General features: G+C 69.5%; 52 protein-coding genes (1 of these 52 running past the window's edge). 45 read left to right on the top strand and 7 right to left on the bottom strand.

The window, feature by feature from the left end; all coding sequences use genetic code 11:
• Positions 1 to 141, top strand: partial view of a BLUF domain-containing protein gene (locus BM345_RS16350; RefSeq protein WP_093381125.1) — the 3' end only. Its footprint begins 270 nt before the window's first position; only the last 141 of its 411 coding nucleotides appear in the window; its start codon lies off the left edge, out of view; the stop codon is at positions 139 to 141.
• A 19-nt stretch (positions 142 to 160) separates the two neighbouring features.
• On the opposite strand, the gene BM345_RS16345 is transcribed toward BM345_RS16350, so the two are convergent.
• The gene (locus tag BM345_RS16345) at positions 161 to 469 is read right to left on the bottom strand and encodes a DUF2917 domain-containing protein (protein WP_093381123.1); all 309 of its coding nucleotides are present in this window, start codon (positions 467 to 469) and stop codon (positions 161 to 163) included.
• 133 nt (positions 470 to 602) lie between these two features.
• Between BM345_RS16345 and BM345_RS16340 the strand changes: the two genes are divergently transcribed.
• The 11 genes from BM345_RS16340 (at position 603) to BM345_RS16290 (ending at position 12,987) form a co-directional block, all read left to right on the top strand.
• Positions 603 to 1,583, top strand: coding sequence for a LysR substrate-binding domain-containing protein (locus BM345_RS16340; protein ID WP_093381122.1), 981 nt, complete (start codon positions 603 to 605; stop codon positions 1,581 to 1,583).
• Positions 1,584 to 1,639: 56 nt separating this feature from the next.
• Entirely contained in the window at positions 1,640 to 3,043 is a 1,404-nt protein-coding gene (locus BM345_RS16335; RefSeq protein WP_254789765.1) for a glycosyltransferase family 4 protein, read from the top strand.
• A complete protein-coding gene (locus BM345_RS16330) occupies positions 3,040 to 3,822 on the top strand; it encodes a hypothetical protein (RefSeq protein WP_093381119.1) in 783 nt (260 codons plus the stop codon). Before BM345_RS16335 ends, BM345_RS16330 begins: the two co-directional genes overlap by 4 nt.
• Complete coding sequence (locus BM345_RS16325; protein ID WP_093381117.1) at positions 3,819 to 4,745, top strand: Gfo/Idh/MocA family protein; 927 nt, start codon at positions 3,819 to 3,821, stop codon at positions 4,743 to 4,745. The genes BM345_RS16330 and BM345_RS16325 overlap by 4 nt, the downstream gene beginning before the upstream one ends.
• Positions 4,742 to 5,947, top strand: a complete 1,206-nt coding sequence (locus BM345_RS16320) for a DegT/DnrJ/EryC1/StrS family aminotransferase (RefSeq protein ID WP_254789764.1) — start codon at positions 4,742 to 4,744, stop codon at positions 5,945 to 5,947. Before BM345_RS16325 ends, BM345_RS16320 begins: the two co-directional genes overlap by 4 nt.
• 175 nt (positions 5,948 to 6,122) lie before the next feature.
• Entirely contained in the window at positions 6,123 to 7,157 is a 1,035-nt protein-coding gene (locus BM345_RS16315; protein ID WP_093381116.1) for a LacI family DNA-binding transcriptional regulator, read from the top strand.
• A 26-nt stretch (positions 7,158 to 7,183) separates the two neighbouring features.
• Positions 7,184 to 8,800: an FAD-dependent oxidoreductase gene (locus tag BM345_RS16310; protein ID WP_175545029.1), complete on the top strand. Its 1,617-nt coding sequence runs from the start codon at positions 7,184 to 7,186 to the stop codon at positions 8,798 to 8,800.
• Positions 8,801 to 8,825: 25 nt separating this feature from the next.
• Positions 8,826 to 10,106, top strand: a complete 1,281-nt coding sequence (locus tag BM345_RS16305; RefSeq protein WP_093381114.1) for an ABC transporter substrate-binding protein — start codon at positions 8,826 to 8,828, stop codon at positions 10,104 to 10,106.
• Between the two features lie 10 nt (positions 10,107 to 10,116).
• Positions 10,117 to 11,058: a carbohydrate ABC transporter permease gene (locus BM345_RS16300; RefSeq protein WP_175545028.1), complete on the top strand. Its 942-nt coding sequence runs from the start codon at positions 10,117 to 10,119 to the stop codon at positions 11,056 to 11,058.
• Positions 11,059 to 11,060: 2 nt separating this feature from the next.
• Positions 11,061 to 11,900, top strand: a complete 840-nt coding sequence (locus BM345_RS16295; protein ID WP_093381113.1) for a carbohydrate ABC transporter permease — start codon at positions 11,061 to 11,063, stop codon at positions 11,898 to 11,900.
• Positions 11,901 to 11,922: 22 nt separating this feature from the next.
• The gene (locus BM345_RS16290) at positions 11,923 to 12,987 is read left to right on the top strand and encodes an ABC transporter ATP-binding protein (RefSeq protein ID WP_093381112.1); all 1,065 of its coding nucleotides are present in this window, start codon (positions 11,923 to 11,925) and stop codon (positions 12,985 to 12,987) included.
• A 7-nt stretch (positions 12,988 to 12,994) separates the two neighbouring features.
• On the opposite strand, the gene BM345_RS16285 is transcribed toward BM345_RS16290, so the two are convergent.
• Positions 12,995 to 13,612, bottom strand: coding sequence for a 5-formyltetrahydrofolate cyclo-ligase (locus BM345_RS16285; RefSeq protein ID WP_093381110.1), 618 nt, complete (start codon positions 13,610 to 13,612; stop codon positions 12,995 to 12,997).
• A 9-nt stretch (positions 13,613 to 13,621) separates the two neighbouring features.
• Here BM345_RS16285 and BM345_RS16280 point away from each other — a divergent pair, with 9 nt between their 5' ends.
• The 4 genes from BM345_RS16280 (at position 13,622) to BM345_RS16265 (ending at position 17,637) form a co-directional block, all read left to right on the top strand.
• Positions 13,622 to 15,616: a lytic transglycosylase domain-containing protein gene (locus BM345_RS16280; RefSeq protein WP_093381109.1), complete on the top strand. Its 1,995-nt coding sequence runs from the start codon at positions 13,622 to 13,624 to the stop codon at positions 15,614 to 15,616.
• On the top strand, positions 15,613 to 16,158 hold the full coding sequence (locus BM345_RS16275) for an MgtC/SapB family protein (RefSeq protein WP_254789763.1): 546 nt from the start codon (positions 15,613 to 15,615) through the stop codon (positions 16,156 to 16,158). The genes BM345_RS16280 and BM345_RS16275 overlap by 4 nt, the downstream gene beginning before the upstream one ends.
• A 122-nt stretch (positions 16,159 to 16,280) precedes the next feature.
• Positions 16,281 to 16,976, top strand: a complete 696-nt coding sequence (locus BM345_RS16270) for a glutathione S-transferase family protein (RefSeq protein WP_093381107.1) — start codon at positions 16,281 to 16,283, stop codon at positions 16,974 to 16,976.
• A 16-nt stretch (positions 16,977 to 16,992) separates the two neighbouring features.
• Positions 16,993 to 17,637: a glutathione S-transferase family protein gene (locus BM345_RS16265; RefSeq protein ID WP_093381106.1), complete on the top strand. Its 645-nt coding sequence runs from the start codon at positions 16,993 to 16,995 to the stop codon at positions 17,635 to 17,637.
• Between the two features lie 22 nt (positions 17,638 to 17,659).
• On the opposite strand, the gene BM345_RS16260 is transcribed toward BM345_RS16265, so the two are convergent.
• On the bottom strand, positions 17,660 to 18,403 hold the full coding sequence (locus BM345_RS16260; protein ID WP_093381177.1) for an OmpW/AlkL family protein: 744 nt from the start codon (positions 18,401 to 18,403) through the stop codon (positions 17,660 to 17,662).
• A gap of 121 nt (positions 18,404 to 18,524) precedes the next feature.
• Here BM345_RS16260 and BM345_RS16255 point away from each other — a divergent pair, with 121 nt between their 5' ends.
• From BM345_RS16255 to BM345_RS16200, 11 genes are all read left to right on the top strand, one after another.
• Positions 18,525 to 19,799 carry a multifunctional CCA addition/repair protein gene (locus tag BM345_RS16255; RefSeq protein WP_093381104.1) on the top strand — a complete coding sequence of 425 codons (1,275 nt, stop codon included), beginning with the start codon at positions 18,525 to 18,527 and terminating at the stop codon, positions 19,797 to 19,799.
• A gap of 48 nt (positions 19,800 to 19,847) precedes the next feature.
• Positions 19,848 to 20,618, top strand: a complete 771-nt coding sequence (gene otsB / locus BM345_RS16250; RefSeq protein ID WP_093381103.1) for a trehalose-phosphatase — start codon at positions 19,848 to 19,850, stop codon at positions 20,616 to 20,618.
• Entirely contained in the window at positions 20,615 to 22,486 is a 1,872-nt protein-coding gene (locus BM345_RS16245) for a glycoside hydrolase family 15 protein (RefSeq protein ID WP_093381101.1), read from the top strand. The genes otsB and BM345_RS16245 overlap by 4 nt, the downstream gene beginning before the upstream one ends.
• A 10-nt stretch (positions 22,487 to 22,496) precedes the next feature.
• Positions 22,497 to 23,894 (top strand): alpha,alpha-trehalose-phosphate synthase (UDP-forming), encoded by a 1,398-nt coding sequence (gene otsA, locus BM345_RS16240; RefSeq protein ID WP_093381100.1) that lies wholly within the window; start codon positions 22,497 to 22,499, stop codon positions 23,892 to 23,894.
• A gap of 244 nt (positions 23,895 to 24,138) precedes the next feature.
• A complete protein-coding gene (locus tag BM345_RS30560) occupies positions 24,139 to 26,274 on the top strand; it encodes an FAD-dependent oxidoreductase (protein WP_254789762.1) in 2,136 nt (711 codons plus the stop codon).
• A gap of 28 nt (positions 26,275 to 26,302) precedes the next feature.
• A complete protein-coding gene (locus BM345_RS16225) occupies positions 26,303 to 27,436 on the top strand; it encodes an enolase C-terminal domain-like protein (RefSeq protein ID WP_093381097.1) in 1,134 nt (377 codons plus the stop codon).
• 7 nt (positions 27,437 to 27,443) lie between these two features.
• Positions 27,444 to 28,190 (top strand): amino acid ABC transporter permease, encoded by a 747-nt coding sequence (locus BM345_RS16220; protein ID WP_254789761.1) that lies wholly within the window; start codon positions 27,444 to 27,446, stop codon positions 28,188 to 28,190.
• A 1-nt stretch (position 28,191) separates the two neighbouring features.
• A complete protein-coding gene (locus BM345_RS16215; RefSeq protein ID WP_093381093.1) occupies positions 28,192 to 28,989 on the top strand; it encodes an amino acid ABC transporter ATP-binding protein in 798 nt (265 codons plus the stop codon).
• A 43-nt stretch (positions 28,990 to 29,032) separates the two neighbouring features.
• On the top strand, positions 29,033 to 29,494 hold the full coding sequence (locus tag BM345_RS16210) for an Lrp/AsnC family transcriptional regulator (protein ID WP_093381092.1): 462 nt from the start codon (positions 29,033 to 29,035) through the stop codon (positions 29,492 to 29,494).
• Positions 29,495 to 29,584: 90 nt separating this feature from the next.
• Positions 29,585 to 30,187, top strand: a complete 603-nt coding sequence (locus BM345_RS16205; protein ID WP_093381090.1) for a TetR/AcrR family transcriptional regulator — start codon at positions 29,585 to 29,587, stop codon at positions 30,185 to 30,187.
• A gap of 236 nt (positions 30,188 to 30,423) precedes the next feature.
• Positions 30,424 to 31,332, top strand: a complete 909-nt coding sequence (locus BM345_RS16200) for an alpha/beta hydrolase (protein ID WP_093381089.1) — start codon at positions 30,424 to 30,426, stop codon at positions 31,330 to 31,332.
• A 21-nt stretch (positions 31,333 to 31,353) separates the two neighbouring features.
• Here BM345_RS16200 and BM345_RS16195 read toward each other — a convergent pair whose 3' ends face one another.
• Genes BM345_RS16195 through hisN form a run of 3 tightly spaced genes read right to left on the bottom strand, consistent with a single transcriptional unit; the run spans position 31,354 to position 33,266 of the window.
• On the bottom strand, positions 31,354 to 32,280 hold the full coding sequence (locus BM345_RS16195; RefSeq protein WP_093381087.1) for an ROK family protein: 927 nt from the start codon (positions 32,278 to 32,280) through the stop codon (positions 31,354 to 31,356).
• A 19-nt stretch (positions 32,281 to 32,299) separates the two neighbouring features.
• Positions 32,300 to 32,497: a DUF2905 domain-containing protein gene (locus tag BM345_RS16190; RefSeq protein ID WP_093381086.1), complete on the bottom strand. Its 198-nt coding sequence runs from the start codon at positions 32,495 to 32,497 to the stop codon at positions 32,300 to 32,302.
• A 13-nt stretch (positions 32,498 to 32,510) separates the two neighbouring features.
• On the bottom strand, positions 32,511 to 33,266 hold the full coding sequence (gene hisN, locus BM345_RS16185; protein WP_254789760.1) for a histidinol-phosphatase: 756 nt from the start codon (positions 33,264 to 33,266) through the stop codon (positions 32,511 to 32,513).
• 139 nt (positions 33,267 to 33,405) lie between these two features.
• Between hisN and BM345_RS16180 the strand changes: the two genes are divergently transcribed.
• The 8 genes from BM345_RS16180 to BM345_RS16145 are packed head-to-tail and all read left to right on the top strand — an operon-like array spanning position 33,406 to position 37,654.
• Positions 33,406 to 33,795, top strand: a complete 390-nt coding sequence (locus BM345_RS16180) for a VOC family protein (protein ID WP_093381083.1) — start codon at positions 33,406 to 33,408, stop codon at positions 33,793 to 33,795.
• A gap of 13 nt (positions 33,796 to 33,808) precedes the next feature.
• Positions 33,809 to 34,258 (top strand): GNAT family N-acetyltransferase, encoded by a 450-nt coding sequence (locus BM345_RS16175; protein WP_093381081.1) that lies wholly within the window; start codon positions 33,809 to 33,811, stop codon positions 34,256 to 34,258.
• Positions 34,255 to 34,956: a GNAT family N-acetyltransferase gene (locus BM345_RS16170; protein WP_093381080.1), complete on the top strand. Its 702-nt coding sequence runs from the start codon at positions 34,255 to 34,257 to the stop codon at positions 34,954 to 34,956. The genes BM345_RS16175 and BM345_RS16170 overlap by 4 nt, the downstream gene beginning before the upstream one ends.
• Positions 34,957 to 34,969: 13 nt before the next feature.
• The gene (locus tag BM345_RS16165; RefSeq protein ID WP_093381078.1) at positions 34,970 to 36,127 is read left to right on the top strand and encodes a BamA/TamA family outer membrane protein; all 1,158 of its coding nucleotides are present in this window, start codon (positions 34,970 to 34,972) and stop codon (positions 36,125 to 36,127) included.
• Between the two features lie 10 nt (positions 36,128 to 36,137).
• Complete coding sequence (locus BM345_RS16160; RefSeq protein ID WP_093381077.1) at positions 36,138 to 36,530, top strand: VOC family protein; 393 nt, start codon at positions 36,138 to 36,140, stop codon at positions 36,528 to 36,530.
• A gap of 13 nt (positions 36,531 to 36,543) precedes the next feature.
• Complete coding sequence (locus tag BM345_RS16155; protein WP_093381076.1) at positions 36,544 to 37,002, top strand: GNAT family N-acetyltransferase; 459 nt, start codon at positions 36,544 to 36,546, stop codon at positions 37,000 to 37,002.
• Entirely contained in the window at positions 36,999 to 37,412 is a 414-nt protein-coding gene (locus tag BM345_RS16150) for a VOC family protein (protein WP_093381074.1), read from the top strand. The genes BM345_RS16155 and BM345_RS16150 overlap by 4 nt, the downstream gene beginning before the upstream one ends.
• Positions 37,409 to 37,654, top strand: a complete 246-nt coding sequence (locus BM345_RS16145; protein ID WP_093381073.1) for a DUF1653 domain-containing protein — start codon at positions 37,409 to 37,411, stop codon at positions 37,652 to 37,654. Before BM345_RS16150 ends, BM345_RS16145 begins: the two co-directional genes overlap by 4 nt.
• 12 nt (positions 37,655 to 37,666) lie before the next feature.
• On the opposite strand, the gene BM345_RS16140 is transcribed toward BM345_RS16145, so the two are convergent.
• Positions 37,667 to 38,737: a class I SAM-dependent methyltransferase gene (locus BM345_RS16140; protein WP_254789769.1), complete on the bottom strand. Its 1,071-nt coding sequence runs from the start codon at positions 38,735 to 38,737 to the stop codon at positions 37,667 to 37,669.
• Positions 38,738 to 38,792: 55 nt separating this feature from the next.
• On the opposite strand from BM345_RS16140, the gene BM345_RS16135 reads away from it, so the two are divergent.
• The 10 genes from BM345_RS16135 (at position 38,793) to BM345_RS16090 (ending at position 57,191) form a co-directional block, all read left to right on the top strand.
• The gene (locus tag BM345_RS16135) at positions 38,793 to 39,617 is read left to right on the top strand and encodes an SDR family oxidoreductase (protein ID WP_254789759.1); all 825 of its coding nucleotides are present in this window, start codon (positions 38,793 to 38,795) and stop codon (positions 39,615 to 39,617) included.
• Positions 39,614 to 40,006: a dihydroneopterin aldolase gene (locus BM345_RS16130; protein WP_093381068.1), complete on the top strand. Its 393-nt coding sequence runs from the start codon at positions 39,614 to 39,616 to the stop codon at positions 40,004 to 40,006. Before BM345_RS16135 ends, BM345_RS16130 begins: the two co-directional genes overlap by 4 nt.
• A gap of 89 nt (positions 40,007 to 40,095) precedes the next feature.
• Positions 40,096 to 41,019 carry a tRNA 2-thiocytidine(32) synthetase TtcA gene (ttcA, locus tag BM345_RS16125; RefSeq protein ID WP_093381066.1) on the top strand — a complete coding sequence of 308 codons (924 nt, stop codon included), beginning with the start codon at positions 40,096 to 40,098 and terminating at the stop codon, positions 41,017 to 41,019.
• A 34-nt stretch (positions 41,020 to 41,053) separates the two neighbouring features.
• On the top strand, positions 41,054 to 41,779 hold the full coding sequence (locus tag BM345_RS16120; protein WP_093381065.1) for a DUF4136 domain-containing protein: 726 nt from the start codon (positions 41,054 to 41,056) through the stop codon (positions 41,777 to 41,779).
• Between the two features lie 17 nt (positions 41,780 to 41,796).
• The gene (locus tag BM345_RS16115) at positions 41,797 to 42,444 is read left to right on the top strand and encodes a histidine phosphatase family protein (RefSeq protein WP_093381063.1); all 648 of its coding nucleotides are present in this window, start codon (positions 41,797 to 41,799) and stop codon (positions 42,442 to 42,444) included.
• A gap of 393 nt (positions 42,445 to 42,837) precedes the next feature.
• Positions 42,838 to 49,614, top strand: coding sequence for a polyketide synthase (locus BM345_RS16110; RefSeq protein ID WP_254789758.1), 6,777 nt, complete (start codon positions 42,838 to 42,840; stop codon positions 49,612 to 49,614).
• 7 nt (positions 49,615 to 49,621) lie between these two features.
• Positions 49,622 to 54,601: a non-ribosomal peptide synthetase gene (locus tag BM345_RS16105; RefSeq protein ID WP_093381060.1), complete on the top strand. Its 4,980-nt coding sequence runs from the start codon at positions 49,622 to 49,624 to the stop codon at positions 54,599 to 54,601.
• A 46-nt stretch (positions 54,602 to 54,647) separates the two neighbouring features.
• A complete protein-coding gene (locus BM345_RS16100) occupies positions 54,648 to 55,370 on the top strand; it encodes a 4'-phosphopantetheinyl transferase family protein (protein WP_254789768.1) in 723 nt (240 codons plus the stop codon).
• Positions 55,367 to 56,191: an alpha/beta fold hydrolase gene (locus tag BM345_RS16095; protein ID WP_093381057.1), complete on the top strand. Its 825-nt coding sequence runs from the start codon at positions 55,367 to 55,369 to the stop codon at positions 56,189 to 56,191. Before BM345_RS16100 ends, BM345_RS16095 begins: the two co-directional genes overlap by 4 nt.
• Positions 56,178 to 57,191, top strand: a complete 1,014-nt coding sequence (locus BM345_RS16090) for an alpha/beta fold hydrolase (protein WP_139237533.1) — start codon at positions 56,178 to 56,180, stop codon at positions 57,189 to 57,191. Before BM345_RS16095 ends, BM345_RS16090 begins: the two co-directional genes overlap by 14 nt.
• Positions 57,192 to 57,244 lie beyond the last annotated feature (53 nt).

Raw genomic sequence — 57,244 nt, 5'->3', positions numbered from 1 at the left:
GCGCGCCGAAGCAATGTCTTCGAAATGGGCTATTCGGAACCAGACGAAGACGACGTGCTCTACGAACGCATGGTGAATGAAGGAGAAGCCGGGCTGCTGCGCTTCCTGGCGCAGCGACCGAGCTACGACATCCGGCGCTGAAGCCGGTGCGCCTGTTCGATCAGGCGGCGTCCCAGGTGTAGGTGGCGCCGAAGCCGTCCCACGGCTCCATCACCACGCGCTCGCCCTTGGCCAGCTGCAGGCTATCGCCGGGGCTGAGCACCAGGTCTTCGCTGCCCCATTGGGTGGTGGCATCGCGGGTGACCCACACCCGGCCCTGGCGGATCTTGAGCACGCTGGCCGACTGGGCACGCAAGGACATGGCCTGACCGGCTTGCAGTTGCCAGGCGCCGCGGCGCACGGCCGGCGGCACCGGCGCTTGCCGGCTCAGGCTGGGGATCGACGACGACGAGAGGACGGTAGCGGTCATGTTCAACTCCTGTGCGGCACTGCTGCAAAAGGGGCAGTTGGCGCGTTTCGGGAATGAATGATCTCGCCGTCGCCCTTCCCGGTCCAATGAAAACCAGCTAGCCTACTGATTCCGTTTTCGCATCAATCCAAAAGTGCAGCACTCCCAGACCCACCTCCGTTCCCGCCCCGTCTCGGCCGGCCACCTGCGGGCTTTCGAGGCGGTGGCCAGGCATCTGAACTTCCGCGCCGCCTCGGAGGAAATGGCCCTCACACAGTCGGCGGTCAGCCGGCAGATCCAGTCGCTGGAGGAAGAAATCGGCGTGCCGCTGTTCCTGCGCCACACCCGCGCGGTGGAGCTGACCAGCGCCGGCGCGCAGCTGCTTCTCGCCGTGCAGCAATCGCTTCCGCGCATCGATGGCGCGGTGCGGCAGATCCGCCAGAGCGCCGGGCGCAAGAGCGTGGCCATCACCACCTTTGCGTCTTTCGCATCGATGTGGCTGATTCCCCGGCTGGAGGCCTTCCAGCGCGACAACCCCGACATCGACATCCGCATCGACGCCAGCGACATGGCGGTGGACCTGGACGTGGCCGACGTGGACCTGGCGCTGCGCTACGGCCCACCCTCCAGCATGCCGGCCGGCGCCATCCGCCTGTTCGGCGAAACGCTCACGCCGGTGGCCAGCCCCTGGCTGATCAAGAGCAGCCCCTCGATCAGCAAGCCCTCCGACATCGCCCACTTCACGCTCATCGAAGCGGGCGATGCGCACCGCACGCACCTGGAATGGCTGACCTGGCGCCGCTGGTTCGAGGTGCACGCCCTCTCGCGCACGCAGCCCAAGCGATGGCTCTACTTCAACTACGCCTACCAGATGGTGCAGGCCGCTCTCACCGGCCAGGGCGTGGTGCTGGCGCGCAGCTCGCTCATCTCCGACAGCCTGGCCAGCGGCGACCTGATCGAGGTGCTGCCGCAGCAGCGCATGGATTCGCCCATGGCCTACTGGCTGCTGGGCGGACCGCGCAGCACGATGCGTCCGGAGGTGCAGGCCTTTTCCGACTGGCTGCAGGCGCAGGCCGCGACCACCCGCCAGACCATCGGCGAGGGCAAGGATCCGGATCTGGAAGATCTGGATTGAGACCACCCCGGCTGCGCTTTGCATAATCCCTTGGCGATGCAGCCTGCGGGCGGCCGTTGCTCGCGCCCCACCCAGTAAGTGAAGAGTTCATGACCCCACGTTCCGATGAAGCGTCGACGCCTGCTGGCGCCGCGCCGCTGCGCATTCTCATTGCCATGTGCTACCTGGTGCACCGCACGGGCGCCGAGATGTTCACACGCGACCTGGCGATGTGGCTGCGCCGCCGCGGACATGCGGTGACGGTCTTTGCAACCGCCTTCGGCGACATGGCCGACGAGTTGCGCTGGGCCTCGATTTCCTGCATCACCGACGTGGCCGATATGGGCGCACGGCCCGATGTGATCATCGGCAACACCCAATACGAGACGGTGCGCGCGCTGCTGCACTTCCACGACGTGCCCACCGTCACCATCTGCCATGACCGCAGCGCCGACCACGGGCGCCCGGCGCGCTTTTCTCAGGTGGTGAGCCATGTCGCGGTGGACGAGAACTGCGCCGAGCGGCTGGCGCACGAATTCGGCATTGCGCGCGCGCAAATCGAACTGATCCAGAACGGCATCGACCTGGACCGTTTCCTGCCGCGCGCCCCATTGCCAGCGACGCCCCGTTCGGCGGTCATCTTCAGCAACTACGCCTCGCACGACGCGCAACTTGCGGAAGTGCGCGCTGCGTGCATGGAGCGCGGGCTCAGCCTGGACGTGATCGGCCAGGGCACCGGAAACCACCTGCCCGATCCGGCCGCCGCGCTCGGGCGCTACGACATCGTGTTCGGCAAGGGCCGTTGCGCCACGGAAGCACTGGTTACGGGCAACGCTGTGGTGGTGCTCGACCCGAGTTCGGGCATGGGCGAGATGGTCACAGCTGCCTCGGTCGCACTGGGCCGTCAATGGAACTTTGGCCGCGCCCTGATGACCCGGCCCATCACGCGGCAGAACGTGCTGGCCGAGCTGGACCGCTTCGACGCGCCGGACGCGACCCTGGCCGCGGCCTGGATGCGGGTTCATGGGGGACTGGATGTCTCGCTTGGCGCACTCGAACGGCTGTTGCTGCGCGTGGTGGGCGAGCGCGGCGTGGTGCAGGTATCCGCCGAACAGCGCGCCAGCGAGGCAGCGGGCTATATGGACGACTGGCTCCGGCGCGGCCCCGTTACCGTCCAGATGGTCGACCAGGGCCTGCTTCACCGGCACATCGACGGGCTGCAGCAGGGCTTGAACGCGCAGCAGCATTTGCACCAGGCACAGGCAGACACCCTGCGCAGCGAAGCACGGCGGCATGCCGAGCACGCCGAGGAGATCTTGGGCCGACTGGAAGCGGCCGAGGCCGCACTGGCTGCGGCGCGCGCGCACGCGGCCCAGGCCAATGCGCAGGTCGACGCCGTGCACGCCAGCCGCTCGTGGCGCATCACGGCGCCCCTCAGGCGCTTGATCACCCTGGTTCGCAGCGGAGCCAAGGCCGCATGAAGTACCTGCTGATGGCGGCCCATCCAGGTCACGAACTGCTGTTGTGGAAGTGGCTGCGCATCGAGCGGCCGCAGGTTGTCATCCTCACCAACGGTGCCGGCGCCAATGGCGTGCCCCGGCTTGAACCGACGCTCGACAACCTGCAGCAGTCGGGCGCGCAATGGATGACGAAGTTGCTGCAGCCCGTGAGCGATGCCGCTATCTACCAGGCGCTGCTGGACGGCGACACGGCGCTGTTCAGGACCTGGGTCGACGCGCTGGCCGCGCATGTGGTCGCTCAGGGCATCGAATGCATCGTGGCCGACGAATCGGAGGACTACAACCCCTCCCACGACCTGTGCCGCCTCTTGGCCAACCGCGTTGCGAACCGCGCCCGCGCCGGCGGCCATGCAGTCGAGTCCTTCGGCTACCCGACTGTGGGGCACCCTTGCCCGCCAGCCCGGCTGGCGGCCGAGACGCATCGGATGGTGGAACTCGGGCCCACGGAGCTGCAACACAAGCTTGGCGATATGCAAGGCTACGCGCGCCGCGCTGGCGGACAACTGCAGCGCGAGCTCGACAGCTTCATCTCGGAGTTCGGCGAAGAGGCCTATGGCCGCGAATGCCTGTTCGCGGCACAACCCACCCGCTACGAACAGCCGGGCGCTGCCGCGGTCAAGCCTCTGTTCGAGCGCATTGGCGAGGAGCGTGTCGCCGCCGGCGTCTACAAGCACGTGATTCGCGGTGCCCACCTGCAAGCGGTGGCGGATGAGCTCGCGCATGGGACGCCTGCCCGATGAGGCTGACCGCCGACACCTTCGAGCAGCCGCTTGCAAGCGCCGCCGACATGCCGTCCGGCCTGGCCCACGCCATCGTCGGCCTCGGGCGCTTCGGCAGCACCCACGCCCGCAAGATGACGGCGCTGCCAGGCTTTTCGCTGCGGGCCGCCGTCGATCCTCATGCCGAAATGCCGGCTGAACTCGATGGGCTGCCGCTGCTGCGTCACCTGGACCAGCTGCCAAAAGACATCGAGTCAGCCACGGTCGCCACCAGCGATGCAACCCATGCCGAAGTGGCCATCGCCTTGATGGCGCGCGGCTGCCACGTTCTGGTCGAAAAGCCGATGTGCCTGGCGCCGGACGACGGGGCGCGCATGCTGCAGGCCGCCTCGCAGCACGGGCGGCATCTGTACGTGGGCCATGTGGAGCGCTTCAACCCCGCCTTCGACGAGGGCACGCTGGCCAAGCTGCGCAGCGCCGTGCAGCGTGGTCGAGGCAGCAGCGAAGCTTGCTTGCGCTTCCGGCGTGCCTCGTGCCGCCAGGGACCGCCCCTGGACTGCGTGCTCGACCTGATGGTGCACGACCTGGACCTGATGGCCTGGCTCTGTCTTCTTCCAATCGACGAGCCGCTGGAGTTGCTGGAGCGCCGGGTCGACGAGCAGGGCGTGCATGCGCGCATCAGGCTGGGCGGTTGGGTGGCACAGCTGGATGCCGGCTACGGCGCCCCGACGCCCATGGCCAGCATGGGCGTGCGAGTCCACGGCGCCTGGCAGCAGTTGGACTTGCGCCTGCCCACCACCGGCCATCCACCGTCGAGCGACGACGCACTGAGCCGGCAATACGCAGCCTTGCGCCTGGCCATCCGCGGCGGAGCCAGCCGCATCGCCAGCGGCCCCGAGGGCTTGGCCGCGGTGCTGCGCGCACGGCAGATCCTGTTGGCATGAACGCATCCCGCACCGCAACGGCAGACTTCGCCCAGGCGAGTGATGGCGCGAGCACAACGCAGGCGGCCGCAATTCCCTTCTTTCGCGGCGACGCCAGCGATCCCGCCCTGGCCGAGCGCATGACGCAGGCCTGCGGCGAGATCCTGCGCAGCGGTGTCTATGTCCTGGGTTCGCAGGTCAAGGCGCTGGAAGAAAGCCTTGCCGCCTTGCTTGGAGGACGCGAGGTCGTCGCCGTGAACTCGGGCTCGGACGCACTCGTGCTGGCGCTGGCCGCCCTCGGCGTGGGAACGCTCGGCGGCGGCCGCGACGACGACGAGGTCATTCTTCCCAGCTACACATTCGTGGCCTGCGCCGAGGCCGTCCTGGCCGTGGGCGCGCGACCGGTGTTCGTCGACTGCACCATCGACAACTTCGCGCCCAGCCTGCAGGCCCATCGCCAGGCCGTGGGCCCACGCACGCGGGCTGTACTGGCCGTGGGCCTGTTCGGCGACGCCTCGCATATCCCGGCGCTGGCCGCCTTCTGCCGGGCGCATGGCTTGCTGATGGTCGAGGACATCGCCCAGTGCCTGGGCGCCACCGCCACTGGAGAGGACGGTACCACGCGTCCGGCCGGCACTTGGGGCGACGCTTGCGCCATGAGCTTCTATCCGACCAAGACCCTGGGCGCCGCCGGCGATGCGGGCGCCTTGGCTTTCGCGGATGCGCGGCACGCGCGCCAGGCGCGGCGGCTGCGCAACCACGGTCACGAAGATGGCGAGCACCACTGCCTGGGACGCAACAGCCGCATGGACGAGTTGCAGGCCGGGCTGCTGCGCATTGCGCTGACGCAGTTCCCCCGCGCCCTCGCACGGCGCCGTCAAATCGCGCAGCGCTACCTCGGCGCGTGGGCCGGCTCAGGCATTCACCTTCCCCCGAGCGACGCCGGACACGCATGGAACTACTTCGTGCTCAGGTTCGGCTCCAGCGCGCAGCGCGACGCCGTGGTTGCCGACCTGGCCGCGCAGGCCATCGCGACCCAGGTGTACTACAGGCAGCCGCTGCACCTGCAGCGGGCACTGGCCGCCACACACGGTGGACGCAAGCTGCCGCACAGCGAGTCGCATGCTCGCTGCGCACTGGCGATCCCGATGTATCCGGCGCTGCGGGATGACGAAGTGGAGCGGATCGTCGAGGCCGTGGGTGCACCACGCGACCTGGGCTGAGCAGTCCTCGGGCTGATTCCGCCCCGCTGGTTAGCTTGCCTGTCCGCCACCGGCGGGCATCCGGCGTCGCTTCATCCTCGGGAAAGTCCTAGACAAATCGGCAGAGCTCCGTCGCTTATACGCATTAGCATCTCGCTTATACGCATAAGCAACGCAGATCTAGAATCGTCCAATCATGGCGACCACTTCGCGCCTCACCCAGCAGCACATCGCCCGCCTCGCCGGCGTGAGCCAGGCCACGGTGTCGCTGGTGCTCAACGGCACGGCGACGGCGCAGGCGCGCATTCCGGCCGAGACGCGGGAGCGGGTGCAGAAGATCATCCGGGAGACCGGCTACGTGCCCGACCCCATCGCCCGGCGCATGGCCAAGGGGACCAACCGCATCCTGGGCGTGTTCACCTACGAGCCGGCCTTTCCCAACGCGCACGCCGACTTCTTCCTGCCCTTCCTGTTCGGCATCGAGGAAGAGGCGCAGTCCCTTCGCTACGACCTGCTGCTGCTAACCGGCGCCAACGCGCCCGGCGGCGGCCGCAAGATCTTTTCGGAAGAGAACCGCCTGCGCATCGCCGATGGCTGCATCGTGCTGGGCAAGAGTTTCGACCGCGAGGAACTGGCCCGCCTGGTGGCCGGCGACTTTCCCTTCGTGGCGATTGGCCGTCGTGACGACGCCGGCAGCCCCGTGCCCTACGTCGGCGCCGACTACGCCGCCGCCACCGCCGCCCTGGTGGCGCAGGCCCGCACGCTGGGCCACCGCAAGCTGGCTTACCTGGGCGCCACCGGGCCGGCCGAATCGACGGCGGACCGCTGGAAAGGCTTCCAGTCCGCACTCGGCGACGACCTGCAACTGGTGATGGCCGAACGGGACATGGCCCTGCCCGAGACGCGACTGCTCGATCTGCTGCTGGAACGCAGCGCCACCGCCGTCTTCTGCGTCGAGCTGGTCGATGCGCTGCGGCTGGAAGCGGCAGCGCGTGCCCGCGGACTCTCGCTGCCGGCCGACTTCTCGCTGGTGGCCCTGGGCTCGCACGTGCGGGTGGAAGCCCACCCGACCCGCTTCGCCTCCTTCGTCATCCCCCGCGAGCAGATGGGCCGGCAAGCCACCGCCAACCTGGTGCGCCGCATCGAGCATGGCAACGACGAGCCGGTGCAGCAGGTGCTGCTGCCCTGCCACCCCATCCGCGGCGAGACGCTGGGCCCCGCGCCCGCCTGACATTTCCCGAGAAGAGACAACGCGACATGAAGACGAAAGAACTGAAGACGGACATCCTGGTGGTCGGCGGCGGCCTCGGCGGCGTGGCCGCGGCGCTGGGTGCGCTGGCCCACGGCCGCCAGGTGGTGATGAGCGAGGAGTACGACTGGATCGGCGGCCAGCTCACCTCGCAGGCGGTGCCGCCGGACGAGCACACCTGGGTCGAGCAGTTCGGCGTGACGCGCCGCTACCGCGCCCTGCGCAACGGCATCCGCCAGTTCTACCGCGACCACTACCCGCTCACCGAAGCCAGCCGCGCCTGGGGCGAGCTCAACCCCGGCGCCGGCTGGGTGAGTCGCCTGTGCGCCGAGCCGCGCGTGGGCCTGGCCGTCATGCAGGCCATGCTGCTGCCCTACATGGGCGGCGGGCAGCTGACGGTGCTGCAGCCTTTCCGCCCGGTGTCGGCCGACACCGAGGGCGACCGCGTGCGCGCCGTCACCCTGCGCCACCGCGACAGCGGCGAGGAGCTGACGGTGCAGGCCGCCTACGTGATCGATGCCACCGAGACCGGCGACCTGCTGCCGCTCACCGGCACCGAGTACGCCGTCGGCTTCGAGAGCCAGGCCGACACGGGCGAACCCAGCGCACCGGCCCAGGCGCAGCCGCACAACGTGCAGGCCCTGTCGATCTGCTTCGCGGTCGACCACGTGGACGGCGACCAGACCATCGACAAGCCGCGCAACTACGAGCACTGGCGCAGCGTCCAGCCCGACTTCTGGGGCGCGCCGATGCTGAGCTTCAAGGCGCCGCATCCGCGCACGCTGGAGATCGTGGAGCGCTCCTTCACGCCCAACCCAGACGACGACCCGCTGCTGGTCGATGCCGACCAGCGCAAGGGCGGCGGTGACATGAACCTGTGGACCTTCAGGCGCATCGCGGCGCGGCGCAACTTCGTGCCCGGCGCCTACGCCTCGGACATCTGCCTGGTGAACTGGCCGATGATCGACTACCTCGGGGGCTCCATCCTGGACGTGAGCGAGGAAGAGAAGGCGCGCCACCTCGCGGCCGCCGCCGAGCTGTCGCACTCGATGTTCTACTGGATGCAGACCGAGGCCCCGCGCGAGGACGGCGGCCAGGGCTTCCGCGGCCTGCGCCTGCGCGGCGACATCACCGGCACGACCCACGGCCTGGCCATGGCGCCCTACATCCGAGAAGGCCGCCGCGTCCTGGGCGTGACCCGCGTGGTGGAGCAGCACATGTCGCACGCGGTGCGCGGCGAGAAGGGCGCGCTGAGCTACCGCGACAGCGTGGGCGTGGGCATGTACCGCATCGACCTGCATCCTTCCACCGGCGGCGACAACTACATCGACGTGCCCTCCTGCCCCTTCGAGATCCCGCTGGGCGCATTGCTGCCGCGGCGCATGACGAACCTGCTGGCGGGCGGCAAGAACATGGCCACCACCCACATCACCAACGGCTGCTACCGCCTGCACCCGGTGGAATGGAACGTGGGCGAAGTGGCAGGCCTGCTGGCCGCGCACTGCCTGAACACCGGCCGCACGCCGCACCAGGTGCAGGCCGGCAACGCGCAGCTCGCGGAGTTCCAGGCGTTGCTGGCACGCGAAGGCGTCGAGATGCGCTGGCCTTCGGTCCAGGCCTACTGAATACCAAACGAAGAAGGAGACAACCATGAGCCCTCGTTCCCTCCGCTTGCTGCCCAATGCCCTGCGCCTGGCCGGCGCCCTGGCCCTGGGCCTGGCCTTCGCCGGCGGCGCCGCCGCGCAGGAGGTCAAGCTGCGCATGACCATCTGGAGCGCCAACGAGGCGCACCTGAAGCTCTTCAACAGCATCGCCGACGGCTTCAAGGCGCAGCAGCCCAACGTGAGCGTCACCTTCGAGCCGCTGCCCTTCGACAACTACACCACCGCGCTGACCACGCAGATCGCCGGCGGCAACGCGCCGGACATGGCCTGGATCTTCGAGACCTCGGCCTACGACTTCGTGAACTCGGGCGCGCTCGCGCCGCTAAGCAAGACGCTGTCGGCCACGCCCGGCTACGCGCTGAACGACGTGGCCGCCAGCGCCACCGAGCGCTGGACCAAGGACGGCACGCTCTACGCCTATCCCTTCTCGACCTCGCCCTTCGGCGTGTTCGTCAACAACGACCTCATCAAGCAGGCCGGCGCCAAGACGCCCGCCGAATTGATCGCGGCCAACCAGTGGACCTGGCCGAACGCGATCGCCACCGCGCAAGCCGTGAACGCCAAGACAGGCAAGGGCGGCATCGTGGTGCGCGACTTCAACTACCAGGCCTGGCAGTTCCTCTCTTCCGTGTACTACGGCTGGGGCGCCTCGCCCTGGAGCGCGGACGGCAAGCGCTGCACCTTCACCGACAAGCCGATGGTGGATGCGCTGGGCTTCGTGCACGACGCGGTGTTCAACAAGAAGGCCATGCCCGGCCCCGGCCAGAACGTGGACTTCTTCGCCGGCGATGCGGCCATGACCGTGACGCAGATCAGCCGCGCCTCGCTGCTGCCCAAGGACAAGCCCTTCGACTGGGACCTGGTGCCGCTGCCGCATGGCCAGGTGGGCGAATACGCCATCGTCGGCCAGGCCGGCGTGGGCGTGCTCAAGCAAAGCAAGAACGCCGAGGCCGCGACCAGGTTCGTGGCCTACATGACCAACCCGGAGAACTCGGCCAAGCTGGCGCAGTTCTTCCCCTCGGCGCGCAAGTCGATGCTCAATGCCGAGACGCTGGGCAAGACCAATGCGCGCCTGACGCCGGTGCAGCTGGACAAGGTGGTGGTCACCGGCATCTCCAGCGGCAAGCTGATGCCCGGCCACACCGACTTCGCCCGCCTGCAGCAGATGGTGCGCGCCGGCCTCGATCCGGTGTGGACGCCGCAGGCCGACATTCCCGCGGCCATGAAGGCGATCTGCGCGCAGATCGGCCCGCTGCTGGCCAAGTAAGGCGCCTCGCATGACCGAAGCCAGCATGACCCGCAACCCGACGCCGACCCAGGCCGCACCGACGCGCCCGTTCTGGACCCTGGCGCGGCGCGAGGCGCTGGCCGGCGGCCTGTTCGTGGCGCCGCAGCTGCTGGGCGTGGCGGTGTTCGTGCTGCTGCCGCTGGCGCTGGTCTTCTGGTATTCGCTGCACGAGTGGAACGTACTGGCCAACACCTTCGAGTTCACCGGCGCGCAGAACTACCAGGCCTTGCTGGAGGACAGCACCCTGCCCCCGGTGCTGCTGGCCTCGGCCGTCTTCGCGGCGGGGCTGGTGGTGTTCAATCTGGGCCTGGCCCTGCTGCTGGCGGTGCTGCTCAACCAGAAGCTGGTGGGCATCACCGCATTCCGCACCTTCTTCTTCTCGCCGGTGGTGGTGTCGCTGGTGGCCTGGACCATCGTGTGGGGCTTCCTGCTGCAGCACAACGGCGGCATCAACGGCGTGCTGAAGCTGGCCGGCATCGAGGGGCCGAACTGGCTGCGCTCGCCGGGCACGGCCATGGGCTCGGTGATCGTGGTGCAGGTGTTCAAGAACGTGGGCCTGAACATGGTGCTGTTCCTGGCCGCGCTGCAGGGCGTACCGCGCGAGCTGTACGAGGCGGCGCGCATCGACGGCGCCAGCGCCTGGCGGCAGTTCCGCCGCATCACGCTGCCGCTGATCAGCCCGACCATCCTGCTCACCTCGGTCATCACGGTGGTGGGCGCGCTGCAGGTGTTCGCGCAGATCGCGGTGCTTACGCAAGGCGGGCCGGGTCACTCGACCACGGTGCTGGTGTACTACCTCTACCAGCAGACCTTCCAGTTCCATCGCTTCGGCTACGGCTCCACGCTGGCCATCGTGCTCTTCGCCATCGTGGCGCTGCTCACGCTGGCGCAGTGGCAGCTGCGGCGGCGCTTCGTCTTCCAGGAGCAGTGAGCGTGCACGGCCGCCTTCCTCCGCGCACCCAGGTTGCCCTGTACGGGCTGATGTGCCTGCTGCTGGTGCCCTTCGTGTTCCCGACCTGGTGGATGGTGACCTCCTCGGTCAAGCCCATCAGCGAGATCTTCGCCTTTCCGCCGCAGCTGTGGCCCACGCACCCGGACTGGAGCAGCTACCAGCAGGTGTTCACGCTGCAGCCCTTCGCGCGCCAGTACTGGAACTCGGCCTGGATCGCGGCGGTGGTCACGCTGGGCACGCTGGGCGTGGCCTCGATGGCGGGCTATGCCTTCGCGCGCATCCGCTTTCCTGGCGCCAACGCACTCTTCGTGGTGGTGCTGACGGGGCTCCTGATTCCGTCGGAAGTGACCATCGTGCCGCTGTTCCAGATGTTCCGGTCGATGGGCATGGTCAACACGCACTGGCCGCTGGTGCTCATTCCGATCTTCGGCGCGCCCTGCGTGTTCGCGACCTTCATCATGCGGCAGTTCTACATCACGCTGCCGGCCGAACTGGAAGAGGCGGCGCGCGTGGATGGCCTGGGGCGCTTCAAGATCTTCCGCACCATCGCCCTGCCGCTGGCGCGGCCGGCGCTGGCCTCGGTGGCGATCTTCACCTTCCTGCACAGCTGGAACCTCTATCTGGAACCGATCGTGTTCCTGTCCACGCCCGCGCTCTTCACGCTGCCGCAGGCGCTGACCCAGTTCACCGATGCCTACGGCGGCCCGATGTGGAACATCCAGCTGGCGGCCGCCACGCTCACCGCGCTGCCGGTGCTGCTGGTGTTCGTGGTCGCGCAGAAGCAGTTCATCGAAGGCCTGGCCCATACCGGGCTCAAGTAGGCCCATCACTTTCCTCACCTCCATGGCAGCAGTCGAGTTCACCAGGATCCAGAAGCGTTTCGGCAACACCCACGTACTCCAGGGCATCGACCTGGCGATCCGCGATGGCGAGTTCCTCGTGCTGGTGGGCCCCTCGGGCTGCGGCAAGTCCACGCTGCTGCGCCTGCTGGCCGGGCTGGAGGCGGTGTCCAGCGGGCAGATCGCCATCGGCGATCGCGAGGTGACCGACCTGGACCCGAAGGACCGCGACATCGCGATGGTGTTCCAGAACTACGCGCTCTATCCGCACATGACGGTGGCGGACAACATGGCCTTCTCGCTGGAGCACCGCGGCCGTCCGCGCGCGGAGATCAAGGAGCGGGTGGACTGGGCAGCGCAGATCCTGGGCCTCGCGGCGCTGCTGGAGCGCTATCCGCGCCAGCTCTCGGGCGGCCAGCGCCAGCGGGTGGCCATGGGGCGCGCCATCGTGCGCAACCCGCAGGTGTTCCTGTTCGACGAGCCGCTGTCCAACCTGGATGCCAAGCTGCGCATCGTGATGCGCGGCGAGATCAAGGCGCTGCACCGCAAGCTGGGCACCACCATGGTCTACGTCACGCACGACCAGGTGGAGGCCATGACCATGGCCGACCGCATCGTGGTGCTCAACGTCGGGCGCATCGAGCAGGTGGGCACGCCGCTGGAGCTCTTCGACCGGCCGGCCAACCGCTTCGTGGCCGGCTTCATCGGCTCGCCGGCGATGAACTTCATCGAGGGGCGCTGCACATCGGAAGGCTTCGAGGCCAACGACGGGGCAGTGCTGCCGCTGCCGTGCATGGCCACCCGGCCCGAAGGCGCCCTCACCTACGGCATCCGGCCCGAGCATTTCGAGCGCTGTTCGGAAAGGGAGGGCGTGGCTGCGCAGGTGCTGGGCGTGGAGCCGCTGGGCTCGGACACGCAGCTGAACCTGCGACTGGCGGGCACGGACGTGGTCGCGCTCTTCCACGAGCGCCTGGCCGTGCAGCCCGGCGAGACGCTGCACCTGCGTCCGCGCATGTCGGCCGTGCACCTCTTCGACGGCGCCAGCGGGCGGCGCCTGGGCGCGGGCTAGAAAGGCCTCAGCCCACCGGCCAGACCACGCCCTCGTCGTTGAGGATCGCGTCCAGCGGCACGTCGTGCGCTTCGGGCTCGTGCCCGGTCAGCAGGCCATTGGCGAAGCCCAGGCCCACGGTGAAGGGGCGCGGTTCCAGCGAGGCGAGCGTGCGGTCGTAGAAGCCGCCGCCGTAGCCCAGGCGGTAGCCGCCATCGGTGTAGCCCACGCAGGGCACGAAGAGCAGCGTGGGCACGATGACCTCGGTGTCCTTGGGCTTGGGGATGTCGAAGGCGTCCTCTTCCATCGGGCAGCCGGGATACCAGGCATGGAAGGTCAGGGTCTTGTGCACCCGGTCCATGACCGGCAGGCCGATGCGCCGCTGCGTGGCCTTGGATTGCAGCTCGCCGTCTTCCTTCCAGCGGTGCAGGGCCGGCAGCGGATCGAACTCGCCCTTGATCGGCCAGTAGGCACCGATCACCGCATCGGGCCGGCCCACCAGCCAGATCCGCATCACCCGCTGCAGCAACGCAGAGCGGGCCTGGCGGTCGGGCATGTTCAGCCGCTGCTCCAGCAATGCAGCGCGCAGCTGATTCTTGAGAAATCTTGCCGTTTCCGACGACTTTGGTTCCTGCGACTTGTCCATAATCCCCCGATGCGTTGGCTCAGCATTTTGGCACCGCGGCGTGCCCGTCTCCTTTCCCTCGTTCTTCTGGCCGCCATGAGCCAGGCCGCGTCCGCCCAGGGCAGCGGCAGCGACGACGTCCTCCTGCAGATGAAGCAGGCCTTCCAGCGGGGCGACAAGGCCCGCCTGTCGGCCCTGCTGCCACAGGCGCGCGGCCATGCGCTCGAACCGTGGGCCGCCTACTGGGAGCTGAAGGCGCGCCTGAACGAGGCCAGCCCGCTGGAGGTGCAGGACTTCCTCGCCCGCTATGCCGGCACCTACCAGGAAGACCGCCTGCGCAACGACTGGCTCCTGTTCCTGGGCAAGCAGCGCGACTGGGACGGCTTCATGGCCCTGCACCCCGCCTACCGCATGGGCGACGACCGCGAGGTGCGCTGCTACGCGGTGCTGGCCGGTGCGCGCCAGAACGGCATCAGCAAGGAGCAGGCCCGCGAGGTGCGCCGCGACTGGCTGGCGCAGCGCGACGCCGACGACGGCTGCCTCTCCGCGGCCGAACGGCTCATCGCCGCCGACCTGATGTCGCCCGACGACGCCTGGAAGAAGGCGCGCCTGGCCATCGAGGCCAACCGACCCCGCGCAGCCCGCGACGCGGTGAACCTGGTGGCGCCCGACGACCTGCAGCTGTTCGACCAGATGAACGCCAGCCCGGCCAAGTACCTCGCCGGCCGCGCGGTGGTGGCGGCCAAACCGAAGAAGGAAATGGTGGTGCTGGCGCTGATCAAGATCGCCATGTCCGACCCCGACATGGCCAGCGTGCAACTGGACAGCAAGTGGGGCCCCATGCTCAGCGCCGAGGAGCGCAACTGGCTCTGGGGCGTGATCGGCCGCCAGGCGGCCATCAAGCTCTCGCCCATGGCCAACAGCCACTTCGGCAACGTCACGCGGCCGAAGGACCTGAGCGACGACATGCTGGCCTGGAAGACCCGCTCCGCCCTGCGCGCCGGCCAGTGGAAGGACGTGCAGGCCAGCATCGAGGCCATGAGCGAAGAAGCCCAGGACGACCCCACCTGGGTCTACTGGAAGGCCAGGGCCCTCTCCCAGCGCGGCGGCGACGAGCGGCGCGCCGAGGCCCGCAAGATGTACGAGGGCATCGCCGGCACACGCGGCTTCTACGAACTGCTCGCGCTCGACGAACTCGGCCAGCCGGCCCAGGTGGCCACGCGTCCGGCGCCGCTCACGGCCGAGGAGAAGAACGCGGCCCGCAGCAACCCCTCGCTGCAGCGCGCCCTGCTGGCCATCTCCATCGGCCTGCGGCCCGAGGGCGTGCGCGAATGGAACTACGCCACCAACCTGCACGACAAGGGCGGCATGGGCGATCGGGAACTGCTGGCCGCCGCCGACCTGGCCTGCCAGCGCGAGGTGTGGGACCGCTGCATCAACACCAGCGAACGCACCAAGGGCGTGATCGACGTGGAGCAGCGCTTTCCGATGCCCTTCCACGACACGGTCATCCGCAAGAGCAAGGACATCGGCCTGGACCCGGCCTATGTCTACGGCCTCATCCGACAGGAAAGCCGCTTCATCATGGACGCGCGCTCCGGCGTGGGCGCTTCCGGCCTGATGCAGGTGATGCCGGCCACCGCCCGGTGGACCGCGCGCAAGATCGGCATGGCCGGCTTCACGCCCGAGCAGATCTACGACCGCGACACCAACGTGACCATCGGCACCAGCTACCTCAAGCTGGCGCTGGACGACTTCGGCGGCTCCATGCCGCTGGCCGCCGCGGCCTACAACGCCGGCCCCGGCCGGCCGCGCGCGTGGCGCAACGGCCCGGTGATGGAGGCTGCCATCTGGGCCGAGAACGTGCCCTTCAACGAGACGCGCGACTACGTGAAGAAGGTGATCGCCAACACCACCAACTACGCGGCCATCATCAGCGGCCGCCCACAGTCCATCAAGTCGCACCTGGGCACCGTGGGGCCGCGCGACGAGAGCGTTCCCGAGCCCAACAAAGACCTGCCGTGAGCACGACTGTCTGGAGCCGCATCGCCGACACCGTCTCGCGCGAATTCAGCGACATCGGCGATGTCGAGCAGATGACCAAGGTGACGGTGCGCCTGGCGCTGGCCGGGCTGCTGGGGTTCGTGCTGGGCTTCGAGCGCGAGGCGCGCGGCAAGGCTGCCGGCGCCCGCACCCACATGCTGGTGGCCATGGGCTCGGCGCTGTTCGTGCTCACGCCGCAGTTCACCGGCATGGCCATCGCCGACATGAGCCGCGTGGTGCAGGGGCTGCTGGCAGGCGTGGGTTTCCTGTGCGCCGGCGCCATCCTCAAGAGCGGCAAGGACGAGCAGGCGGTGCAGGGCCTGACCACCGCGGCCGGCATGTGGATGACAGCCGCCATTGGCCTGGCCTGCGGCCTGGGCCGAGAGGTCACCGCCATCCTCAGCACGCTGCTGGCGCTGGTGGTTCTGGCGCTGGTGCCGCACTTCTCGCGCGGGCTGCAGGGGGTCATTGGCAACCAGGCGCGGGCCGGGAACGACACCTCCAACGAGGAAACGCGGCGCTGAGCGAAAAGCGGCGCGCGGCGCCGCGCGCATCAATCGCCGGCCTCTTTGTCATCAACGGCCGTCGCGCGGGCCGATAGCATCTCCGGTTCCCCCCAAGAAACCGAACGAGGAGAAAACAGGACATGCGCAAGCTCTACATCGGCAACAAGAACTACTCGTCCTGGTCGATGCGCCCCTGGGTGCTGATGAAGCAGGCCGGCATCGACTTCGAGGAAGTCATGGTGCGCTTCGATGAATTCACCGAAGGCTCGACGTTCAAGAACACCATGGGCGCGGTCTCGCCCACGGCGCTGGTGCCGCTGCTGGTGGATGGCGATATCAAGGTGTGGGACACCCTGTCCATCGTCGAGTACCTGGCCGAGCGCTTACCCGAGAAGAAGCTCTGGCCCGAGGACGTGAAGCAGCGCGCCCATGCGCGCAGCATCTGCGCCGAGATGCACGGGGGCTTCCGTGCCCTGCGCGGCGCCTGCGCGATGAACGTCGAGGCCGACCTCGCGGTGCAGGGCGCCATCATCTGGCGCGACAACGCCGGCGTGCGCGCCGACGTGGAGCGCATCGTCGCCATGTGGAGCGAGCTGCTGGCCGCGAACGCCGGCAGCCATCCGGACGGCATGCTCTTCGGCCGCTTCACCGCGGCGGACGCCTACTACGCCCCGGTCGTGATGCGCTTCGCCGGCTACGCGCTGCCCGTGCCCGAGCCCATCAGCGCCTACATGCAGCGGGTGCAGGCGCTGCCGGGCGTCAAGGCCTGGATCGACGCCGCGCTGCTGGAGCACGACTTCGTCGTCATGGACGAGCCCTACCGCGTGGCGCGCTGAGCAGGAAAGGCCGCGGATGTACCGCCTGCACTGCTTCGCCCAATCGGGCAACAGCTACAAGGTCGCCCTCCTGCTGCGAGTGCTCGGGCAGCCCTTCGAGGCGGTGTTCGTCGACTATATGCAGGCCGGCGCCACGCGCGATCCGGACTGGCGCGAGAACCTGAACGAGATGGGCGAGGCGCCGGTGCTGGAAGACGGCACGCTGCGGCTCACGCAGTCCGGCGTCATCCTGGACCACCTGGCGCAGCGCCACGGCCGCTTCGGCGGCGACAGCGCGCTGCAGAAGCAGGAAATCCTGCGATGGCTGCTCTTCGACAACCACAAGTTCACCAGCTACTTCGCCAGCTACCGCTTCGCACGGTCCTTCGGGGCGAGCGCGCCGGAGCCGGCCGTCATGGGCTGGCTCGCAGGGCGCATCGAGGCGGCCTATGCCGTCGTCGACAAGCACCTGTCGACCCGCGACTACCTGGTGGGAAACGGCCCGACGATTGCCGATTTTTCCCTCGCGGGCTACGTGTTCTATCCGGAAGAGGAAAACGGCCTGGGCCTGCTGCAGCGCCATCGCCAAGTCGGCGCGTGGGCCGAGCGGCTGAGCCGGCTGGAGGGCTGGGCACCACCCTACGAGGTGATGCCCGGCGACCGCATCCTGCCGCGCTGGTGACCCGGCGCGGCGCGCATGGCGATCAGTAGCGGTAGGTCACGGCCACGAAGGGCACGATCGGATTGACCTTCAGGCTGGCTTCGCTGGTGGCCAGCTGGGCGCCGGTGGCGGCGCTGGTGGTGGTGAGCTTGGCGGTGGTCTTCAGCGGGATGTAGGACACCGAGAAGGACACGCCCCAGTGCGGGTCGAACTGGTAGGCCGCGCCGATGTTGAACACCGGGGCCCACGAGCTGTCGAGCTTGGCGCTGGTCACGGTCGAGCCAGGCGGACGGCGCAGCAGGCCGCCGACGGCGTTCTGCATGCCGGGCGTCAGCTCGACGTCGCTGTACCAGACATAGGTCAGGCCCAGGCCCACGTAGGGACGGAAGGCGGCATTGCCTTCGTTGAAGTAGTACTTGCCCAGCAGCGCCGGGCTCCACTGGCGGGCACTGCCCAGTTCACCGATGGGGCCGAGGGTGCCGCCGCCGTCCAGCTTGAACTTGGGCGGCACGCCCACCACGCCCTCGACGCCCCAGTGGCTGTCGAGGAAATAGGTGGCCGAGAGGCCCAGCGTGTCCGAGTCGGCAACACTGGCCGAGGAGCCGGGCACGGTCTGGTTGACCGGCGAGGTGAGGGTCAGCGGCTTGCTGGAATCCTGCGGTGCGAAATGCATCCAGCCGGCGCCGAACACCCAGTCGCCGGCCTGCTGCGCCATGGCGCTGCCGCCTGCGGCGAGCAGGGCTGCGGCCAGGGCGGTCTTCGTCGTGCGGGAGTTCTTCGTCTTCATCACGATCTTCAAGAGTTTCTCCATTGTTTTGAGTTGGGGGCGGGGGTGCGACCGCCCGCGCAACAGCGTGTTCCGTTCGCCCTGTCATGCCGGGGACAGGGCGGCGCCTACACTCGCGAACATGCAAAGCTACTTGGTCGGCGGCGCGGTACGCGACCGCCTGCTCGGACTGCCCGGTTCGGACCGCGATTGGGTGGTGGTGGGCGCGAGGCCGAAGGATATGACGGACCTGGGCTACCTGCCCGTGGGCCGCGACTTTCCCGTCTTCCTGCACCCGGAGACGCGAGAGGAATACGCGCTGGCGCGCACCGAGCGCAAGAGCGGTCCCGGCTACCGCGGCTTCGTCGTGCATGCCGACCCCGGGGTGACGCTGGAAGAAGACCTGGCGCGGCGCGATCTCAGCATCAATGCCATCGCGCTGCCGGCTGCGCTGGTCGACAAGCCCGAGCTCGACACGGCGGACCTGATCGATCCCTACGGCGGCGTGCAGGACCTGCAGCGCAAGCAATTGCGCCACGTCACCGACGCCTTCCGCGAGGACCCGGTGCGCATCCTGCGCGTGGCCCGCTTCGCTGCACGCTTCTCCGATTTCTCGGTGGCGCCCCAGACGCTGGAACTCATGCGCGAGATGGTGCGCGACGGCGAGGTCGACGCGCTGGTGCCCGAGCGCGTCTGGCAGGAACTGGCGCGCGGCCTGTCGGAAGACAAGCCCTCGCGCATGTTCGAGTTGCTGCGCGAATGCGGCGCGCTCCGGGTATTACTGCCCGAGGTCGATCGCCTCTGGGGCGTGCCGCAGCCCGAGGCGCACCATCCCGAGATCGACACCGGCGTGCACCTGATGATGGTGCTGGACATGGCGGCGAAACTGAAGGCGCCGCTGCCGGTTCGCTTTGCCTGCCTGGTGCACGACCTGGGCAAGGGCACCACGCCGCACGACATCCTGCCGCGCCACCATGGCCACGAGCAGCGCAGCGCCAAGCTGCTGCGGCAGGTGTGCGATCGCTGGCGGGTGCCGGTGGAGATCCGCGAGCTGGCCGACGTGGTGGCGCGCGAGCACGGGAACATCCACCGCAGTGCCGAACTCAACGCCGCGGCCGTGATGCGCCTGCTGGAGCGCTGCGACGCCATCCGCAAGCCCCAACGCTTCGAGCAGGTGCTGCTGGCCTGCGAATGCGATGCCCGCGGCCGTCTGGGCCTGGAAGAGCGGGCCTATCCGCAGCGCGAGCGGCTTCGCGCAGCGCTGCAGGCCGCGCTGTCGGTGCCTACCGAACCCATCGCGCAGGCGGCGCTGCAGCGCGGCGCCAAGGGCCCGGAGATCGGCGCCGCCATCGGCCAGGCGCGCACGGCGGCCGTCGCCAAGGCACTGGATTCGCCCGAGGCCCCATCGCTTTCGTAGGTATTCGCCGACGCGCGCCGCAACCTGACTCTGCTAAGGTTTACCCCGATGCAGACGCCCCCTCGACTCACCCCCGACGCCGCGCTGTTTCTGGACTTCGACGGCACCCTGGTCGGCATCGCCGAGACGCCTGAAGCGATCGAGGTGCCGCAAGGCCTTGTCGCGCTGCTGACCGATCTCCACGATTGGCTGGGCGGCGCGCTGGCCGTGGTCTCCGGCCGCCAGATCGACGTGCTCGACCGCTTTCTCGCGCCCCTGCGCCTGCCCGCCGCTGGCGAGCACGGCGTGCAGCGGCGCGATGCCGCGGGCAACATGCGCGAGGAAACGCCGCCCGATCTCCAGGCCGTGCTGGATGTGGCCAATCATCTCGCTGGTGCTCATCCCGACCTGCTGGTGGAGCGCAAGCACGCGGCCGTGGCGCTGCACTACCGGCGCGCGCCCGAACTCGAGGAGCTGTGCCGCCTCGCCCTGCTAGGGATCATTGCCAAGGAGCCGCGCCTGGAGCTGCTGCACGGCAAGGCGGTGTTCGAGGTCAAGCCCGCCGGCATCAACAAGGGCGTGGCCATCGATGCCTTCATGCTGGAGCCGCCCTTCGTGGGCCGCATTCCGGTCTTTGCTGGCGACGACACGACCGACGAGACCGGCTTCGCCGTGGTGCAGCCGCGCGGCGGCGTGGCCATCAAGGTGGGCAGCGGGCCGAGCCTGGCGCAGCACCGGCTGGAGTCGCCGCTCGCCGTCTTCGAATGGCTGGCCACCGCCCGTTCGGTGCCGCCCGCCCCCGACAAGAATACAAAGAACGATCCCAGGAGGGACACATGACGGACAGTGCGCAGGAGGATCAGGCGCCGGTCGACGAGGCGTCGATCGCCACGCCCACGGACACACCCCCCGAATTCCCACCCCCCGCCCCGCCTTCGCTTTCCGTGGGCGTGATCGGCAACTGCTCGTTCAGTGCGCTGGTGGACCAGCGCGCGCGCATCGTGTGGTGCTGCCTGCCGCGCTTCGACGGCGAGCCGATCTTCAACGCACTGCTGGACCCCAGCGAGAACGCCAGCGCCTGGGCCATCGAGCTGGAGGACTTCGCCACCTCCGAGCAGGCGTACGAGCACAACACCGCCGTGCTGCGAACCCGCCTGTACGACAGCAAGGGCCAGGGCATCGAGATCACCGATTTCGCGCCGCGCTTCTGGAGCCGCTCGCGTTATTTCCGGCCGCTGTCCATCGTGCGGCGCGTGCGGCCCATCGCGGGCGCGCCGCGTGTTCGCATCGCGCTGGACCCCCGCTTCCAGTGGGGGCAGGTGCAGCCCACCACCACGCGCGGCAGCAACCACATCCGCTACGTGGGGCCGGACACCACGCTGCGCCTGAACACCGACGCGCCGATCTCGCACGTGCTGTCCCGCCAGCCCTTCGTGATGGCGCGCGACTACAACTTCATCCTGGGCGCCGACGAGACGCTGACAGACGGCATCGCCGACACAGCGCGCCACTTCGAGCAGGAGACCCTCACCTACTGGCGCACCTGGAGCAAGCGCCTGGCCATTCCCTTCGAATGGCAGGAGGCGGTGATCCGTGCCGCCATCACGCTGAAGATGTCGCTGTACGAGGACACCGGCGCCATCGTGGCCGCCATGACCACCAGCATCCCCGAGGCGCCAGGCAGCCAGCGCAACTGGGACTACCGTTTCTGCTGGCTGCGCGATGCCTTCTTCGTGGTGCGCGCGCTCAACTCGCTCAGCGAGGTGGGCACCATGGAAGACTACCTGCGCTGGCTCACCAACGTGGTGGTCGGCTCGCGCGGCGAGCACATCCAGCCGCTGTACGGCATCGGCCTGGAGCGGCATTTGCCCGAAGCCGTGCTTGACTTCCTGCCCGGCTACCGCGGCATGGGCCCGGTGCGCGTGGGCAACCAGGCGCAGGAACACTTCCAGCACGATGTGTACGGCAACATCGTGCTGGGTGCGGCCCAGGCCTTCCACGACCGGCGGCTGCTGCGGCCCGCGGGCCAGGCCGAGTTCCCGCACCTGGAAGCGGTAGGGGAGCAGGCCATCCGCGTCTACGGCACGCCCGACGCCGGCATGTGGGAGCTGCGCACGCGCGCACGCGTGCACACCAGTTCGGCCTTGATGAGCTGGGCCGCCTGCGACCGACTGGCCAAGATCGCCCGCGCCATCGGCCGCGCCGACCGCGCCGCCTACTGGCACGGCCATGCGGCGCGCATGCGCGAGGAGATCCTTGCCAAGTCCTGGAGCGAAGAGCGCCAGGCCTTTGCCGAAAGCTTCGGCGGCAACGAACTGGATGCCAGCATCCTGTTGATGGTGGAGGTCGGCCTGATCGATGCGCGCGATCCGCGTTTCATCTCGACCGTGGACGCCATGGAAAAAGCACTTTGCGACGGACCCTACATGCGCCGCTACGAAGCGGCGGATGACTTCGGCAAGCCCGAGACGGCCTTCAACATCTGCACCTTCTGGCGCATCGACGCGCTGGCCAAGATCGGCCGCAGGGCCGAGGCGCGACAGATCTTCGAGACCATGCTGGCGGCGCGCAACCCGCTGGGCCTGCTGTCGGAAGACACGCATCCGGTGACCGGCGAGATGTGGGGCAACTTCCCGCAGACCTACTCGATGGTGGGAATCATCAACGCGGCGGTCCGGCTGTCCGCTCCCTGGGATTCCGCGATATGAGGTACTGCCCATGAGCCGCCTGGTCGTTGTCTCCAACCGCGTGGCCGACCCGCGCAAGGCGGCAGCCGGAGGGCTGGCCGTGGCCCTCGGCGAATCCCTGCAGCAAAGCGGCGGCCTGTGGTTCGGCTGGAGTGGCACGGTGGTGCAGGACGGCCCCACCGGCGAGGGCGAGATGCACAAGCAGCAGGCCGGCAAGGTCACGCTGGCCACCATCGACCTCAGCCGCGAGGACCACGACAGCTACTACCTGGGCTACAGCAACGACGTGCTGTGGCCGGTGTTCCACAACCGGCTGGACCTGGCGCACTTCGACGCCGGCTTCATCGGCGGCTACCGGCGCGTGAACCAGCTGTTTGCGCGCAAGCTGATGCCGCTGCTGGCGGAAGACGACATCGTCTGGGTGCACGACTACCACATGATCCCACTGGCGGCCGAGCTGCGCGCCATGGGCTGCAAGAACCGCATCGGCTTCTTCCTGCACATTCCGCTGCCGCCGCAGATCATCTTCGCCGCCATCCCGCAGCACGACTGGCTGATGCGCTCGCTCTTCGCCTACGACCTGATCGGGCTGCAGGCGAATCAGGACGTGCGGCACTTCGAGCACTACGTGATCAACGAGGCGCACGGCGAGGTGCTGGGCAACGACCTGTACAGCGCCTACGGCCACACGGTGCGCGCCGGCGCCTTCCCCATCGGCATCGACGTGGACGAGTTCGCGACGCTGACGCATGCCAAGGAATCGCGCGACATGTACGAGACCATGAAGCGCGAATACTCGAGCCGCCGCCTGCTGGTGGGCATCGACCGGCTGGACTATTCCAAGGGCATCCCGCAGCGGGTGCGGGCCTTCCGCGAGCTGCTGGCCAACTACCCCGAGAACCGGCGCAGTGCCACGCTGATCCAGATCGCCTCGCCCACCCGCGAGACGGTGGACGCGTACGGCGACATCCGGCGTGAACTCGAATCGATGTGCGGCGCCATCAACGGCGACTTCGGCGAGCTGGACTGGATGCCGGTGCGCTACATCCACCGCATCGTGGCCCGCAAGCGCGTGCCGGGCCTGTGCCGGGCCGCCGCCGTCGGCCTGGTCACGCCGCTGCGCGATGGCATGAACCTGGTGGCCAAGGAATACGTGGCCGCGCAGGACCCGGCCGACCCGGGCGTGCTGGTGCTCTCGCGCTTTGCCGGCGCAGCCGAGCAGCTGAAGGAGGCGCTGCTGGTCAACCCCTACGACACGCACGGCACCGCGCAGACGCTGCAGCACGCCCTGCGCATGCCGCTGGAGGAGCGCCGCGTGCGGCACCAGAAGCTCTTGGCGCGCATCCGCGAGCAGGACGTGCACTGGTGGCGCAACAGCTTCCTCGAAGCCCTTCGCACCGCGCCGCACGAGAGAACGCTGGCGACCTGAGGCGCTCGGACGTTTCGACGACCTAAACAGCCATTTCGTCGACGTTCTGACTCCTTTTCGACTGCCCCCGCCCGCGCGCCGCTCCTAAAGTCCTTCCAACGGCCCGCACGCGGCCGAGGGGAGAAAACAATGAGCGAGCGGGAGATTCAAGGTGCCGGTGCGGCCTGGCGCCGTCCATGGCGCCGGCCGGCGCGTCATCGCCGATGCAGGCCGGGCATTTCCCGCGCCACCTGAGCGGTCCTCGATGGGCTCATCGATTGCCGTTGTTGGCGCCGGCATCGTCGGCGTAAGCTGCGCGCTGGCGCTGCAGCGCCGCGGCTGGCAGGTGACGCTGATCGACCGCAGCCCGCCGGGCCGCGAGACCTCCTTCGGCAACGCCGGCGTGCTGGCACGCAGCTCGCTCATTCCCTTCAACAACCCCGGCCTGTGGTCCGCGCTGCCCACGCTGCTGCGCAACAGCGGCGCGTCGTTCCGCTACGACCCGGCCTACCTGGCGCGCAACCTGCCGTGGGCGCTGCGCTTCGTGCTGCATGCGCGGCGCGGCAGCTTCGAGCGGACCACAGAGGCGCTGGACGGCCTCATCAAGCTGTCCTGGCAGGAGCATCTGCGCTGGCTCGGCGAAGCCGGCGTGCGGCAGCGCCTGCGGGAGAACGGCTGGCTGTTCCTCTACCGCACGCAGGCTGCCTTCCAGCGCGGCCAGCCGGCCCGCGACACCTTCGAGCGCTTCGGCATAACGACACAGGTGCTGGACGCTTGGGCGCTGTACGCGCTCGAGCCGAGCCTGCGGCCCATCTTCGCCCGCGCGCTGTGGGTGCAGGACGCCGCGTCCGTCGACAGCCCGGGCCGAGTGGTGGAAGCTTACGCGGCGCTGTTCGTATCGCGAGGCGGGTGCATCGTGCAGCAGGGCGTCTCCGGCCTGGCGCGACCCGACGGCGGCGACCCCTGGCGGATCCTCATGGCCGACGGTGGCGTCCGCGAGGCCGATCAGGTCGTGGTGGCGCTCGGACCCTGGAGCGCAGAGTTCCTGCGAAGCACGCAAGCGCTATCGGTTCCCATGGCCTTCGAGCGAGGGCATCACATGCACTACGGCGCCGCCCCCGACGCCAGGCTCTCGCGGCCGGTGTACGACACCGCAGGCGGCTACGTGCTCTCGCCGATGGAGCAGGGTCTTCGCCTGACCACGGGTGCATCTCGCCGACCAGGATGCGCCGCCCAAGCTTTCGCAGTTGAACCTGGCGGAGGCCGCGGCGCGCCAGGCCTTTCCGCTGGGCGGGCGCCTGGACGAAGCGCCTTGGCTCGGCAGCCGTCCCACCTTGCCGGACAGCCGGCCCGCCATCGGCCAGTGCCCCGGCCGGCCTCGCCTGTGGCTGGCCTTCGGCCACCAGCACATCGGCTTCAGCACGGGCCCCGGCACGGCGGCGCTGCTGGCAGCCCAGGTGTCGGGCGAGCCCTGTCCCATCGACCCTGCGCCCTTCAGCCCTTCGCGCTTCATCCGCTGAATGGACGTTCCTCACTCCCTCCACCCCACCCCAAGGACCCTCCGATGCAAAGACGTGATTTCCTGAACCGTTCCCTGCTCGCCGCCACTGCAGCGGCCATTCAACCGGCCGCCTTTGCGCAGGGCGGCGGCGAGTCGACCTGGGAGCGCGTGAAGCGCACGCGCGTGCTCCGCGTCGGCGCGGTGGACGGCGGCCTGCCCTACTACAGGAAGGACATCGTGACCGGCGAATGGCAGGGCTGCATGGCCGATTACTACCGGGGCCTCGCCAAGAGCCTGGACGCAAGGCTGGAGATCACGCCCACCAGCTGGGGCAACTCGGTACTGGAACTGCAGTCGCAGAAGATCGACGTCTTCTTCGGCCTCAACCCCACGCCGGCGCGCCAGCAGGTGATCGACTTCACCGATCCGCTGCTGCGCATCGCCTTCACCGCGCTGTGCCGCAAGGGCTTCAGCCCCAACAGCTGGGCGGACCTCAACAAGCCTGCGGTGCGCGTGGCGGTGGACAAGGGCTCATCGCAGGACGCCATTGCCACCCGCATCCTGGTGGACGCGCAGATCATCCGCCTGGACAGCGCCGTCGACGCCACGCTGGCGGTGCAGACCGGCCGCGCGGACGCGCAGATCCTGGTGCTGCCGCTGGCCCTGTCGGTGAGCAGCAAGAACCCCGCCGTGGGCCAGGTCGTGATCCTCACGCCCGAGGAAATCGCCACGTCCAACGGCGGCGTGCGCAAGGAAGCCGACGGGCGCTGGCTGCAGCACATCAACCTCTGGCTCAAGGGCGAGCGCGAGAGCGGCAACATGCGCCGCATCTTCATCGAGAACCTCAAGAAGGTCGGCGACGTGAGCGAGGACAAGATCCCCGCGCACCTGCAGATCTGAAGCCGAGGCAGCACGAGGAACCATCGACATGAAGATCCAGGACATCGAACTGAACCTGCTCGAATCGCCGATCAGGATGAAGCGCTCCCAGGGCGTGGGCTCCATCCAGGCGGCCATCCGCCGGGTGGTGCTGCGCATCCGCACCGACGAAGGCATCGACGGCGTCGGCGAAGCGCAAGCCTGGGAAGTGTTCTCGGGCACCAACGAGAACGTCTTCCACGCCATCGACCGCTTCCTGCGCCCGGTGCTCACCGGCAAGGACCCGCGCGACGTGCCGGCACGCATGCTCGAATGCGATCGCGCGCTGGTGGCCAACCCGGAGGCCAAGGCGGCCATCGAGATGGCGCTCCTCGACATCTGCGGCAAGGCTGCGCAGCTGCCGCTGCATGCGCTCATCGGCGGCAGGTTCCGCGAGCGCATCCCGCTGTCCTTCTCGATCGCCAACCCGGACATCCACGCCGACATCGAGCTGGCGCGGCAGATGATGGCCGAGGGCCACCGCATCTTCAAGGTCAAGACCGGCTTCGCCACGCCCGCCGAAGACCTGAGGCGGCTGGCCCTCCTGCGCGAGCACCTGGGCGAGGACTTCGACCTGCGCATCGACTACAACCAGGGCCTGAAGCCGCACGAGGCGCTGCGGCAGCTGCGCCAAATCGAGCCCTTCATGCCGACCTTCATCGAGCAGCCGGTGCCGCGCGATGCCATCGCCGCCATGTCGCAGCTCGCGGCCGCGCTGGACACGCCTGTCATGGCCGACGAGAGCGTGTTCTCGCCCGCCGAGGCGCTGCGCACCGTGCAGGAACGCGCGGCCGACATCATCAGCATCAAGCTCATGAAGAGCGGCGGGATCCTGCCGGCCATGAAGGTCAATGCCATTGCCGAGGCGGCCGGCTTGCCCTGCTACGGCGGCACGCTGTGGGAAGGCGGCATCGCGCTGGCCGCGGCATCGCACTTCATCGCGGCCAGCCCCAACGTCTGCCTGGGCTGCGAGTTCTACATGCCGCGCTACGTGTTCGTCGAGGACGTGCTCGCCCAAATGACGCCGGCGGCGGCAGGCCACGTGCAGGTGCCCGACGGACCGGGCATCGGCGTGGAGGTGGACTGGAAGGTGGTCGAGCGGCAGCGCATCGCCTTCGCAGGGGGCCGCCATGCCGCCGGCTGAAGGCCGCGTGCGGTCCCGCCCTGCGATGGCCGTGGCGGCCGTCCTGGTGGTCGCGAGCCTGTGGGCGATCGCGCGGCAGGCCCCGGCTGCCTCGGCCTACCAGTGGGACTTTGCCGTGTTGTGGAAGTACCGCAGCCTGCTGGTGGCGGGGCTCCTCTACACCCTGGTGTTCACCGTCATCTGCGTGGCCCTCGGGCTGCTGGTGGGCCTTGTCACGGGACTGGGTCGCCTGTCTTCCGACCCGCTGCTCACGGCGCCGCTGCGGGCCTACATCGAGCTGTTCCGCTGCACGCCGGTGCTGGTGCAGCTGGTGTGGTTCTACTACGCGCTGCCGGTGCTCACCGGCATCGAGATGTCGGCCATGGTCGCCGCCACGCTGTGCCTTTCGCTGTACGGGGGCGCCTTCTATTCCGAGATCGTGCGCGGCGGCATCATCGCCGTCGACCCGGGCCAGACCGAGGCGGCCAAGGCGCTGGGCATGACGCGCTTTCAGCTGATGCGGCGGGTCATCCTGCCGCAAGCCCTGCGCAAGATGGTGCCGCCGCTGATGAGCCAGTCGATCATGCAGCTGAAGAACACCTCGCTGCTGTCGGTGCTGGCGGTGCCCGACCTGCTCTACCAGGGCCAGGTCATCGCGCACGACACCTTCCGCCCGCTGGAGGTCTACACCTGCATCGCGCTCATGTACTTCGCGGTGCTGCTGCCCGTCACGGTGTGGGCCAAGCGGCTGGAATACGGGCAGAAGGAGGCATGACATGAACAAGCTGCCGCTGATCGACATCGCCGGGCTGCGCAAGTCCTTCGGGGACAACGTGGTGCTCAAGGACATCCACCTTCAGGTGCAGCGCGGGCAGGTGGTGGCGCTGATCGGACCCTCCGGCTCGGGCAAGTCCACGCTGCTTCGCTGCATCAACCTGCTGTCGGTGCCCGAGGGCGGGCGCATCACGGTGGGCGAGCAGAGCATCCAGTTCAATGGCCGGCAGACGGCGCTGCCCGGCGAGAAGATGTTGGCGCGTTTTCGTGCGTCCACCGGCATGGTGTTCCAGCACTTCAACCTCTTCCCGCACATGACCGCGCTGCAGAACGTGATGGAGGGGCCGCTCACGGTCCTGCGCACGCCCCGCGCGCAGGCGGAGGCATCGGCGCGCGAACTGCTGGGCAAGGTCGGCCTGCTGGACCGCGCCGGCTACTACCCCGACAAGCTCTCGGGCGGCCAGAAGCAGCGCGTGGCCATTGCTCGCGCGCTGGCGATGAAGCCGGCGGTGATGCTCTTCGACGAGGCGACCTCCGCGCTCGATCCGGAGCTGGTCGGCGAGGTGCTGCACGTCATCCAGGACCTGGCCCGGGAGGGAATGACCATGATCCTGGTCACGCACGAGATCGGCTTCGCCCGCGAGGTGGCCGATCAGGTGGTCTTCATGCGCGACGGCGTGGTGGTCGAATGCGGCCCGCCCGGCGTGGTGATCGACCACCCGCGCCATGAAGCGACACGCGCCTTCCTGGGCCGCTTCAAGGCGCCCGCCGAGGAAGCCGCGCCGGGCGCAGCTGCATGAGCAGCTTCACGGCAACCCTGCGCCCGGCCCAGCCCTGACCGCCATGCCAGCGCAACTGGACAACCTGGACCGCGAACTGCTGAGCCTGCTGCAGGCCAATGCGCGCGAGCCGGCCGCGAACCTCGCGCGCAAGCTGCACATCGCGCGGACCACGGTGGTGGCGCGCATCGCCAGGCTGGAACGCGAGGGCGTGGTCGCCGGCTACGGCGTGCGCCTGGGGTCGCGGCTGGAGCAGGCGGCGGTGCGGGCCTTCTGCGGGCTGGGCGTGGACGCCAGGCGCGGGCCCGCCGTCATCCGCCAGCTGGACCGGCTGCCGGAGGTCGAGGAAGTCTGGGCGGTCAGTGGACAGCTCGACTACCTGGTGCTGCTGCGCTGCGAGACGCCCGAACAGCTGGACATGCTGCTGGACCGGCTGGGCCAGATCGAGGGGGTCCACCAGACCCACACCTCGGTGGTGCTGAGCCGCCGCATCGACCGCCGCAGCGCCGTGCCGCCGCCGGGCTGAGCGCATGTTCGGCGAGGCAGACATGGCAAGAACACCTGTCGGCCCCAAGGTCCTTGATCGATTCGCACAGTCGTGCTAAATTTCGCCGCCATGGACGCCAAGACACAGAAGAGCGAACTGACCCGCGCCGCCATCGTCGGCGCGGCGCTGGACCTGGCGTCGGCGCAGGGGCTGGAGGCGCTCTCACTGCAGGCGGTGGCTGACCGCATCGGGCTGTCCAAGAGCGGCGTGTTCTCCCGCGTGGGTTCGCGCGAGGCGCTGCAAAAGGCGGTGATCGAGGAATACGGCCGGCGCTTCCTGGCCGACGTGTTCGTGCCCGCCATGCAGAAGCCCAAGGGACTGCCCCGCCTGGACGACATCGTGCAGCGCTGGATCGTGCGCATGCGCGACGTCGAGGCGCACACTGGCTGCCTGTTCACCGCGGGCGCCTTCGAGCTGGACGACCGCGAGGGCGAGTTGCGCGAACTGCTGCACAGCGAGGTCCTGCGCTGGCGCGCCGCGCTGCGCCGCACGGTGATGCAGGCGGTGGAGTCCGGCGACCTCAAGGCCGACACCGACGCCGAGCAGCTGGTCGCCGAGCTCAGCGGCCTGGCCATCGGACTGCTGCACGACGCGCGCTTCCTTCGCGATGCGCGCGCTTCCGAGCGCGCGGTGGCGAGCTGGCAGCGCATGCTGCAGAGCTACCGCGCCTGAGGCGCTTCCCACCCAGCGATCAACCATGCCCAACCGCTTCGTCTTCGCTTCACCCAATTTCGCACATGCGTGCGAAGAAAGGATGCCGCCATGTGGATCTTCCTGAGCCTTCTGGTCTTCCTGCTGCTGGTCGTGCTGCCGGTGCTTCGCGTGCTGCTGGGCACGCTGGACCGCCTGCCGCGCAGCAACGAGGACTGGATCTTCTACTGAACCGACACCCCCCAACGGAGCGATCGATGACCGAGACTGTTCTTCATGCCCCCGCCTCGCGCTACTACGACGCGAGCCCCGGCATCCGCGTGTTCCGGCTGGCCCTGGGCGCCGCGCAACGGCTGTGGCCGGCACTGGCGGTGCGCGCGGCCTACCGGCTCTTCGGCACGCCGCTGCCGCTTCGCTGGCTGCGTGGACGCAGCCGCTGGGACGCGCACTGGCGCATCGAGTCCTGGCCCTTCGAATCGGCCGGCCTCACCCTCTATGCCCCGGCGGATGCGCCGCTCGCTGACGACGCGCCCACCGCGCTGCTGGTGCATGGCTGGGGCGGCCATGCAGCGCAGATGCGGCCGCTCGCCGAGGCGCTCCTGGAACAAGGCCTGCGCCCGGTGATCCTCGAGATGCCGGCGCATGGCCGCAGCGCGGGCTCGAACAGCAACCTGCCGCAGTTCACCCGCGCGATCGAGTACGCCGCCGCGCGGCTGCAGCAGCAAGGCCACGCCTTGCAGGTGGCCGTGGCGCATTCGATGGGCGCCAACGCCCTGGCGCATGCCGCCAGCCGCGACCTGGACGTGCCGCGCCTGGTGCTGCTGGCGCCGCCGGCCTCGCCCTTCGAGTTCACGCGCATGTTCGCCCACGTGTTCGGCCTGCGCGAAAGCATCCGGGCCGCCATGCAGCGGCGCATCGAGGCGCGCGAGGGCATCCTGATGTCGCGCTTCGAGCCGGCCGCGGTGGGTCCGCGCATCGATGCAAGAACCCTGGTGGTGCACGACCGGGGCGATGCGGTCAACCGCTTCGCCGATGGCGAAGCCTTCACGCAGGCCATCGCCGGCGCACGGCTGGTGGCCACCGAGGGCCTGGGGCACCGCAGGCTGCTGCAGGACGCGCAGGTGCTGCGGCAGGTGACCGAGTTCGCCGCGGCGCCGCGGACCTGAGGCCCGCCTGCCGAAAGCGGATCAGTCCAGCAGGGCCAGCGCCGCGTAGTCGCCTACGCTGTCGCCCAGCCCCGCCGCTACCAGCAGCACGCCGCGGGTGAGCGGCGGCAGGTGGCCGTCGATCTGCGCCTGCAGCCGCGGCAGCAGGAAGTCGCGGTTGTGCCAGAACACGCTGCCACCCAGGCTGATGCGCTGCAGGTCCAGCGTGGCGATCAGGTTGTAGAGCATGCGGCCCATCACGCGGCACAGCGCATCGGTGATGCCGCGCGCATGCGGGTCGCCGGCAGCCGCGGCCGCGAACAACTCGGCCGGCGGCTGGCCGAAGCGGCGCGCCATCGAGTTGCCGGCGACCAGCCCCTCCACGTCGCCGACGTTGCCGCAGCCGCACAGGGCGCCGCTGGCATCGTCCACCACGAAGCTGTGGCCCGCGTGGCCGGCGTTGCCGTTCTTGCCGCGCAGGATGCGGCCATCCACGCACAGTCCCACGCCGACGCCGGTGCTCCATGTGACGTAGGCGCAGTGGTCCAGGCCCTGCAGCGCACCCCAGCGGCGCTCGGCCTCCAGCGCGGCCACGCCGTCGTTCTCCACCCGCACGCGGGCGAAGCGCTTCTTCAGCGGGGCTTCCAGCAAGGCGGTGCGCCAGTCGTTGGGCAGGCCGCGCGCCGGCCCGGCGATGCCGCCGCAGATGTTGGGCGAGGCCAGTTCCACCAGGCCCTCGTTGAGTTCGAAGGGGCCGGCGGTGGAGACCGCGACGCAGTCCACGCTCTTCGGGTCCACGCCCTGCTCGGCACAGGCTTCGTCGACCAGGCGCAGGATCTGCCGCGCCACCGCGTCGTTGGCGCCCGTGGTGGCGGTCGGCTCGGTCCGGCGGCCGACCAGGGGCGAGGCGCTGTCCCTGGACAGGCTGACGGCCACCTTGGTGCCGCCGATGTCTACGCAGGCTCTCATGGCTTGTCTCGTTCCTCTTTCAGATCCAGCGCGCGACCAGCGCCGCAATGACGGTCAGTGCGACGGTGCTGCCGATGGGCAGGTCCCAGTCGCGGCCGAAGGCACGGAAGGCGAAGTCGCCCGGCAGCCGCCCGAAGCCGAAATGCCGGCGCAACCAGGCCGCCAGCCCCTGGAACAGGAGCAGTGCAAGCACGACGACGATCAGCCAGCGAATCATGTAAAGGCCCAGTCTAGGCCTGCAGCAAAGCCAGCGCGGCGCGGTGCAGTTCGGGCGTGGCAGCGGCGATCACGCGGCCGTCGGACTCCAGGCCCAGGGGCCGGCCTTCCCAGTCGGTGATGACACCGCCGGCGGCTTCGATGAGGCCGGCCGGGCCCAGGTAGTCGTAGGGCTGCAGGCCGGTCTCCACCACCAGGTCGATGGTGCCGCCGGCCAGTTGCGCATAGCCGTAGCAGTCGCCGCCGAAGCGGCGCATGGCGCAGCGCTTGCTCAAGGTGTCGAAGGCCTGCCAGTCGGCCGCGCCGAAGATGTCCGGCGAGGTGGTGACGATGCGAGCCTCCTCGATGCGCGCGCAGGTGCTGGCATGCACCCGGCGGCCATTGCGCAGGGCCAGGTGGCCGCGGTCGTCCGACAGGCCCCACCAGCGCTCACCCAGCACCGGCATGTCCACCAGGCCCAGTCGAACCCGGCCGGCTTCGAGCACGCCGATCAGCGTGCCCCACAGCGGCGAGCCGGTGATGAAGCTGCGAGTTCCGTCGATGGGGTCCAGCACCCAGACGCGCTCGGCATCGAGCCGCTCGCGGCCGTGCTCCTCGCCATAGATGCCGTCCTGCGGGCTCTGCGCCGCGAGGATCTCGCGCATGGCGCTTTCGGCGGCGCGGTCGGCCAGGGTCACGGGGCTCTGGTCGTCCTTGCTGATGATTTCCAGCGGCGTGCGGAAGTAGCGCATGGACTGCGCCGCGGCCGCGTCGGCCAGCGCATTGGCCACGGAAAGGAGTTCGAATGAATTCGGGGTCGGCATTCCCGGATTAAACGCGAAGTGCGAGGCACCGCTGCGCCTTGCCCCTGGCGCGCGGATGTGGTTCAAATCGGCGCTTCCGCCCTCACTTCGAAAAAAAGAAACGCCCATGATCGACCACATCGGCATCACCGCCACGAACTACGAACGCAGCAAGGTTTTCTACCAGCAGGCGCTGGCGCCGCTGGGCTACACGCTGATCATGGAGGTGCCCAAGGAACTCACCGGCAACCAGCCGGTGGCCGGCTTCGGGGAGGCGCCCAAGCCCGACTTCTGGGTCGGCGGCGCCGACGCCGCCAACACGCCGCCGGTGCACGTGGCCTTCCGTGTGAAGAGCCGGACGCAGGTCGATGCCTTCCACGCCGCCGCGCTGGCCGCGGGCGGGACGGACAACGGCGCACCGGGCGTGCGGCCGCACTACCATGCCCACTACTACGGCGCCTTCGTGCGCGACCCGGACGGCCACAACGTCGAGGCCGTCTGCCACGAACCGGCCTGAGGACTTCGCCACGATGCCATTGCACTGGACCAGCGCCCTCGATGCCCTCGACTGGGAGGAACTCTCGGCCCTCTACCGCGCCGCGCCCTTGGGCGACAAGAGCCCGCAGGGGCTGAAGACGGCCTTCACCCACAGCATGTTCAGGTTCCTGGTCTACGAGGACGGCGCGCTGGTCGGCGCAGGCCGGGCGCTGGCGGACGGCATCGACTGCGCCTACATCTGCGACATCGCCGTGCTGCCCAGCCACCAGGGCACGGGCCTGGGCCGCGAGCTGGTGTCGCGGCTGGTGGAAGCCTCTCGCGGGCACCGCAAGATCATCCTGTACGCGGTGCCGGGCAAGGAGGCCTTCTACGAGAAGCTGGGCTTCGCGCGCATGAACACCGCCATGGCCATCTTCCAGAACCAGGCCCAGGCGGTGGAGCGCGGCTACCTGCAGGCGCCCCGCGAGGACCCGGCCAAGTGAGCGTCCCGGTCCCGGCTCCCGACGCGCTGCTGGACAACCTCTTCTGGCACGCCCTGGGCGGCGCGCAATCGCATTTCGCCGCGGGCGACGGCGAGGTTCGGCGCTTCGCGGCCGGCTTTTCGCCCATCGTGGCTTTCGCCGATCCATCGCGGCCCCGCCTCGATGCGCTGCTGCCGCTGTGCGCACAGGGCGAACAGTTCTATTGCGACGGCTGGTCGAGCCCGGCGCCCGCTGGCTGGCAAATCGACGCGCAGGCGCTGATGCGCAAGATGATCTGGCGCGCACCGCCGCCGGCCGAAGACGAGGCGCCCGACGCGAAGACGCTAGTCCCCGGGCACCTGCCGCAGATCCTCGAGCTGGTGGCCCTCACCCGCCCCGGCCCGTTCGGTGTGCGCACCATCGAGCTGGGCGAGTACTTCGGCTTCTTCGACGAGGGCGGCCGCCTGATGGCCATGGCCGGCGAGCGTTGCCATGCCGGCGCCCTGCGCGAGATCAGCGGCGTGTGCACGCACCCCGACTTCCAGGGCCGCGGCCTCGCGCGCCGGCTGATGGCGAAGCTGGTCCGCCGGCAGATGCAGCGCGGCGAGACGCCGGTGCTGCACGTGATGAGCACCAACGAAGGCGCCGTGGCCCTGTACCGGCGCATGGGCTTTGCCGACCACCGCGAAAGCGTGGTGCGCGTCATCTCCCGCACCTGAAAGGAAGCGATCGATGCCCTGGAAGACGATGAAGCGCGCCATCGCCCTGGCCTGTGCCCTGGCCACTGCCGGTTTCAGCCTGCCCGGGCATGCCTTCATGGAGGGCTTCATCGACCCGGGCGACGGCTACCTGGACGTGTCCGACTGGCTGGTCAACCGCAAGGGATTCCTGCCCATTCCCATCGTCGTCACCGAGCCGGCGGTGGGCTACGGCGGCGGCGTGGCGCTGATGTTCGTGCGCAACTCCATCCGCGAGAGCGCCGAGCGGGCCAGGGAGACCGGCCACCTCACGCCGCCCGACATCTGGGTGGTGGGCGGCATCGGCACCGAGAACGGCACGCGCGCCCTCTTCGGCGGCGGCATGGCCAGCTTCGACGAGGACAAGTGGCGCTACCGCGGCGGCATCGGCCGCACCGACGTCAACCTCAACTTCTACGGCGTGGGCGGCCAGCTCGAGAGCGGCACGCGCAGCCTGGCCTATTCGCTGGACGGCTGGATGTCGAGCCAGCAGGTGCTGCGGCGCCTGGGCGACAGCAACAACTTCCTGGGCGTGCGCTGGATCTACCTCAACCTGAACAGCAAGGTCGACCTGGACGGCCAGCTCTCGCACCTGCTGCCCGACGAGATGACCCGGAAGAGCTCGGGCCTGGGGCTCACGCTGGAGCACGACTCGCGCGACAACATCTTCACGCCCAACAAGGGCTGGACCGGCGCGGTGGATGCGATGTTCTACGACCCCGACTGGGGCAGCGACACCCGCTTCCAGACCTACCGCGGCCACGTGTTCGCCTACCTGCCGATCGGCAAGGAGCTGGTGCTGGGCGGGCGCGCCGATGCGCGGGCGGCGCGCGGCCAGGTGCCCTTCTACCAGTTGCCCTTCATCGACCTGCGCGGCATCCCGGCGGCGCGCTACCAGGACGACAACACCGCCGTGCTGGAGACCGAGCTGCGCTGGAACGTGACGCCGCGCTGGGCCGCCATCGGCTTCATCGGCGCGGGCCGTGCCTGGGGCCGGCAGGAAAGCGTCGGCGACGTCGCCAGCCAGGTGTCCAAGGGCGTGGGTTTCCGCTACCTGATCGCCAGGCAGCTGGGCCTGTGGGTCGGCATCGACTATGCAAGGGGACCGGAGGAAGATGCCTGGTACATCCAGGTCGGCAATGCCTGGCGCTAGGAGAAGACCCATGAGCATCGAGCTGGACCATTCCATCGTTTCCGCCCGCCACCGCGACGAGTCGGCACGGCAGCTGGCCAGGCTGCTCGGCGTGCCCAGCGGCCCGGCCGCGGGCGGGCCCTTCTACGCGGTGTACGTCAACGGCGGCCTGACGCTGGACTTCATCGAGACCGACGAGGATTTCCCGGTGCAGCACTTCTGCTTTCGCGTGGGCGAGGCGGAGTTCGACCAGATCCTCGCGCGCCTCCAGGCCTCCGGCATCGACTACCGAAGCAGCGTGCGTGGTCCTGTCGACCGGCAGATCAACACCGACTACGGCGGGCGCATGGTCTACTGGAACGTGCCCGAGGGCCACCAGTGGGAGATGCTCACCGTGAGCTACGCCCGGCCGCCTCGGCTTTGAATCTACAGAGAACATGCACATCCGAACCGACGACCTGCGCGGCCCCGAGATCCACGCGCTGCTGGAGGAACACCTGCAGGACATGCGCCGCATCTCGCCGCCCGAGAGCGTGCACGCGCTCGACCTGGAGGGCCTGCGCCGCCCCGAGATCACCTTCTGGACCGCCTGGGCCGGCAGCGAGCTGCTGGGCTGCGGCGCACTCAAGACGCTGGACGATGGGCACGGCGAGATCAAGTCCATGCGCGTGTCCGGCGCGCGGCGGCGCACTGGCGCGGGCCGCGCGATGCTGCAGCACATCCTGGGCGAGGCGCAGCGCCGCGGCCTGAAGCGCCTGAGCCTGGAGACCGGCTCGCAGCCCGAGTTCGCGCCGGCGCGCCAGCTCTACGCCAGCGCCGGCTTCGCGGAGTGCGGGCCATTCGCCAGCTATGTCGAAGACCCCTGCAGCGTGTTCATGACGCGCACCCTGCGATGACCGCCCTCTCCATCCAGGGCCTGGACCACATCGTGCTGCGCGTGGTCGACCTGGAGCGCATGCTGCACTTCTATGTCGACGTGCTCGGCTGCCCGCTGGAAAAACGGCAGGACGACATCGGCCTGATCCAGCTGCGCGCCGGCAGCGCCTTGATCGACCTGGTGCCCATCGACGGCAAGCTGGGCCGCGAAGGCGGCGCGGCGCCGGGCAAGGAAGGCCGCAACCTCGACCATTTCTGCCTCGCGGTCCAGCCCTTCGACGAGCCGGCCATCCGCGCCCACCTGCAGGCCCACGGCGTGCAGGCCGGCGCCACGGCGCCGCGCTACGGCGCGCAGGGCGAAGGCCCGTCCATCTACCTCTCGGACCCGGAAGGCAACGTGGTCGAACTCAAGGGACCCCCGGAACCATGAACAGCAGCCAGGACGACGACCTGCCCCCGCTGCCCGCCACGCGCACGGGCCGCTACCGCCACTACAAGGGCCTGGACTACGAGGTGATCGGCGTCGCGCGCCACAGCGAGACGCTGGAGCCGCTGGTGGTCTACAAGCCGCTCTACAACGCGAGCGGCCTGTGGGTGCGACCGCACGCCATGTTCTTCGAGGAAGTGGAGATCGAGGGCAGGCGCCAGCCGCGCTTCGCCTTCGTCGGCTAGCGACGCTTCAGCTCACAGCGTGTGGGTGCGATCGCCCTCGCGGAAGCCAACGCTGTCCCAGGGCTCGACGCCGGCGCAGAAGCCCAGCACCTTGAACAGCTCGCCCATCTCGTGCTCGTGGATGAGCCGCGCCGCCATCGCCCGCTGCTGAACGTTTGCGCTTTCCAGCCGCGGCACCAGGCCGCAATTGATGAGGAAGCGGGCCTGGTTGCAGTAGCCCAGCACCGCCAGCCCGGCCTCCTGCCCGGCCAGCGCCACGCCGGTGAAGTTGACATGCGCCGTGATGTCCTTGAGGCCCACGTCCACCAGCGGATTGCCGTCCGACTTGTGGCCCTGGTGGCACATCACCGTGCCCATGTGGCGCTGCGGGTGGTAGTACTCGGCCTCCGGAAAGCCGTAGTCGATGAGGAAGGCGGCGCCGCGCTCCAGCCGGTCCGCCAGGGTGGCGACGAAGGCCTCGGCCTGCGGATGGATCTCGGTGACGTAGTCGTGCGCGCCTTCCACTTCCACCGGCGGGCGCAGTCCGGTTTCCTGGTCGGCGTAGCGCAGCGTGCCGTCCGGGCCGCGCACCACGCCGCGCTCGAACCATTGGCCCTGGATGCGTGCCAGCAGCTTCACCGGCATGGCGTCCAGCACCTCGTTGCCCACGATCACGCCCTGCATCGTCTCGGGCAGCTCGCCCAGCCACTGCACCTTGTCGCCCCAGGACGCCAGCGCCTGCTGCTGGCGCTCGCGCAGCGTGCCCGAGAGGTCGACGATGGTGTAGCGCTCGATGCGGTCGCCCAATGCACCCAGCAGCTGCTGTGCCAGTGCGCCCGAGCCGGCACCGAACTCCCACACTTCCTTCGTGCCGGTGTGCGTGAGCGCATCTTCCACCGCCACCGCCAGGCTCTGGCCGAACAGCGGCGACAGCTCGGGCGCGGTGACGAAGTCGCTGCCGGAAGTCGGCATGTGGCCGAACTTGGCCAGGGTGTTGGCGTAGTAGCCCAGGCCCGGCGAGTACAGGGCCAGGGCCATGAAGCGGTCGAAGGGCAGCCAGCCGCCTTCGGCGCGCTTCAGCGCGGCATCGATAATCCGGTTCATGGGGTCGGCGCGCTCGGCGCTTGGCTGCGTGTTCATGGTTCCGGAATTATCCAAGGTGACGAACTCCTCTTTCAGGCAAGTGCTCGTGACCGGCGGCGGACGCCGCCTGGGCGCCGCCATCTGCGAGGCCTTCGCGCGCGCCGGCTGGAAGGTCTGGTGCCAGTATCGCGCCTCGCGCGTGGAGGCCTTGGCGCTGTGCGAATCCCTTCGTGCGCAGGGCTGGCAGGCCGAGGCGGTGGAAGCCGACATCACGCAGGAAGCCGGCCGCCGCGCGCTGCTCGCACAGCTGACGGCCGAGGCCCCGCTGGCCTGCGTGGTCAACAACGCCTCCGCCTTCGAGCCCGACACCGGCCTGGACTTCGACGCCGACGCGGCGCAGCGCCAGCTGGGCGTGAACCTGATCGCGCCGCTGTCCTTCGCGCGCCTGGTGGCGCAGCAGCCGCCTGGCGCCGCGGGCGATGGGGAGCGTTCGGCCATCCACATCCTGGACCAGAAGGTCTACAACCTGAACCCGGACTACTTCTCCTACACCGTCTCCAAGCTCGCGCTGGAGCGGGCGGTGGCGCTGCAGGCGCAGGCCCTCGGGCCGGCCGTGCGGGTGTGCGGGGTGGCGCCGGGCATCCTGTTCGAAAGCGGTCCGCAGACCGGCGACAACTTCCAGCGCGCCGCGCGGGCCAACCTGCTGCGCCGGCCCATCGACCCGGCCGACGTGGCGCGCAGCTGCGTGTTCCTGGCCGAGACCCGCAGCATCACCGGCACCACCCTCAGCGTGGACAACGGGCAGCACCTGGTGCCGCTGCCGCGCGACATCATGTTCGTCGTCGACGAACTGCTCAAGCCCGTCCACGCCGCACCCTCTTCCCCTTCTTCCTCGCCATGACCCACGCCGCCCTCGACCCCCTCCTGGCCACCTGCCGCCGCGTGTTCCTGCGCAACTACGAGGTGTGGATCAACATCGGCGTGCACGAGTTCGAGAAGCGCGCCGAGCAGCGCGTGATCATCAACGTCGACCTGTACGTGCCGCTGGCCGTGTCCACGCCGCAGGCCGACGAGCTGGACGAAGTGGTGGACTACGACTTCATCCGCCGCACCGTGGCCGCGCGGCTGTCCAAGGGCCACATCCACCTGCAGGAGACGCTGTGCGACGACATCCTGACCCAGGTGCTGACGCACCCCAAGGTGCAGGCCGCGCGCGTGTCCACCGCCAAGCCGGACGTGTACCCGGACTGCGAGGCCGTGGGCGTCGAGGTGTTCCGGGCCAAGCCTTGACGACCGGCGCGATGCGCGGGAAAAGGCCGGCCGAATAAAATCGCCGGTTCGGTGCACCCGCACCGCTCCACTACCCCAAGGAAGCAGGCATGAGTGCCGTTTGGATCGACGAGGCGCCTGCACAGGCGCCCGGCAACACCCTCAAGATCGAGCGCGAGACGCACAAGCTCGAGAAGCGCCTGTGCCGGCAGGTCGGGCAGGCCATCGTCGACTACAACATGATCGAAGAGGGCGACAAGGTCATGGTGTGCGTGTCCGGCGGCAAGGACAGCTACGGCCTGCTGGACATCCTGCTCAAGCTGCGCGCCCGCGCGCCCATCCATTTCGACATCGTCGCCGTCAACCTGGACCAGAAGCAGCCCGGCTTTCCGGAAGATGTGCTGCCCACCTACCTCACGAACCTGGGCGTGCCCTTCCACATCGAGGAGCAGGACACCTACTCCATCGTCAAGCGCGTGATTCCCGAGGGCAAGACCACCTGCGGCCTGTGCAGCCGGCTGCGCCGGGGCATCCTGTACCGGGTGGCCGACGAGCTGGGCGCCACCAAGGTGGCGCTGGGCCACCACCGCGACGACATGCTGCAGACCTTCTTCCTCAACATGTTCTTCGCCGGCAAGCTCAAGAGCATGCCGCCCAAGCTGGTGAGCGACGACGGCAAGCACATCGTGATCCGCCCGCTGGCCTACACGGCCGAGAAGGACCTGGTGCGCTGGGCGCAGCACCGCGAATTCCCCATCATTCCCTGCACCCTGTGCGGCAGCCAGGAGAACCTGCAGCGCAAGCAGGTGGGCGAGATGCTGCGCGAATGGGAGCGCAAGCACCCGGGCCGGCTGGAGAACATGTTCACCGCGCTGCAGAACGTCGCACCTTCGCACCTGCTGGACGGAACGCTTCACGACTTCAAGGGTCTGAAGGCCACGGGCGTTCCGGATGCCGACGGCGACCTGGCCTTCGACCCGCCGCCGCTGCCCGCGGCGGCGCCGCAGGTCATGAGCATCGTGCCGCAAGGCTGATCCGCAAGTACAGCGCCCGCCTGGGAGATTCACCATGAGCAAGCGCCTTCCCTTGTTGAACGGTCCCGCGGCCCTGGCCCTGGCCGCGCTGCTGTCGGGCTGCGCCACCAGCTGGACGGTGGACAGCAGCGTCAGCAGCTTCTCGCGCCCGCCCGGGCCGACGGCGCCGGCCACCTTCCGCTTCGACCGCCTGCCTTCGCAGCAGGCCCAGGAGGCCGGCCAGCTCGAGCTGGAGGCCATGGCCGAGATGGCGATGGCCAGCGTGGGCCTGACCCGCAACGACGCCGCGCCGCGCTACGCAGCCTCGATCAACGCCCGGGTGGCGGTGCAGGTCTCGCCCTGGGCCGATCCGTGGATCTATTCACCCTGGCCGCCCGGCTGGGGCCCCTACGGCAGGCCCTATGGCTACGGCTACGGGCGCGGCTGGTACGGCGGCGGTGGCTGGTACGGTGGCGGCGGCTGGTACGGGGCACCCTACGGCGCCTATGGCAACCCTTGGTACACGCGTGAAGTAAGCGTGGTGCTGCGCGAATTGCCCGGCAACCAGGTGGTGTTCGAGACCCGGGCGGTCAACGACGGGCCCTACAACTCCAACAACCCCGTGTTCGGCGCCCTGTTCCAGGCGGCGATGCAGGGCTTCCCGAACCCGCCGGCCGGCGTGCGCCGGGTCGACGTGGTCATCCAGACCGGCCGCGTGGCCGAGACTGCCCAGGCCGCGCCCGCCACCGTCGTGCCCGCGCCGGCCAAGGCCACGCCCTGAACGGCTACCCTCGCAGGATGGACAGCACCCGGATCATTGCCGTTCGCCACGGCGAAACCGCCTGGAACGTCGACACCCGGCTGCAGGGCCACCTGGACATCGCGCTGAACGACAAGGGCCAGTGGCAGGCCGGCCGGGTGGCGCGCGCCCTGGCGTCCGAGCCCATCGCCGCCGTCTATTCGAGCGACCTGTCGCGCGCCTGGCAGACGGCGCAGGCCATCGCCGTCGTGCACGGCCTGGCGGTCCAGCCCGAGCCGCGCCTGCGCGAGCGCGCCTTCGGCCACTTCGAGGGCCGCACCTTCCAGGACATCGAGCGCGAACTGCCCGACCAGGCCGAACTGTGGCGGCGCCGCGACCCGGAGTTCGCCCCCGCTGGCGGCGGCGAAAGCCTGCTGGCATTTCGCGCCCGCATCACCGAGGCCGTGGCCAACCTGGCTGCCCGCCACCCCGCCGAGTTGCTGGTTCTGGTGGCGCACGGCGGGGTGATGGACGTTCTCTACCGCGCCGCCACCGGCCAGGAGCTGCAGGCGCCGCGCACCTGGCAGCTAGGCAACGCCTACATCAATCGCATGCTGTGGACGGGGCAAGGACTCACTTTGGTCGGCTGGGCCGACGACACCCACCTGGACGGAGACGACGCCCTGGACGAACAGGCAGCCGCCTGATCGCTCGGCACGATCGCTCCGGCGCCGTGCAACGCGGGCGCCCACTGACGTAAAGCGACTACTTATTGGTAACAAAAGTTGCCTGTTTGTTAGCTTTTTGTATTCACTTTTTACAAAGCGGCGCAAAATGCGACCAACGCCGACCGGCCTGTCAATCGATCAATAGCAACCATTTGCATCGATTGTTTCTGTCAAGTATGCCTTTCGTATGCCCGCCGGGCAGCGCGTTTGGCGAATGGCAGGTGGCATTGTCGAAGCGCAGTATCAAGGTGACCGCAAAGGTATCTGAGAGGCACTGCCTGGCCGGCGCGGCGGAAACATCATGTTGCGGCTGTTGTAGGGAGCTTGCTGCAGCGGAACTGGAGGCGGGCAAGACAAATGGAACCACAGGCATTGAAGCCCTCGCCTGACGACTTCGGGGGCTTTGTTCCCATTCATTGGCGGATCGCCCGTCAGGCGGGTGCGCAGCCGCAGGCCCTGGCAGTCAGCTGCGAGGGCGCCAGCATCAGCTACGCGGAACTGGAGCGGCGCTCGAACGCGCTCGCCGCCCGCCTGCAAGCCATGGGCGCCGGCCGCGACCAGTTGGTGGCCGTGGGCCTGGAGCGCTCCATCGACATGGTGGTGGCCCTGCTGGCGGTGCTGAAGTCGGGCGCGGCCTACCTGCCCATCGACCTCGCCTATCCGCAAAGCCGCCTGGAATTCGTGCTGCAGGACGCGCAGCCGGTGGCTTTCGTCACCTCCAGCAGCGCGCAGGCGCAGCTGCCTGCCGGCACGCTGCCCCTGCTGCTGGTCGATGAGCCGCTGCCGGATGCGGTGCCTGCCCAGGTGCCTGCCCAGGTGCCGGCCGACCCGCAGGCCTTGGCCTACGTCATCTACACCTCCGGCTCCACCGGCACGCCCAAGGGCTGCCTGGTCACCCACGGCAACGTGGCGCGGCTTTTCGACGCCACCGCAGCGTGGTACGGCTTCGACGAGAAGGACGTCTGGACCTTCTTCCATTCGCACGCCTTCGATTTCTCGGTGTGGGAAATCTGGGGCGCGCTCGTCTACGGTGGCCGCGTGGTGGTGGTGCCGCAGGCGCTGACCCGCTCGCCGGCCGAGTTCCTCGACCTGCTGGTGCGCGAAGGCGTGACGGTGCTCAACCAGACGCCCTCGGCCTTCCGCACGCTGATCGACGCGGACGCCCGCGGCACGCATGCGGCGGAGGCGATCAGCCTGCGGCACGTGATCTTCGGCGGCGAAGCGCTGGAGCTGCAGATGCTGCGCCCCTGGTTCGACCGGCACGGCGACACGCAGCCGCGCCTGGTGAACATGTACGGCATCACCGAGACCACGGTGCATGTGAGCTACCGCCCCATCCATGCGGCCGACCTGGCCGCCGGACGCGGGAGCGTGATCGGCGAACCCATTCCCGACCTGCGCATCGACCTCGTGGACGACAACCTGGCCCCTGTGCCGGCGGGCGAAGCGGGAGAGATCCTGGTGAGCGGCGCCGGCGTCAGCAAAGGCTACCTGCGCCGTCCCGAGCTGAGCGCCCAGCGCTTCATCGACTGGCGCGACCCGGCCACCGGCCAGGTGCTGCGCGCCTATCGCTCGGGTGACCTGGCGCGACGCACGCCCGAGGGCGACCTGGAGTACATGGGCCGCATCGACCAGCAGGTGAAGATCCGGGGCTTCCGCATCGAGACCGGCGAGATCGAGAGCCAGCTGCTGCAGCACGCCGGCGTGCGCGGCTGCGCCGTGGTGGCGCGCCAGGACGAACCCGGCGGCGAGCCGCGCCTGGTGGCCTACGTGGTGCCGGAGGCCGGCCAGGCAATGTCCGCACCCGACCTGCGCGCGCACCTGGGCGAGCGCATCCCGGCCTACATGGTCCCGGCCGCCTTCGTGCAGGTCGAGTCGCTGCCGATGACCGAGAACGGCAAGCTGGACCGCAAGGCCCTGCCCGCACCGCCGCGCCAGCGGCCCGAGCTCGTGCAGGCCTTCGAGGAGGCGCGCAGCGAGAGCGAAGCGCGCGTGTGCGCCGCATTCGCGCGGGCGCTGAACCTGGACGAAGTAGGCCGTGCCGACAACTTCTTCGAGCTGGGCGGCGATTCGCTGCGGGTCCACCGCGTGCTGGCCGAACTGCAGGCCACCTACCCCGACGCCAAACTCTCGGCCAACCTGTTTTTTCGGCAACCCACGGCCGCGGCACTTGCCAAGGCCCTGGACGAGGCGCTGGCCGCGCAAAGCCAGAAGGTCCACGCCGCGCAGCAGCCCGCACCGATCGCCGATGCCGCGCACGAACCCATCGCCCTCATCGCCATGGCCGGGCGCTTTCCCGGCGCGAACAGCGTCGAGCAGTTCTGGGACAACCTGCTGGCCGGCCGCGACAGCATCACCGTCTTCGACGACAGCACCCTCGATGCCGGCGTGAGCGCCGCGCTGCGCGCCGACCCCGACTACGTGAAGGCGCGCGGCATCATCGAGGGCGTCGAGAACTTCGACGCCGCCTTCTTCGGCATCAACCCGAAGGAAGCGGAATTGATGGACCCGCAGCAGCGCCTGTTCATGGAGATCTGCTGGGAATGCCTGGAGCGCGGCGGCTACGCGCCCGACCGCACCACCGTGCCGGTGGGCGTGTACGGCGGCATGAACAACGCCACCTACTTCCAGAAGCACCTGTCCACCCGGCCCGACCTGGTGGAAGCCGTGGGCGAGTTCCAGGTGATGCTGGCCAACGAGAAGGACTTCATCGCCACCCGCGTGGCGCACCGCATCAACCTCACCGGCCCGGCCGTCAGCATCCACACCGCCTGTTCGACCTCGCTGGTGGCGGTGCACTCGGCCTTCCAGGCCTTGCGCGCCGGCGAATGCAGCATGGCCCTGGCCGGCGGCGTCGCCATCGCCTGCCCGCCGCGCAGCGGCTACCTCTACCAGGAAGGCGCGATGCTCTCGCCCGACGGCCACACGCGCAGCTTCGACGCCAAGGCCCAGGGCACGGTGTTCAGCGACGGCGCGGCGGTGGTGCTGCTCAAGCGCCTGTCCGATGCGCTGGCCGACGGCGACCCGATCTATGCGGTGCTGCGCGGCACCGCCATCAACAACGACGGCGGCGCCAAGGCCAGCTTCACCGCGCCCAGCGTGGACGGCCAGGCCAAGGTGATCGGCGCGGCGCTGGCCAACGCCGGCGTGGATGCCCGCAGCATCGCCTACGTCGAGACCCACGGCACCGCCACGCCCATGGGCGACCCGGTGGAGATCGAGGCGCTCACCCAGGCCTACCGTCGCCACACGCAGGACACGGGCTTCTGCGAGATCGGCTCGGTCAAGAGCAACGTGGGCCACCTCATCATGGCGGCCGGCGCCACCGGCCTGATCAAGACCGCGCTCTCGCTGCACAGCGAGCAGCTGCCGGCCTCGCTGCATTTCGAATCGCCCAACCCGGCCATCGATTTCGACGCCACGCCCTTCCGCGTGCACAGCCGCCTGGCGCGCTGGCCGCGCAATCCGCAGCAGCCGCGCCGCGCCGGCGTGAGCTCCTTCGGCGTGGGCGGCACCAATGCCCATGCGATCGTGGAAGAGGCGCCGCTGCGTGCGCCTTCCGATGCGTCCGAGGGACCGCAACTGCTGCAGCTGTCGGCGCGCACGCCCACGGCGCTGGCCGCCGCCTGCGAGCGCCTGGCCGACCACCTGCAGGCCAACCCGGCGCTGTCGCTGGTCGACGTGGCCCATACCCTGCGCGTGGGCCGCACGCCCTTCGCCCAGCGCGCCGTCGTGGTGGCAGAGACCGCCGAGCAGGCCGTGCAGGCCCTGCGCAGCAGCGACTCGCCGGCCCGCGCGGCCGGTGCCACCGGCGCGCGCATGCCGCAGCCCGTCTTCATGTTCCCCGGCCAGGGCGCGCAGTACGCCGGCATGGGGAAGACTCTTTATGCCAGCGGCCGCGCACACCGTGCGGCGTTCGATGACTGCTTGCAAGGCTTCGAGGGGCTGCTGCCCTTCGATCTGCGCGAGCGCATGTTCTCGCCCGACCCCTCGGCCCTGGCGCCAACTTCGGTCACGCAGCCCGCGACCTTCACGCTGGAGTACGTGCTGGCCACGCACCTGCTGTCGCTGGGCGTGCAGCCCGCGGCGCTGGTGGGCCACAGCGTGGGCGAGTTCGTGGCCGCGGTGCTGGCCGGCGTCATGAGCCTGAAGGACGCGGCCCGCCTGGTTGCCCGCCGCGGCGCGCTGATGCAGGCGCTGCCCGCCGGCACCATGCTGTCGGTCCGCCTGGCGGCCAAGGACCTGCTGGCGCGCCTGCCGGCCACGCTGTCGCTGGCGGCCGAGAATGGCCCCACCGCCTGCGTCGCCGCCGGCCCCAGCGATGAGATCGAGAAAATGCGCGCGGCCCTGGAAGCCGACGGCGTGGTGGCCAAGGTGCTGCAGACCTCGCATGCCTTCCACTCCGCCATGATGGAGCCGGCCGTGCCGCCCTTCGAGGCGCTGGTGCGCGAGATCGAGCTGAAGGCGCCGCAGCGCCCGATCTATTCCACGCTGACCGGCAAGCTGCTCATCGCACAGGAAGCCACCGACCCGCACTACTGGGCCCGCCACCTGCGCGAGACCGTGCGCTTCTCGCCGGCCGTTCGCGAAGTGATGGCGCAGCTGGCCAACCCGCTCTTCATCGAGCTGGGCCCGCGCAACACGCTGGCCATGCTGGTGCGCCAGCATTCGCCGAAGGCGGCAGCCGTCTCCTTCCTGGCCGATAAACCCGAGGAAGAGGAACGCGCCTGGCGCCTGGCCACCGGCCGCCTGTGGACGCTGGGCGCCGAGGTCGATCTTTCCTCGTTGGACACGCGCGCCAGCAAGCGGCGCCTGTGCCTGCCGACCTATCCATTCGAACGCAAGCGCCTGTGGGTGGACATCGCCACCCCGGCCCCTGCACTTCCCGTTTCGCCGACGGCCGCGGCATCGATGCCCGCTGCCACCGCCGTCGCATCAGTGGCCATGCCCGCCACCCCGACGCCTGCTGCCCCCGCCCTTCCGGAGCCTTCCATGACCGCTGCCACGACCGACCGCCGCCCTGCCCTCGCACAACGCCTTCGCACGCTGTTCGAGGACATCTCTGGCATCGACCTGGCCGAGGCCGAGAGTGGCGCGCCCTTCGTCGAGATGGGCCTGGATTCGCTCACGCTGACGCAGGCCGCGCTGCAGGTGAAGAAGAGCTTCAAGGTCAACCTGACTTTCCGCCAGCTGATGGAGAACTACCGCAGCTTCGACGCGCTCAGCGCGTTCCTGGACTCGACCCTTCCGCCCGAGCCGGTTGCCGCCGCGCCCGTGGTGGCGGCCCAGCCCGCGCCCGTCGCCGTGGCCGCGATGCCGGCGCCGGTGCAGGTGATGGCCCCCGTGCAGATGGCCGCCGTGCCGATGGCCCTGCCCGCGGGCGATGGCTCGCTGGTGCAGCAGGTGATCGCGCAGCAGATGCAGCTGATGCAGCAGCAGCTCGCGCTGCTGTCGGGCGCCGCGGCCCCGATGCCGGTGGCCGTGCCGCAGCAGCAGCCGGCAGTGGCAGTCGCCGCACCGGCCGCACCCGCAGCATTGCTTGCGCCCGCCACGCCCGCGGCCACCGCACCCGCCGCGGATGCCGATGCCACCGCGCCGATGAAGTACGACGTGAAGAAGGCCTTCGGCGCCATCGCCCGCATCCACACCCAGGGCAACAAGGAGATGACCGAGCGCCAGAAGGCACGCCTGTCGGCCTTCGTGCGCCGCTACGTCGAACGCACGAAGAAGAGCAAGGAATTCACCGCCGCCAACCGCCCGCACATGGCCGACCCGCGCGTGGTCAACGGCTTCCGCCCCACCACCAAGGAGATCGTCTACCAGATCGTGGTGGAGCGCTCCAAGGGCTCGCGCCTGTGGGACCTGGACGGCAACGAGTACGTGGACGTGCTCAACGGCTTCGGCATGAACCTGTTCGGCTGGCAGCCCGACTTCGTGCAGGAGGCCGTGCGCAAGCAGCTCGACCTGGGCTACGAGATCGGCCCGCAGCACCCGCTGGCGGCCGAGGTCAGCCAGCTCATCTGCGAGCTGACCGGCTTCGACCGCGCCGCGCTGTGCAACACCGGCTCCGAGTCGGTAATGGCCGCCATCCGCATCGCCCGCACCGTGACCGGCCGCAACACCGTGGTGCTGTTCACCGGCTCCTACCACGGCACCTTCGACGAGGTGCTGGTGCGCGCCGGCCGCAACGCCAAGGGCATGCCGGCGGCGCCCGGCATCATGAACGGCATGTTCGGCGACGTGCGCGTGCTGGACTACGGCACGCCCGAGTCGCTCGAGTTCATCCGCGACAACGCCGACGACCTGGCCGCCGTGCTGGTGGAGTCGGTGCAGAGCCGCCGGCCCGACTTCCAGCCGCGCGAGTTCCTGCGCGAAGTGCGCGACATCACCGAGCGCGCCGGCAGCTGCCTGATCTTCGACGAGGTCATCACGGGCTTCCGCGCGCACCTGCGCGGCGCCCAGGCCATCTTCGGCATCAAGGCCGACCTGGCCTGCTACGGCAAGGTGATCGGCGGCGGCTTCCCGGTGGGCGTGATCGCCGGCAAGCGCGACTACATGGATTCGCTGGACGGCGGCGGCTGGCAGTACGGCGACGACTCGGTGCCCACCGTGGGCGTGACCTACTTCGCCGGCACCTTCGTTCGCCACCCGCTCGCGCTGGCCGCCTGCAAGGCCTCGCTGCTGCACCTGAAGGAAGCCGGCGAGGCGCTGCAGACGCAGCTGAACCTGCACACCGCGGCCATGGCCGACGAGCTCAGCGCCTTCTGCCGCGAGGTGGGCGCACCCATCGAGATCCGCTACTTCGCCTCGCTGTGGCGCGTGAGCTGGCTGGAAGACCATCCGCTGCAGGACCTGCTGTTTGCCATGATGCGCAGCCGCGGCGTGCACATCCTGGACAACTTCCCCTGCTTCATGACCACCGCGCACACGCAGCAGGACATCGCCAAGATCAAGTCGGCCTTCAAGGAATCGGTGGCCGAGATGCAGGAGGCGGAGTTCCTGCCGCGCAATTCCAAGCCGTCCATGGCCATGGACGCCTCGCGCCCGCCCGTGCCCAACGCCCGACTGGGCCGCGACAAGGACGGACAGCCGGCCTGGTTCATTCCCGACCCGGCGGCACCCGGCAAGTTCAAGCGCGTGGAGGCTTGAGAGACGCATGACCATGACCATCGACGACGAAGCCCTGGACTTCGATCCCTTTGCCGCCGGCGCCATCGAGCGCGTGATCGGCACCACCGAGGCGCAACGCGAGATCTGGCTGGCCGACAGGCTGTCGCCGCGGGCCTCGCTGGCGTACAACGAATCCGTCAGCCTGCTGATGCGCGGACCGCTGGATCTGGCCGCCCTGCAGGCCGCAGTGGACCAGGTGCTGGCCCGCCACGAGTCCCTGCGCGCCACCTTCTCGGCAGACGGCATGCAGTTGTTCATCGACGAGCCGACGCCGCACGAACTGGCGCGGCGCGACCTGCAGGGCCTGAGCCCGGATGCCCGGCAGGCCGCGCTGGCCCTCGCCCGGGCCGAAGCGGTCGAGACGCGTTTCGACCTGGAGCGCGGCCCGCTGTTCCGCGCCGTGCTTCTGCACTGCGAGCCGCAGGTGCACGAGTTGCTGATGACGGCGCACCACATCGTCTGCGACGGCTGGTCCTGGGGCCAGATCGTGGAAGACCTGGGCCGCCTCTACGACCAGTCCGCGGTCGACCCGCTGCCGCAGCCTGACCGCTACGAGGACTACGTGCAGTGGGAACGCATCGAGGCGACCAGCCCGCAGATGCAGGAGCACACCCGTTTCTGGGTGGAGCGCTTCGCCGGTGGCGAGGCGCCGGTGCTGGAACTGCCGGCCGACCGCGCGCGCCCGCCCATGCGCACCTTCGAATCGCGCCGGGTCGATGCGATGGTCGATTCAGCGCTGATCCAGAGCGTGCGCAAGCTCGGCGCCGCTTCGGGTGCCAGTCTTTTCGCCACGCTCTTCGGCGCCTTCGCCGGCACCATGCACCGCCTCACGCAGCAGGACGACCTGGTGATCGGCGTGGCCGCCGCCGGCCAGTCCGCCAGCGACATGCCCACGCTGGTGGGCCACTGCGTGAACGTGCTGCCGATCCGCATCGCGGTGGACCCGTCGCTGGGCATGCAGGCGCTGGTGCAGCAGTCGAGCACCACGCTGCTGGACGCCTTCGAGCACCAGACCCTCACCTATGGCGCCCTGCTCCAGCGGCTGCAGCTCAAGCGGGACCCGAGCCGCCCGACGCTGGTGAGCGTGATGTTCAACCTCGACCGCGAGTCGGTGGTGGCCGAAGGCGCCTTCCCAGGCCTGGCGGTGGAAGTGGTGGCGAATCCGCGCCACTTCGAGAATTTCGAGCTCTTCCTGAACTGCACGCCCACCGCACAGGGGCTGCGGCTGGAGTGCCAGTACAACACCGGCCTGTTCGACGAGGTCAGCGTGCGCCGCTGGCTGGAGCTGTTCCGCACCGCCCTCGCGCGCTTTGCGGTGCAGCCGACGCTGGCGGTGACGGAAGCCTTCGCGCTGAGCGAGACCGAGCGCACGGTGCTGGCCGGCTTCAACGACACCGCGATCGCCTTCCCGCACGAACAGCTGCTGCATGCGCCTTTCGAGCAATGGGCCGCCGACTCCCCGGACTTGCCAGCGCTGCGCTTCGACGGGCAGTCCGTCAGCTACGCGGAACTCAACCGCCACGCCAACCGCATTGCCCACCGCCTGATCGCGCTGGGCCTGCGGCCGGACGCGCGCGTGGGCCTGTGCGCCGAGCGCAGCGTCGAGATGGTGGCGGCCCTGCTGGGCATCCTGAAGGCCGGCGCGGCCTACGTGCCGCTGGACCCGGGCTATCCGGCGGACCGCCTGGCCTACATGCTGGGCGACAGCGCGCCGGCGGTGCTGCTGACCCAGTCGCAACTCGCCGGGAAGATCCCAGCCGGCGAAGCCACCGTGCTGCTGCTGGACGACGCGGCTGCCTGGGCCGGGCAGCCCGAGCACAACCCCGATGCGCACGCGCTCGGCCTGAGCGCCTCCAGCCTGGCCTACATCATCTACACCTCGGGCTCCACGGGCCTGCCCAAGGGCGTGATGAACGAGCACCGCGGCGTGGTCAACCGCCTGACCTGGGCGCAGCGCACCTACGCGCTGGGACCCGGCGACAAGGTGCTGCAGAAGACGCCATTCAGCTTCGACGTGTCGGTGTGGGAGTTCTTCTGGACCCTGCGCGTGGGCGCACAGCTGGTGGTGGCCAGGCCCGAGGGCCACAAGGACCCGGCCTACCTCACGGAGCTGCTGCGCAGCGAAGGCATCACGACGGCGCACTTCGTGCCCTCCATGCTCCAGGCCTTCCTGGCGCAGGAAACGCTGGACATCCTGCCGGCGCTGCAGCGCGTGCTGTGCAGCGGCGAGGCGCTGCCGGTGCCGCTGGTGCAGCGCTTCCACGAGCGGCTGCGCGGCGTCGAGTTGCACAACCTGTACGGCCCCACCGAGGCCGCGGTGGACGTCACCGCCTGGGCCTGCCAGCCTGGCGTGTACGGACGCTCCATTCCCATCGGCCGGCCGGTGGACAACACCCGCATCCACGTGCTGGACGCGCAGCTCAAGCCAGTGCCCATCGGCACGCCGGGCGAGATCCACATCGGCGGCGTGCAGGTGGCACGCGGCTACCTGAACCGGCCGGAACTCACGGCCGAGCGCTTCATCGCCGACCCCTTCGCCAATGAAGCCGGTGCGCGCCTGTACAAGACCGGCGACCTGGGCCGCTGGCAGAACGACGGCAGCCTGGAGTACCTGGGCCGCAACGACTTCCAGGTGAAGATCCGGGGCTTTCGCATCGAGCTGGGCGAGGTCGAGGCCCGCCTGGGCGCCTGCGCCGGCGTGCAGGACGCGGTCGCCGTGGCGCGCGAGGACACGCCCGGCGACACCCGCCTGGTGGCCTACGTGAGCGCCCGGCCCAGTGCCACGCTCGTGGTCGCGCAGCTTCGCGAGTCGCTCGCCGCCGCACTGCCCGACTACATGGTGCCCACCGTCTTCGTGGTGCTGCCGACGCTGCCGCTGACCACCAGCGGCAAGGTCGACCGCAAGGCGCTGCCCGCGCCGGACGTGCAGGACATGCTCGGCACCGCCGGCCCGCGCGTGCGCGTGGAGCCCGCCAATGAACTGCAGCGCCAGGTGCTGGCCCAGATGGAGCAGGCGCTGAGCCTGCCGGGCCTGAGCATGGACGACGACTTCTTCGCCGTGGGCGGCCACTCGCTGCTGGCCGCGCGCCTGATCGCCGCCCTCATCCGCGCGCTGGACCTGAAGCTGCCACTGGCAATGCTGTTCGAAGCGCCCACCGCGCTGCGCCTGTCGCAGGCCATCGAGCGCATCCAGTCGGGCGGCGCGGCCGCGGGGCTGGAGAAGATCGCGCACCGCGCCGACCAGCGCAGCGCGCCGCTCACGCCCATGCAGGACCGCATCCGCTTCATGGAGGAGCTGCATCCCGGGCGCTCGGTCTACAACGTGCCGTCGGGCCACCGCCTGCGCGGTCCGCTGGACCTGAAGGCGCTGGAAGCGGCGCTGCGCGAGATGATCCGCCGCCAGCCCTCGCTGCGCACCGTGATGGACATCGACGCCGAGACCGGCCAGCCGCTGCAGCGCGTGCTCGATCGCCTCGACATCGCCCTGCCGCTGGAAGACCTGCGCGGCATTCCCGAGGGCGAGCGCGAAGCGGCGCTGCGCGAGCACATGCAGCTCCTGGCCGACGCGCCCATGGACATCCACCGGGGCCCGCTGTTCCATCTCGCGCTCTATCGCCTGGCCGAGGAGGAGCATGCGCTGCTCTTCGTGCCGCACCACCTGGTCTGGGACGGCTGGTCCTTCGACGTCTTCCAGTCGGACCTTGCCGCGCTCTATGGCGCCTTCTCGCAGGGCAAGCCCAGCCCCCTGCCCGAACTCGCCCTGACCCACGGCGACTACGCCAGCTGGTACGCGGACTGGCTCGCCGGGCCCGAGGCGCAGAAGCAGCTGGGCTACTGGAAGGGGCGCTTCGCCGCCGTGCAGCCGGCGGTCTCTCCCCGCACCGACATGCCGCGCCGCGCGGGCATGTCCGGCGAGGGCCGCAGCTGCCACCTGCACATCGACCGCGAGCTGACCGAGCGCCTGCGCGAAACCGCGCGGCGGCACAACGTGACGCTGAACATGCTCACGCTGGGCGTTCTGACGCTGATGATGGGCAGCGCCACCGGCGCGCAGTCGATCGTCATCGCCACGCCGCTGCGCGGTCGCGATGCGCCGGAGCTGGAGTCGGTGATGGGCTTCTTCAACAACCTGGTGCTGCTGCCCTTCGACCTCGATGGCGAGCAGACCCTCGGCGAGTTTCTGCGCGGCGTCAAGCAGGAACTGGTGGGCGCCATGGACCACCAGCAGATCCCCTTCGAGCACCTCGCCCACGAGCCGGAGTTCGTGCGCCGGGCGCAGGGCGCCTCGCTCTACCAGGCGCTGTTCTCCTTCCAGGACGCACGCGAGCGGCCCTTGGACATCGGCACGCTGCGGCACGAGCAGATCCACCTGCTGCAGCGCGGCGCCACCGACGACATGGGCCTGTGGCTGATGGACAAGGCCGGCGAGCTGGTCGGTGCCATCACCTTCAATGCCGAGTTGTACCTGCCCGAGACCGGCGAGAGCTTCCGCCAGCGCTACATGGAGCTGCTGCAGAAGGTGGCGCAGATGCCCGACGCCAGCCTGGATGCGATCACCGAGCCCGGCGACTCCCAGGCGGCCCGCCTGCTGTCGCGGCTCACGCCCGACCCCGAGGCCGATCGCGCGGTGCAGGCACGTCCGGCGCCCGTCGACCTGCTCATGCCCGAACAGGCGATGCTGGCGCAGGTGTGGGCCAGCGTGCTGGGCATCGACGTGAACGACATCCACCCGACCGACAACTTCTTCGACCTGGGCGGCGATTCGCTGCTGACCATGCGCGCGGTGCAGCAGGCCGAACAGGCCCTGGGCTTCCGGGTCGAGGCAAGGCGCTATCTCTTCGAGAGCCTGGCACAACTGTCCTCCGGCGCGGGTGCGATCGCTGCCCACCCCTTGCCGACGCAGGGCGCGGAGGCCACGCCACGCGGGCTGCTGGGCCGCGTGATGTCGGCCCTGGTGAGAAAATAGTCCACGACAAGCGCATGACAAGGACCGTAGGAGACTTCTGTTGCGAGTGACACCCATTCCAAGGCGCGCCGGATGCGCGCTGTGGCTGGTGGACCTGGACGAGCCCGCAGGCGCCCAGGCGCTGGCGACGCTGTCCGCCGACGAGCGCGCGCGCGCCGGGCGCTTCATCTTCGACCGGGATCGCGAACGCTTCATGGCCGCACGCAGCGCGCTGCGGCAGGTGCTGGCCAGCCACCTGGGAATGCAGCCCGCGCAGCTGGTCTTCACCGTCGGCACCTACGGCAAGCCGGTGCTCGCGCAGTTGCCCGGCTGCCGCTTCAACCTGAGCCACAGCGGCCGCTACGGCCTGATCGCCCTGAGCCCGCAAGACGAGGTCGGCGTCGACATCGAGATCCTGCGCGACATGCCCGATGCCCTGGCCATGGCCGAGGCGCACTTCGACGCGCAGGACGCGGCCGCACTGGCGGCGCTGCCGCCCGGCCAACGCTCCATTGCCTTTCTGGCGGCCTGGACGCGCGGCGAGGCCTGCCTGAAGGCACTGGGCACCGGCTTTTCGGGGCCCGGGCTGCCGGCCACCGGCATCGATCTGGCACCGCGCAAGGTGCAGATGGCGGTGCCCGGCACGACGGCCTGCACGGCTCGCCTGGAATCCTTCGAACTGCCCGAGGCCGGTGCAGTCGCCTCGCTGGCCCTGCTGGATGCGCAGGCCCGCGCCGCCGCTCCCCTTCACGGGCCGCGCAGCATGATGTCGATGGCGGTGCAGGCATGACGCCCTTCTTCTTCGGCCCGCCGCAGCGGCAGCTCTTCGGCCTTTATCACCCGCCGGCGGCGGGCAAGGCGCAGGGCGCGGCCGTGCTGCTGTGCTATCCCTTCGGCCAGGAAGCCATCCGCGTGCACCGCTTCTACCGGATGCTGGCCGAGCGCCTGTCGCGCCAGGGCGTGGCGGTGCTGCGCTTCGACTACCACGGCACCGGCGATGCGCTGGGCGATGACGAGGACGGCGACCTGGACGGCTGGAGCGCGGACATCTGCGAGGCGCACCGCGAACTCATGCGACAGAGCGGCGCGCAGAAGGTGACCTGGCTGGGCGCGCGGCTGGGCGCCAGCCTCGCGCTCATGGCCGCGCCGCGCGCGCTGCCGCGTGTGCAGCGGCTGGTGCTGTGGGACCCGGTGTTCGACGGCCCGGCCTACCTCGAGACGCTGCGTGTCGCGCACGTGCAGGACATCGAGGCCGGACATTGCATTCCCGACCCCGCCTGGCGCAAGGCGCTCAAGCGCGATCCGCAAGCCTTCACGGGCGAATGCCTGGGCTTTGCCATCACGCCGCGCCTGCGCGCGCAGATTGCCGCGCTGGGCGTTGCAGCGCCCGCGCAGCTGGCGCCGCAACGCATCACGCTGGTGGCCGATCCGCAGGACGCCGCCGCGCGGCACTGGACGGAATCGGCCAGCGGCAAGCACCCGTCGGTGCGCATCGAATCCAAGCCCTTCCAGCACCCGCTGATCTGGACCTCCAACGCCGGGACGAACAACGAGGTGGTGCCTGCAGAGGCACTGCAGAAGATGGTGGGGGAAATCCATGGCATTTCATGAAACCGCCGTGGCCTTCGGGCCCGAGGGCACTTTGATCGGCGTGCTGACGCAGCCTTCGGGCGAATCGTCCGCGCAGCCTGGCCAGGTCGGCTGCCTGCTCCTGAACGTGGGGGTCAACCACCGCATCGGTCCGCGCCGGCTCAACGTCAAGGCGGCGCGGCAGTTCGCGCAGGCCGGCATTCCCTGCCTGCGCTTCGACCTGTCCGGCATCGGCGACAGCCGGGCCTCGGGCGGGCGCGAGGACTTCCGCGCCCAGGCCCTGGCCGACATGCGCGCGGCACTGGACGAACTGCAGGCGCGCACCGGCATCAGCCGCTTCGTGGTGTTCGGCGTCTGCTCCGGCGCCGCCAACGGATTGACCCTGGCGCTGGGCGACCCGCGGGTCATCGGCCTGACGATGTTCGACGGCTACGTCTTTCCGTCCAAGGCGGTTCGCATCGAGCGCAAGCTGCGCCGCTGGGCCGCCTTCCCCTTCAACGCCGCGCTGCGGAGCAACTATGCAGGCTGGCGGGACTGGGCTGCCTGGGCCGCCTCGCCCTTCGACGCGTCGGCGCGCCGCAAGGCGCTGGGACGCCTGCGCGGACAAGGCAACCCCGGCTCGACCGAGGACACGGGCATCTACCAGGCCGATGCACCCGACTACAGCGCCCCCGATTTCGAACGCGACATGATCCGCCTGGTGGAGCGCAAGGTGGACCTCTACCTGATGTTCTCCGCGACCATCAACGCGGTGGACCATGACCACGACCTGATGCGCGACCTGCGCGGCTCGGCCTTCCTGCCGCACGTGCGCTACAAGTTCTGGCCGGACATCGACCATACGGCGACCACGCTGGCGTCCCAGCGCACGCTGCTGGACGAGGTGTGCGCCTGGGCGCTGGCCGTCGCCCGGGGCCACCCGGAAGCAGTTGCCGTGGTGGCCCGGCCGCCCGCACAGCACGCGATGCCGCCGCAGAAGACGCCCGCGGCCGGCGCGCTGCTCGAAGCGACCCACTGCTGAGCAGGGCGGCGCCGTGTGTTGCCATCGGCGCCGGTGCCGACGGCGCCCTTTCG

The sequence above is a fragment of the Variovorax sp. OV329 genome, assembly GCF_900114785.1.
Classification (GTDB): Bacteria; Pseudomonadota; Gammaproteobacteria; order Burkholderiales; family Burkholderiaceae_C; genus Variovorax.
This window is presented reverse-complemented; position numbering and strand designations above follow the sequence as displayed.

Bases quoted from the DNA above. Each gene is read 5' to 3' on its own strand.
- BM345_RS16345 (WP_093381123.1), bottom strand. From the start codon at position 469: ATGACCGCTACCGTCCTCTCGTCGTCGTCGATCCCCAGCCTGAGCCGG.
- BM345_RS16330 (WP_093381119.1), top strand. From the start codon at position 3,040: ATGAAGTACCTGCTGATGGCGGCCCATCCAGGTCACGAACTGCTGTTG.
- BM345_RS16325 (WP_093381117.1), top strand. From the start codon at position 3,819: ATGAGGCTGACCGCCGACACCTTCGAGCAGCCGCTTGCAAGCGCCGCC.
- BM345_RS16320 (WP_254789764.1), top strand. From the start codon at position 4,742: ATGAACGCATCCCGCACCGCAACGGCAGACTTCGCCCAGGCGAGTGAT.
- BM345_RS16315 (WP_093381116.1), top strand. From the start codon at position 6,123: ATGGCGACCACTTCGCGCCTCACCCAGCAGCACATCGCCCGCCTCGCC.
- BM345_RS16310 (WP_175545029.1), top strand. From the start codon at position 7,184: ATGAAGACGAAAGAACTGAAGACGGACATCCTGGTGGTCGGCGGCGGC.
- BM345_RS16305 (WP_093381114.1), top strand. From the start codon at position 8,826: ATGAGCCCTCGTTCCCTCCGCTTGCTGCCCAATGCCCTGCGCCTGGCC.
- BM345_RS16300 (WP_175545028.1), top strand. From the start codon at position 10,117: ATGACCGAAGCCAGCATGACCCGCAACCCGACGCCGACCCAGGCCGCA.
- BM345_RS16290 (WP_093381112.1), top strand. From the start codon at position 11,923: ATGGCAGCAGTCGAGTTCACCAGGATCCAGAAGCGTTTCGGCAACACC.
- BM345_RS16285 (WP_093381110.1), bottom strand. From the start codon at position 13,612: ATGGACAAGTCGCAGGAACCAAAGTCGTCGGAAACGGCAAGATTTCTC.
- BM345_RS16280 (WP_093381109.1), top strand. From the start codon at position 13,622: ATGCGTTGGCTCAGCATTTTGGCACCGCGGCGTGCCCGTCTCCTTTCC.
- BM345_RS16270 (WP_093381107.1), top strand. From the start codon at position 16,281: ATGCGCAAGCTCTACATCGGCAACAAGAACTACTCGTCCTGGTCGATG.
- BM345_RS16265 (WP_093381106.1), top strand. From the start codon at position 16,993: ATGTACCGCCTGCACTGCTTCGCCCAATCGGGCAACAGCTACAAGGTC.
- BM345_RS16260 (WP_093381177.1), bottom strand. From the start codon at position 18,403: ATGAAGACGAAGAACTCCCGCACGACGAAGACCGCCCTGGCCGCAGCC.
- BM345_RS16255 (WP_093381104.1), top strand. From the start codon at position 18,525: ATGCAAAGCTACTTGGTCGGCGGCGCGGTACGCGACCGCCTGCTCGGA.
- otsB (WP_093381103.1), top strand. From the start codon at position 19,848: ATGCAGACGCCCCCTCGACTCACCCCCGACGCCGCGCTGTTTCTGGAC.
- BM345_RS16245 (WP_093381101.1), top strand. From the start codon at position 20,615: ATGACGGACAGTGCGCAGGAGGATCAGGCGCCGGTCGACGAGGCGTCG.
- otsA (WP_093381100.1), top strand. From the start codon at position 22,497: ATGAGCCGCCTGGTCGTTGTCTCCAACCGCGTGGCCGACCCGCGCAAG.
- BM345_RS30560 (WP_254789762.1), top strand. From the start codon at position 24,139: ATGGGCTCATCGATTGCCGTTGTTGGCGCCGGCATCGTCGGCGTAAGC.
- BM345_RS16225 (WP_093381097.1), top strand. From the start codon at position 26,303: ATGAAGATCCAGGACATCGAACTGAACCTGCTCGAATCGCCGATCAGG.
- BM345_RS16215 (WP_093381093.1), top strand. From the start codon at position 28,192: ATGAACAAGCTGCCGCTGATCGACATCGCCGGGCTGCGCAAGTCCTTC.
- BM345_RS16210 (WP_093381092.1), top strand. From the start codon at position 29,033: ATGCCAGCGCAACTGGACAACCTGGACCGCGAACTGCTGAGCCTGCTG.
- BM345_RS16205 (WP_093381090.1), top strand. From the start codon at position 29,585: ATGGACGCCAAGACACAGAAGAGCGAACTGACCCGCGCCGCCATCGTC.
- BM345_RS16200 (WP_093381089.1), top strand. From the start codon at position 30,424: ATGACCGAGACTGTTCTTCATGCCCCCGCCTCGCGCTACTACGACGCG.
- BM345_RS16195 (WP_093381087.1), bottom strand. From the start codon at position 32,280: ATGAGAGCCTGCGTAGACATCGGCGGCACCAAGGTGGCCGTCAGCCTG.
- BM345_RS16190 (WP_093381086.1), bottom strand. From the start codon at position 32,497: ATGATTCGCTGGCTGATCGTCGTCGTGCTTGCACTGCTCCTGTTCCAG.
- BM345_RS16180 (WP_093381083.1), top strand. From the start codon at position 33,406: ATGATCGACCACATCGGCATCACCGCCACGAACTACGAACGCAGCAAG.
- BM345_RS16175 (WP_093381081.1), top strand. From the start codon at position 33,809: ATGCCATTGCACTGGACCAGCGCCCTCGATGCCCTCGACTGGGAGGAA.
- BM345_RS16165 (WP_093381078.1), top strand. From the start codon at position 34,970: ATGCCCTGGAAGACGATGAAGCGCGCCATCGCCCTGGCCTGTGCCCTG.
- BM345_RS16160 (WP_093381077.1), top strand. From the start codon at position 36,138: ATGAGCATCGAGCTGGACCATTCCATCGTTTCCGCCCGCCACCGCGAC.
- BM345_RS16155 (WP_093381076.1), top strand. From the start codon at position 36,544: ATGCACATCCGAACCGACGACCTGCGCGGCCCCGAGATCCACGCGCTG.
- BM345_RS16150 (WP_093381074.1), top strand. From the start codon at position 36,999: ATGACCGCCCTCTCCATCCAGGGCCTGGACCACATCGTGCTGCGCGTG.
- BM345_RS16145 (WP_093381073.1), top strand. From the start codon at position 37,409: ATGAACAGCAGCCAGGACGACGACCTGCCCCCGCTGCCCGCCACGCGC.
- BM345_RS16140 (WP_254789769.1), bottom strand. From the start codon at position 38,737: ATGAACCGGATTATCGATGCCGCGCTGAAGCGCGCCGAAGGCGGCTGG.
- BM345_RS16130 (WP_093381068.1), top strand. From the start codon at position 39,614: ATGACCCACGCCGCCCTCGACCCCCTCCTGGCCACCTGCCGCCGCGTG.
- ttcA (WP_093381066.1), top strand. From the start codon at position 40,096: ATGAGTGCCGTTTGGATCGACGAGGCGCCTGCACAGGCGCCCGGCAAC.
- BM345_RS16120 (WP_093381065.1), top strand. From the start codon at position 41,054: ATGAGCAAGCGCCTTCCCTTGTTGAACGGTCCCGCGGCCCTGGCCCTG.
- BM345_RS16115 (WP_093381063.1), top strand. From the start codon at position 41,797: ATGGACAGCACCCGGATCATTGCCGTTCGCCACGGCGAAACCGCCTGG.
- BM345_RS16105 (WP_093381060.1), top strand. From the start codon at position 49,622: ATGACCATGACCATCGACGACGAAGCCCTGGACTTCGATCCCTTTGCC.
- BM345_RS16095 (WP_093381057.1), top strand. From the start codon at position 55,367: ATGACGCCCTTCTTCTTCGGCCCGCCGCAGCGGCAGCTCTTCGGCCTT.
- BM345_RS16090 (WP_139237533.1), top strand. From the start codon at position 56,178: ATGGCATTTCATGAAACCGCCGTGGCCTTCGGGCCCGAGGGCACTTTG.